Raw genomic sequence first — 47,577 nt, 5'->3', positions numbered from 1 at the left:
TCGTCCTGCTCACAGCGGTAGCGGTGGGATTCGAACCCACGGTGAAGTTGCCCCCACACACGCTTTCGAGGCGTGCTCCTTTGGCCGCTCGGACACGCTACCGAGGGGAACTCTACCGGACGGGTGGCGCGGGAACGAAATCCGTATCCGGGGGCGGCCGCGGGGTGCGGGTCAGCGCTGGGTGTCGAAGAAGGCGCGGAGCTGCTCGCCGCATTCGTCGGCGAGGACGCCCGGGATCACCTCGGGGCGGTGGTTGAGCCGCCGGTCGCGCATCACGTCGAAGAGCGAGCCGGCCGCGCCGGCCTTCTCGTCGAGGGCGCCGTAGACCACGCGGTCGATCCGGGAGAGCACGATCGCGCCCGCGCACATGGTGCAGGGCTCCAGGGTGACGACGAGGGTGCAGCCGCTCAGCCGCCATTCGCCGACCCTGCGCGCGGCCGCGCGGACCGCGACCACCTCGGCGTGGCCGGTCGGGTCGCCGACGGCCTCCCGCTCGTTGTGGCCCCGGCCGATGATCTCGCCGTCCGGGCCGAGGACGAGCGCCCCGACCGGGACGTCCCCGGTGGCCGGCGCCAGGGCGGCCTCGGCGATGGCGAGGCGCATCGGCGCCGCCCAGCGGTCGCGGACCGGATCGGGGCGGACGGGAGCGGGCAGCGGTGGGATCGGGTGGGCGGACTGCATGGCATCCAGTGTCGGGTACGGCGGGAGCCCGTCCGTCCGGGCGGTGGCCACGGGGCGTTACCGGACGGCCTCCAGGACCTCGCCGCAGCCGAGCGCCTCGGCGATCTCCTCCAGGGCGTCGCCGGGCACCGCGCCCTCGCCGCTGAGGGAGAGCAGGGCGTCCGCGGCGAGTCCGAACTCGGTCAGCAGGTGGGCGTCGCCGAGCGGGCCGACCGGGACCCCGTTGTGGCCCTCGCCCTCCTCGTCGTCCTGCTCCTCGGCCTCGGCCTCCTCCTCCAGCTCGGCGACCAGGTTGTCGAGGTCGCCGAACTCGCTCTCCCCGGCCTGGTCCACCAGTTCGTCGGTGAGTACCGAGCCGTAGGAGCTGCGGGCGGCGGCGGCGCCGTCCGACACGAAGATGCGCGGGTCCTCCTCGCCGTCCACCCGGAGGATGGCGAACCAGGCGTCCTCCTGTTCGATGAAGACCAGGACGCTGTCGTCGTCCTGGGCCGCCCCGCGGGCCAGATCGGTCAGGTCGGCGAGGGTTTCGACGGAGTCGAGCTCCGTCTCGCTCACATCCCAACCGTCCTCGGAGCGAGCAAGCACTGCAGCGAAGTACGCCACCAGGGACACTCCCAAGATCTCGTCTCGGCTGTCGGCGCGCACGGGCGACGCGGAACTGGCCGCCCCCACGCCAGAGGCGGCCCGCTGTTCGGACCGTCCCATCGGAATCGTGACAGAAAGCCAGGCTCTGCGGGGGGTGTTCTGCAGCGCGTCTTTGCAGGTCGTGTCGGAAGGGTTGGCCGCCGGACGGTGTACGGCGACCGGGCGGCAGCGGGACTGTGGAGAACCCGTGGAGAGCCCGTCAGATCCGGAAGGTTCGCATCCGCATCGCCTCGCGCATCCGGCGTTCCTTGGTGCGGCGGGGCTGGACCCGCTCGCGCAGTTCGCGGGCCTCGGTGAGTTCGCGCAGGAAGACAGCGCGGCGCCTGCGGCGCTCCGTCTCGGTCTCCGGACGGTCCGGGGGCGGGCCCGAGAGGCCGCCCGACGAGGTCGAGGCCTCGTCCGCCGAGCCGTTCCCGTGGTTCGGGTTGCTCGTCATAGGACCTGACTTTCCCAGATCGGCCGGGTTGATACCACAGGAGGCCGTTCCGTCCGGACATTCGCGGTGCGTCACCGCGCGTCACGGCAGAGTGAGCACCGGCCCGGACGGCGCGCGGCGCGGCCTGGCACGGCGTGTCGTACGGGCGTCCGGGCGCGGGCTAACCTCGACGCATGCGGATCCACGTCGTCGACCACCCCCTGGTCGCCCACAAGCTCTCCACCCTGCGCGACGAGCGCACCGACTCGCCGACCTTCCGTCGCCTGACCGACGAGCTGGTGACCCTCCTCGCGTACGAGGCCACCCGGGACGTCCGCACCGAGGAGGTGGAGATCACCACCCCGGTGGCCGTCACCACCGGTACCCGGCTGTCCTACCCGCGCCCGCTGGTGGTGCCGATCCTGCGGGCCGGCCTCGGCATGCTGGACGGCATGACCCGGCTGCTGCCGACCGCCGAGGTCGGCTTCCTGGGCATGGTGCGCAACGAGGAGACCCTGGAGGCCTCCACCTACGCCACCCGGATGCCGGACGACCTGTCCGGCCGCCAGGTGTACGTGCTCGACCCGATGCTGGCCACCGGCGGCACGCTGGTCGCGGCGATCCGGATGCTGATCGAGCGCGGCGCCACCGATGTCACCGCCGTGGTGCTGCTGGCCGCCCCGGAGGGCGTCGCGGTGATGGAGCGCGAGCTGTCCGGCCTGCCGGTCACCGTGGTCACCGCGGCCGTCGACGAGCGGCTGAACGAGAACGGCTACATCGTCCCGGGCCTCGGCGACGCCGGCGACCGGCTGTACGGCACGGCGGGCTGAACCCGTCCGGACACGGATGCGAAGGAGCCCCCCGGTGCTGAGCCGGGGGGCTCCTTCGCGTTCCGGTCCGGGCTCGCGGCCCGGACGGGTCAGCAGCTGCCGGTGCTGCTCGGGGCGGGGACCGGCCGGGTGGCCAGGGCCAGTGCGGCGGCGGCCTGGGTGTCGTCGAGCAGCGTGTTGTAGCTGTCGCCGATGACGAAGTCCACGGTGCCGTCGGTCCGGGCGTCGGCGGTGCTGGTGGCACCGGCGATCACCGAGCCGACCAGGGTGGACGCCCCGGCGCCGGCCGGGCCGGCGATCACCTGGGCGGTGCCGGGCACCTTCTTGTCCAGCTCCGCCGGGGCGTTGCCGACCTTGCCGATGGTGAAGCCGCGCTTCTTGAGCTCCTCGGCGGTACGGGCGGCCAGGCCCGCCTTGGCGGTCGCGTTGTAGACGTTCACGGTGACGGCCGCGGGCTGTGGGACCGCCGCGGGGTCGATCGGGGCGGCGGCCGAGCCGGGTACGGTCGGCGCCTCCGGGGTCGGGGCGGCCAGCGGTTTGCCGGAGGGTCCGGCGCAGGCCTGGGAGGAGGCGTTCTTGCCCTTGCCGCTGAAGATGTCCCAGAGCTGGACGCCGCCGAGGCCGATCAGCGCCAGCGCGAGCAGCGCGCCGAGCAGCGCGAAGACCTTGCGGCTCTTCTTCGGTGGGCGGCCCAGCCGCGGATAGGCGTTGCCGGTGATCCGGTACTGCTTCCCCTTCAGACCTTGGGGAGTCAACATGCTCACGGTTTGTCTCCCCCTCGTGCCAGGGCGGGGATCGGGTGAAGGTGGGGCGCGGCGTCGCGGGAAGGCGTTCGCGGCCGTAGTCAGCAGATTAGTGCCGTACGGCCGTGAAGGTACTAAACGATCATCATCCGGAGTACTCCGGGACCCGAATGGCGGCACCCCGGTACGAACGGACCGCCCCCCGGTACTGACCGGGGGGCGGTCCGACACGTGCGGCCGGGTGAACCGGCCCGGTGGTCATTCCATTTCGAGGACACGGGCGTGCAGCACCTGGCGCTGCTGGAGCGCGGCGCGGACCGCGCGGTGCAGTCCGTCCTCCAGGTACAGGTCGCCGTGCCACTTCACGACATGCGCGAAGAGGTCCCCGTAGAAGGTGGAGTCCTCCGCCAGGAGGGTCTCCAGATCCAGTTGTCCCTTGGTGGTCACCAGCTGGTCGAGTCGCACCGGGCGCGGGGCGACGTCCGCCCACTGGCGGGTGCTGGTACGGCCGTGATCCGGGTACGGCCGACCATTGCCGATGCGCTTGAAGATCACACGGAAAGCCTACCGTTTGGGCGGCGGATGGCCCAGCAGCCGTGGCGTCGCCACGCGCACCGGTGCGAGCTGCGGGCGGGGGAATGCGGCTGTTTCATGGGAAATGTCGTGTAGATCCCTCGGGATCGATGCCCGTTCCTCCGGCCCGCGGGGCCGCCGCACCGCCCGGGAGGGTGCCCGATGTCCGCTCTCGTTCCGTCCGTCGTCCGGGAGATCGCCGACGGGTACGCCTTTTCCGGGCCCGCGCTGGACCTCGGCGCGGTGCTGCTGGACGGCACCGCGTACGCCGATGCCCCGGTGCGGGTGCCGCTCGCGGTGCTCAACCGGCACGGGCTGGTGGCGGGGGCCACCGGCACCGGCAAGACCAAGACCCTCCAGCTGATCGCCGAGCAGCTGTCCGCCCAGGGCGTGCCGGTGTTCCTCGCCGACATCAAGGGCGACGTCTCCGGGGTGGCCGCCCCCGGCGAGCCGGGGGAGCGGACCGCCGCCCGGGCCGCCGAGGTGGGCCAGGACTGGCGGCCGCACGGCTGCCCGGCCGAGTTCTACGCGCTCGGCGGCCTGGGCAGCGGCATCCCCCTCCGGGCGACCGTGACCAGCTTCGGCCCGCTGCTGCTGGCCAAGGTGCTGGACCTGAACGAGACCCAGGAGTCCTCGCTCGGTCTGGTCTTCCACTACGCCGACCGCAACGGCCTGGAGCTGTACGACCTCAAGGACCTCACGGCGGTCATCACCTTCCTCACCTCGCCCGAGGGCAAGGAGGAGCTGAAGGGCATCGGCGGCATCTCCGCCGCCACCGCCGGGGTGATCCTGCGCTCGCTCACCCTGCTGGAGAACGAGGGGGCGGGGGCGTTCTTCGGCGAGCCGGAGTTCGACACCGCCAAGCTGCTCCGGACTGCGGACGGGGGCGAGGGCGTGGTCTCGGTGCTGGAGCTGCCGGCGGTGCAGGACCGGCCGCAGCTGTTCTCGACCTTCCTGATGTGGCTGCTCGCCGACCTCTACCAGGAGCTGCCGGAGGTCGGGGACCTCGACCGGCCGAAGCTGGTGTTCTTCTTCGACGAGGCGCACCTGCTGTTCAAGGGCGCCTCCAAGTCCTTCCTGGAGGCGATCACCCAGACCGTCCGGCTGATCCGTTCGAAGGGGGTCGGGATCTTCTTCGTCACCCAGACGCCGAAGGACGTGCCGGCGGACGTGCTGGCGCAGCTGGGCAACCGGGTGCAGCACGCGCTGCGGGCGTTCACCCCGGACGACGCCAAGGCGCTGAAGGCGACCGTCTCGACCTTCCCGAAGTCGCCCGCCTACGACCTGGGGGAGGTGCTGACCTCGCTCGGGACCGGCGAGGCGGTGGTCACGGTGCTGTCCGAGAAGGGCGCGCCGACGCCGGTGGCGGCGACCAGGCTGCGGGCACCGCAGTCGCTGATGGGGCCGATCGGGCCGGCGGTGCTGCAGGCCGCGGTGGACGGGTCGGCGCTGGCCGGGAAGTACCGGGACGCGATCGACCGGGAGTCGGCGTACGAGAAGCTGGCGGCGCGGGCGGCCCGGCCGGAGGCGGAGCCGGTGCCGGCGCCCGCGGGTGGTGCGGAACCGGCGCGGGAGCGGTCGTCGGAGCGGGCGCAGGGGGGTGGCGGGCTGCTGGGGTCGCTGATGAGCAACCCGGCGCTCAAGTCCTTCGCCCGGTCCGCCGGGACACAGCTCGGGCGGGAGATCTCCCGGAGCCTGTTCGGGACCTCCCGGCGGCGCCGGTGAAGGGCCGGTCGGGGCCGCCGGTGACGGGCCGGCCGGGGCCTCAGGCCAGCGCGGCGCCGATCCGGTCCAGCGAGGACAGCCGCATCAGGCCGTAGTGGTAGAACTCGACCTCCGGCACGCCCAGGCCGCGCAGCACGGCGATCTTGGCGGCGAGGTCGGCCGCGCCGTCGCAGTCCGAGGCCATCGGGCGCAGGATCACCGCCATGTCCTGGGGGCGCACCCCGTGCAGGGCGAAGGCGGCGACCTTCTCGCGGACCGCCTCGGGCGTGCGGGCGTAGCCGAGGGTCTCGATCTGGTGGGCGGCCTTCGCCAGCCCCGGCAGGTCGATCCCGGACAGCCAGCCGGTGCCCGGGCCGCCGCCGTCCATGAAGCTCAGCCGCATGCCGTGGCGGGTCGCCTCCTCGGCCAGTTCGGCGGCCAGCGAGGTGACCGTCGCGGCCGAGGCGTCCACGTACGCGGCGACCGCGCCGTCCGCCAGCTCGTCCAGCGCGGCCGGCTCGGCGGCCGCCGCCTCGTCGGCCAGCCGGCGGCGGACCTCGGCGCGGACCGTCGCGGCCACCTCCTCGGCGGGGACGCCCGCCCGGACGGCGGCGGCCCGGCAGTGCGCGCAGAAGCAGAGCCCGAGCAGCGCCTCGGCGGCCGGGCCCAGCTCCTCGAAGTAGCGCTCGTGGTGGTAGCCGTGGCGCAGGCCGTGGAAGTGCAGCGACTCCGCCCGGATCGCGTCCACGCCGTACCGGGCCAGCTCGGTGACCAGGGTGCGGGCGTACTCGCGGACCTCCGGGTGGGCCGGGCACAGCTCGGTGAGGTGGCGGTCGCCGAAGGCGTTGGCGGGGGCGCAGTCCGGGTGCTCGAAGCCGAGCCGGTCGTTGTGGCAGAAGACCGTCCACGCGTGCAGCTTCAGGCCGCGCCGGCGGGCCTCCGCGGCGGCCTCGGTGAAGGGGTCGCGGTCGCCGATCGCGGTGGACGGCGCGGGCCGCAGCCGGCGGCCGGACCAGCGGGCCGGGTCGGGGCGGAAGTACGCCGCGCCCGGCTCCAGGTAGCGGATCACCCGGCGGGGGTTGTGCGGGAAGACGTCGCGGGCCTCGTGGTAGACCGAAGCGAGGGTGACACCGCCGACCCCGGCCCGGTCGGTGAGGTTGCCGAAGAAGGTGTCGGCGCCCTCGTCGAGGAGGTCGGTGGCGAAGGCGAGGACGGACGACTCCACGGTGCGGCTCCGGAGCAGGGGGCGGGTGCCCGCCCACGCTAACCGGCGGGGTGCGCAATGGTCTATACCTGGCTGCGGTGGCGCGCCGGGCCCCAAGGCCGGTCGCGGGGGCTCAGATGCCCAGGTCGTCGAGTTCCTTGAGCAGGGCGGAGGCCGGGCTGCCGGGTGCCGTGCCCGGGCCGGCCGCGGCGGGGGAGTCCGGTGCCCGCCGGGGCCCGCGGTCGCGCAGCAGCCAGGCGCCGAGGAGCCCGCCGGCCAGTCCGCCCAGGTGGCCCAGCCAGCTGACCCCCTGGGCGCTCGGCAGCACGCCCAGCAGGATGTAGGAGTAGAGCGCGGCGACGACCACGCCGATCACCGTGTCCAGCGGGTTGCGGTCGAAGATCCCGCGCAGCACCACATAGCCGAAGTACCCGTAGACCACACCGCTGGCGCCCGCCGTGACGGCGTCGGGGCGCTCGAACCACCAGACCGTCAGACCGCTGGACACCACGATCAGCGCGGTCGCGAGCAGGAAGCGCCTCATGCCCCGGTACGCGGCCAGGAAGCCGAACGCGAACAGCGGCCAGGAGTTGGCCTCGATGTGGTCCCAGCCGAAGTGCAGGAACGGCATGGTGAGCAGGTCGGGCAGTTCGTCGAGCCGCCCCGAGCTCATGCCGTACTCGTAGGAGAGCCGGTAGTCGTCCAGCCAGTTCGCCACCTGGACCGCCCAGATGACGGCCAGCACGCCGAGCATTGTGAACAGCGCGGCACGGGAGTCACGGAGCAGTCGGGCGAATCGCGGAGCCATGTCCCGACTGTAGGGCCGGGCCGGGCGGTTGGTCACCCCACTAAGGTGAATCCTGTCCGTCGGCCCGCGTCCGGGCCCGGGCCTCCCCTTTTCCCCGCCGTGCCGAGAGGTGACCCTCCATGAGTGTGCGTCCGCCGCTGCCGTACGAATTCCTGCCGCAGGTGCCGTCCTTCGAGCTGACCAGCGAGGACATCGCCGAAGGCGGCACGCTGGCCCAGGAGTTCATCCACGCCGGGGGCAACCTGTCGCCGCAGCTGGCCTGGTCGGGCCTGCCGGAGGGCACCCGCTCGATCGCCGTCACCTGCTACGACCCGGACGCGCCGACCGGCTCCGGCTGGTGGCACTGGCTGGCCCTCGGGCTGCCCGCCGACACCGCCGGCCTGGCGCGCGGCGCCGGGGCCTCCGACGGCGACCTGCCGGGCGAGCACTCCTTCCACGGCCGCAACGACTTCCCGGGCAAGCAGTACGACGGCGCGGCCCCGCCGCCCGGGCCCGCGCACCGCTACGCATTCGCCGTGCACGCCCTGGACGTGGACGCCCTGGACGTCACGGCCGACACCCCGGCGGCCCAGATCGGCTTCCACATCACCTTCCACACTCTGGCGCGGGCCGTGCTCACCGCCGAGTTCGGGGTCTGAGGACCGCTCCCGACGGCAGCGCCGCCGCCCGTGGCCGGCGGGCGGCGGCGCTGTCCGTTTCCGGGCGGGGCCGGCTCGTTCGCTGACCCTGATCCGGCCCTGCTCCTGCCCCTTTCCGCTCCCGCCTCAGGCCGGGTCGGCGGCGCGGCCGGCGCGGTCGGCGAGGGTGCGCAGGAGGGTGCGGAGCTCGGGCGGCGAGTGCACCTCGAAGTCGCAGCCGGCCATCAGCAGGCGCATCGCCAGCCATTCCAGGGAGTCGGTGCGGGAGCGCAGCCGGCAGGTGTGCTCGTCGACCGGTTCCACCTCGGTGTCGCCGTAGCCGCCCACGCGGTGCCGGGCGTCCTCGGCGGAGAGCTGCAGGGTGGCGTCCATGGTGTAGGCGGAGGACTCCCGGCGGAGCTTGCTCGCGACGTACGCGGCGGCGTCCTCGGCGGGGAGCTGTCGCGGGGTGAAGCGGGCGCCGGTGGCGAAGGGGTCGCTGACCCGGTCCACCCGGAACAGCCGCCAGTCGTCCCGGTCGAGGTCGAAACCGACCAGGTACCAGCGGCGGCCGGCCGAGACCAGGCGTTCCGGCTCGACCTGGCGGCGGGTCTCGGCGCCGTTGCCGGCCCGGTAGCCGAAGCGCAGGCGCTCGTGGTTGGCGACGGCGTTGGCCATCACGGTGAGGTCCTCCGGGTCGACGGTCGGGCCGTCGCCGCCGAGCAGCGGGAGAGTGGCCCGGTCGAGGGTGGAGACCCGGTGGCGCAGCCGGGAGGGCAGCACCTGGAGCAGCTTGCCGAGGGCGCGCACCGAGGCCTCCTCGATGCCGACCACGGCGTGTCCGGCGGCGGCGCGCAGGCCGACCGCGATCGCCACCGCCTCCTCGTCGTCCAGCAGCAGCGGCGGCATCGCGGTGCCCGCGACCAGCCGGTAGCCGCCGACCGGGCCCATCGCGGCCTCGACCGGGTAGCCGAGCTCGCGGAGCCGGTCGATGTCGCGGCGGATGGTGCGGGGACTGACCCGGAGCCGTTCGGCGAGCTCGCTGCCGGGCCACTCGCGCGGGGTCTGGAGCAGGGAGAGCAGGCTGAGGAGTCGTGCCGGGGTATCGGTCATGAGGTCCAGGGTGCCGGAAGTCGAGGCCAGGATCTGACCTACATGCTTCCTAATGTGGTCCACGTGCTGATGACGGACGGCGACGAGGAGCGTGCGGTGCAGAAGGATTCGGGTTCGGGTGCGGGGGCCGGACCGGTGACGGTGTCGGACCGGCGGAGGTGGATCGCGCTGGCGATCGTGATGACCGCCTCCTTCATGGACCTGGTGGACGTCACGATCGTGAACATCGCGATCCCGAGCATCCAGGAGTCCACGGGCGCGTCGTTCTCCGCCGTGCAGTGGGTGACCGGCGGCTACGCGCTGGCCTTCGCGATCGGACTGATCACCGGTGGCCGGCTGGGCGACATCCACGGCCGGAAGCGGCTCTTCCTGATCGGCATGGCCGGCTTCACCCTCGCCTCCGCGCTCTGCGGTCTCGCGGGCGGCCCCGAGGTCCTGGTCGCGATGCGGATCCTCCAGGGCGGGACGGCGGCGCTGATGGTGCCCCAGGTGCTGTCCATCATCCACGCGACCTTCCCGGCGGAGGAGCGCGGCAAGGTGTTCGGCCTGTTCGGCGCGGTGGTCGGGCTGGGCGCGGTCAGTGGACCGCTGATCGGCGCGCTGCTGACGGAGTGGGACGTGCTCGGGCTCGGCTGGCGGCCGATCTTCCTGATCAACCTGCCGGTGGGGATCGCCGGTCTGGTGCTCGGCCGGATCTACATCGGCGAGTCGAAGGCCGAACGGGCGCTCCGGCTGGACCTGCCGGGCGTGCTGCTGGCCAGCGCCGGACTGCTGATGCTGATCTACCCGCTGACCCACGGCCGCGAGGCCGGCTGGCCGCTCTGGGGCCACCTGGTGATGGCCGGGAGCCTCCCGGTGTTCGCGCTGTTCGTCGCGTACGAGCGGGTCAAGACCCGGCGGGACGGCTCGCCGCTGGTGGAGCTGTCGCTGTTCCGGGTGAAGTCCTTCGCGGCGGGCATCGGCGTCCAGCTGACCTTCGGTGTGGTGTCCGGGATCTTCTTCCTGGTCTGGACCCTCTACATGCAGCTCGGCCTGGGCTGGAGCCCGTTGAAGGCCGGCGCGACCGGTATCCCGTTCTCGCTCGCGGTGTCGACGGCGGCCGGGGTCTCGGTGCAGCAGCTGGTGCCCCGGTTCGGGCGGAAGGTGCTCCAGGCGGGGGCCCTGGTGATGGCCGTCGGCGTGCTCGTCTACATCGCGGAGGCGCACCGGTACGGCACCGGCATCGCGCCCTGGCAGATGGCGCTGCCGCTGGTGGTGATGGGTGCCGGGATGGGCCTGATCGTCGCGCCGATCACCAACTCGGTGCTGGCGGAGGTCCCGCAGGAGCACGCCGGCTCGGCCTCCGGGCTGATCAACACGGTGAACCAGGTGGGCATGGCGCTCGGCCTGGGGCTGGTGTCGGTGGCCTTCTTCGACGCGGTGCCGGCCGGGGCGGCCGGGGGCCCGGCGTTCGTGGGCGCGTTCCAGCACGCGATGTGGTGGGTGCTCGGGGTGCTCGCGGTGGTGTTCCTGCTGATGTTCGCGCTGCCCGCGAAGCAGCGGGCGGAGGCCGCTCCGGCCGCCGCCGAGGAGACCGAGCGGGAACTCGCCCTGGTGTAGTCACCCGGTTGCCGGGCCCCGGTCGCGCGACGCGCGCGACCGGGGCCTCCGTGCGCACACTGGGAGGGCCATGGACCGCACCCCGGTGGACTCCTCGGCGCTGCGCTCGGTCGGCTACGACGCGGCGCAGCGCGTGCTGGAGCTGGAGTTCGTCCGCGGCGGCCGGTACGCCTACCTGGCCGTGCCGCGGCGGGTGCACCGCGAGCTGATGGCGGCGGAGAGCCACGGGCGCTACTTCCTCCGGGAGATCCGCGACCGCTACGAAGTCCGGCGGCTGGGGTGAGGCTTGTGAGGTGAGGCCGGTGCCGTCCGTCAGGCGGCTGTCGCGCGCCGGTAGCTGCTGCCGTCCTTGGCACGGGTGAGGCGGTGCCCCTCGACCAGGTAGCGGCGCAGGGCCGGGAAGTCGTCGTGGACCGAGCGCAGTGCCTCGTTGACCTCGACCTCGGTGTAGGAGCGGTCCGGCTCGAACAGCGTGCGGGCCAGGTGGTCCAGCAACTGCTCGCGGCGGACCGTCCGGCGGGGCACGGCGATCAGCCGGCCGTCGGGGGCGAACAGCGAGGACACGGTGGAGGCGGCGGGGGCGGCGGCATCGGTCATGCGCCGAGCGTCGCCTGCGGAGCGGCCGCCGGGCAACGGGTTTTCGCGGCCGGGAGCCCGCGGCTCAGGCGCGGACCTTGGTCCTCGCCCGGGCGTCCTTCGCGGCCTTCTCCTCCTTCGCGACGCGCTTCAGCTCCTGCTTGGTGGCGCGCACCTGCTCCAGCGACTCGGGCCCGGTGATGTCCGCGACCGAGCGGAACGCCCCGTCCTCGCCGTACGCCCCGGCCGCCTCGCGCCAGCCCTCCGGCCGTACGCCGTACTGCTTGCCGAGCAGCGCGAGGAAGATCTGCGACTTCTGTTTCCCGAACCCGGGAAGGGCGTTGAGCCGGCTGAGCAGTTCCCGCCCGGTCGCCACGTCCTTCCAGAGCGCGGCGGCGTCCCCGTCGTACTGCGCCACCAGGAACTGGCAGAGCTGCTGCACCCGTTTGGCCATCGCCGCCGGGTAGCGGTGCACCGCGGGCTTCTCGCAGAGCAGGGCGACGAACTCCTCCGGGTTGTAGGTGGCGATCTCGTGGGCGTCCAGGTCCTCGTGCCCCAGCCGCCCGGCGATCGTGAGCGGTCCGGTGAACGCCCATTCCATGGGCACCTGCTGGTCCAGCAGCATCCCGACGAGCGCGGCGAGCGGGCTCCGCCCGAGCAGTTCGTCGGCCTCGGGCTGCTGCGCGAGCCGCACGGTGACGTTCATGGGCTGACCTCCTCGGAGCATGGACTCGGGTCGCGCCCAGTCTGCTGGACGGGCGACGAGGGGGCGGTGTCAACACGCCATGACCAGCTGATTCCTTGGAACCGCCGGTTGGTTCGTCGGCGGACTTCTGTGCGCCGACGGCGCCGTCATTCCAGACCGAGGGTCAGATGGGGATAGCCGAGGCGGATCCGCTCACCGAGTCCGGCACCGGGGCCGAGGCCGCCGATGAACGCCTCCAGCCGGGCGGTCGCCTCGGCGACGGTGGCCGCCTCCCCCTTGAACTCGAACTCGACGAACTCGCCCAGCCCGGCGACCCGGTCGAAGGCCACCGCGATCCCGTCGACGTGCCACTCCTCGCGGGTCTTGTCCACGACCGTCAGCTCAGTGAAGTCGAGCGAGGCGAGCAGCCGCCGCACCGCCTCGGCGTCGGCCACCGTGCTCTCGTACTCGTCGCAGTGCGTCTTGACCGGCGAGGCGATCGGATGGAACCGCTTGAAGTTGACCGACGCCGCGCCGTCCTCGACCCGCACCCGCAGCCACTCGGAGACCACCTCCTGGTCGAGGAAGTCCCGGTGCGGCGCGTTGTAGTACGTGTCGACCTGCCGGGACGGACTCCCCGGCCGCGCGCCGAGCGCGGCCAGCCGCTCCTTCAACCCGGCGGCCGGGCCGACGAGTCGGAACTTCTGCTCGACCTCGGTGTACTTCACGGCGGTGCGCCCCTGTCGGTAGTCGGGTGTCGGATGTCGGATGTCGAGCGCCGAACTCGCCGCTGCGGGCGGCGTGGTGGGGTCCTCGGCCGGCGCGGTCCGAGCGTAGTGGTTCGGCGGGCGCCGGAAGGGTGGGGTGGAGCCGATCAGTCGCACGAATGATCCAGTGGCGTGAGGCGAGTTGATCAGGTGTTCGACTGGATCGGATCGAACTGGTCGATCTCATATGACTGTTCCGGTTCTCCGGTCGGGAGTGCGGTGGCCGGGTCATGCTGTGTCGGCCTTGTCGACGCGTCCAGAAAGGCTCGCCCGGTGTCCCAGCCGTTCGAACTGCCCTCCTTCTACGTGCCGCACCCGGCGCGGCTCAATCCGCATCTCGACGAGGCCAGGGCCCATTCCTCGGTGTGGGCCCGGGAGATGGGCATGCTGGAGGGGTCGGGGATCTGGACCGGGGCGGACCTGGACGCCCACGACTACGGGCTGCTCTGCGCCTACACCCACCCCGACGCTTCGGCCGAGGTGCTGTCGCTGGTCACCGACTGGTACGTGTGGGTGTTCTTCTTCGACGACCACTTCCTGGACGTCTTCAAGCGGACCAACGACCGGGTGGGCGGCAAGGCGTACCTGGACCGGCTGCCGCTGTTCATGCCGGCCGACCCGGCCGCGGCGATGCCGGAGCCCACCAACCCGGTCGAGGCCGGGCTGGCGGACCTCTGGCGGCGGACCGTGCCGGCGATGGGCGAGGACTGGCGGGTGCGGTTCGCCGAGAGCACCCGGAACCTGCTCAACGAGTCGCTCTGGGAGCTCGCGAACATCAACGCGGGCCGGGTCGCCAACCCGGTCGAGTACATCGAGATGCGCCGCAAGGTGGGCGGCGCGCCGTGGTCCGCCGGGCTGATCGAGTACGCGGCCGGGGCCGAGGTGCCGGCCGAGGTGTCGGGGGCGCGGCCGCTGCGGGTGCTGATGGACGCCTTCTCGGACGGCGTCCACCTGCGCAACGACCTGTTCTCCTACCAGCGCGAGGTCGAGGACGAGGGCGAGCTCAGCAACGGCGTGCTGGTGCTGGAGAAGTTCCTGGAGTGCACGACGCAGGAGGCGGCGGAGGCCGTCAACAGCCTGCTCACCTCGCGGCTCCAGCAGTTCGAGAACACCGTGGCCACCGAGCTGCCGCAGCTGTTCGCCGACACCGGGCTCGACCCGGTGGGCCGCGCCCGGGTGCTGGCCTACGTCAAGGGGCTGCAGGACTGGCAGTCCGGCGGGCACGAGTGGCACATGCGGTCCAGCCGGTACATGAACGGCGGTGGTGCGGCGGCGGACGCGACCACCTGGTGGGACCCGTTCGCGATCGGCGGGGTCGGGACGTCGGCGCTGGACGTCCTGAAGTCCGGCGGGGCGCTGGGTGATCTGGCCGAGGAGCTGGGCTCGTTGAGCCGGTCCGGTCCGGTGACGCGGGACTGGTCACCGACGGTCGGGGAGTCGCCGGTGGCGGCCCTGCTCGGCGCGCTGCGGGGGGCCGGGGCCTCCCTGGAGTCGCCCGGGACCGGGCTGATCGGCGGCTCGCGCGGCGACGTCGAGCCGGGGGTGCGGCGGGCGCGGACGCACGCGCACGTGCCGTTCCAGGCCGTCGGGCCGTCCCGACTGCCCGAGTTCCGGCTGCCGTTCACGGTCGAGCTGAACTCCTGCCTGGAGGCCTCGCGGCTGCACACGATCGAGTGGGCGGGCCGGATGGGCCTGCTGGCGCCCCGGCCGGGAGACCCGACCGCGGGCATCTGGACGGCGGCGGACGCGGCCGACTACGACCTCGCGCTCTGCGCGGCCGGCATCCATCCCGACGCCAGCGCCGACCAACTCGACCTCACCACCGACTGGTTGCTGTGGGGGACGTACGCCGACGACTGGTTCCCGCGGGCGTTCGGCCGGACCGGCGACCTGGCCGGGGCCAAGGCCGTGCGCGAGCGCTACCTGCTGCTCATGCCGGTCGACGGTGAGCCCGGCGCGGAGCCGCTGAACGCGCTGGAGCGCGCGCTGGCCGACCTCTGGGCGCGGACCGCCGGCCCGATGGCGGCCGAGGCGCGGGGGAAGTTCCGCGCCGCCGTCGACACGATGGTGGAGAGCTGGATCTGGGAGCTCAACAACCAGGTCCAGAACCGGATCCCGGACCCGGTCGACTACCTGGAGATGCGCCGCGCCACCTTCGGCTCCGACCTCACGATGGCCCTGTCCCGGCTGGCGCACGGGAAGGTCGTGCCGGACGACGTCTACGCCAGCGGCCCGATGCGATCGCTGGAGAACGCGTCCTCCGACTACGCGGCGCTGATGAACGACCTCTACTCGTACCAGAAGGAGGTGGAGTTCGAGGGCGAGGTGCACAACGCCGTCCTGGTGGTGCAGAACTTCTTCGACTGCGACTACCCGGCGGCGGTGCGGATCGTCGACGACCTCATGCACTCGCGGCTCGACCAGTTCCGGCACGTGGCGGCCGAGGAGTTCCCGGTGCTGTTCGAGGACTTCGGGCTGGACGGGCCGGCCCGGGCGACGCTCGCCGGGTACGTGAAGGAGCTGGAGAACTGGCTCGCCGGGATCCTGATCTGGCACCGGGACTGCCGCCGGTACCGGGAGGAGGACCTGCTGCGGCACTTCGGGCAGGAGGCGGTCGGGGCGGTGACGGCGGATGCGGTGGAGCCGGCCGGTGGCGCGGTGGGCGCGCTGCCGCTGCGGCCGACCGGGCTCGGGACCTCGGCGGCCTCGGTGGCGGGCGCCTTCGGCCGGGTCGCGGTCGGGTCCTGAGGGGCCCGGGATCGATCGGAGCCTGAGCGGACGGCGCTCGGATGTCTGCGGCGGCCCGTCGGGGGCTCGGTCCTCCCGGCGGGCCGCGGGCCTTTGGCGCGCGCACCGGCAGGGTACTGGCTAGGGTGGCGAATCGGGACGAAACGCCACACGAGAGGCTTTGCCATGCCCGTGCTACCCGAGGGAACGCCCTGCTGGGCCGACGCGATGTTCACCGACCTGGAGGGCGCGAAGGCCTTCTACGGCGACGTACTCGGCTGGACCTTCGGTGAGTCCTCCTCCGAGTACGGCAACTACACCCAGGCCTACTCCGACGGCAAGGCGGTCGCGGCCATCGTCCCGCCGATGCCCGGCCAGGACGGGACCGCGGTGTCCGCCTGGTGCCTCTACCTCGCCTCGCCCGACGCCGCCACCACCGCCGAGAAGATCCGCGCCGCCGGGGGCGAGGTCCTGATGGGCCCGATGGCGGTCGGCGAGTTCGGGTCGATGGTGATCGCCAAGGACCCGGCGGGGGTGGTCTTCGGCGTCTGGCAGGCCGGTACCCACGAGGGCTTCGAGAAGCAGGGCGCGTCGGGCGCGTACACCTGGGCCGAGGTGATCACCCGTGACGAGACCGCCGCCGACCGCTTCTTCCCCGCCGTCTTCCCCTACGCGGTGAAGCGGATGGACTCGGAGCAGGTGGACTACAAGATCTTCCACGTCCGGGAGCAGCCGGTGCTGGGCCGGATGCTGGCGGGACCGACCGACCTGCCGGCCGAGGCGCCGAACTACCTCAGCGTGTACTTCGCCGTGGACGACTGCGACGCCACCGTCGCGAAGGTCACCGGCCGGGGCGGGAAGCTGTACTTCGGCCCGATGGACAGCCCGTTCGGCCGGTTCGCGGCGGTCGGCGACCCGCAGGGCGCGGCGTTCGGCGTGATCGACCTCGGCCGGACGGCCGGCGACATGCCGGTCATGGTCGCGGAGTGAGCGCGCCGCAGCCGGCGGGAGCGTCCGCGCTCGGCGGCGAGCGGGCGGACCTGCTGCAGACCCTCGACAAGCACCGGGGGTTCCTGCGCTTCACGGTCCGCGACCTCACCGACGAGCAGGCCGCCCGGCGCACCACGGCCAGTGAGCTGTGCCTGGGCGGGCTGATCAAGCACGTGGCCGGGACGGAGGCGGGCTGGATGCGGTTCGTGGTCGGCGGCGCGGACGCGATGGCGTCCGAACCCGTCGACTGGGAGGGGCAGTTCAGGATGGCCGAGGGGGAGACCCTGGCCGGGCTGCTCGCCGGGTACGAGCAGGTGGCCGCCGCGACGGACGCGCTGGTGGCGAGCCTGCCGGACCTGGACCTGGCGCATCCGCTGCCCGCCGCGCCGTGGTTCGAGCCCGGCGCCGTCTGGTCGGTGCGGCGGGTGCTGCTGCACATCATCGCCGAGACGGCGCAGCACGCCGGGCACGCCGACATCATCCGGGAGTCGCTGGACGGGGCGAAAACGATGGGCTGAGGGGCCGATGGGCCGAGGACGGTGGAGCGCCGTCGGGTCAGGCGGGCAGGGGCTCCACGCCGAGCAGCTCGCGCAGGGCCCGCTCGCCGTCCGGGGTGACCCGCAGCGCGCGGCCGGAGCCGATCCGCTCCACCCAGCTCCGGTCCAGCGCCGTCCGGCAGAGCAGCGCGCCGAAGGCTCCGCCCAGATGGTTGCGCCGCTCCGTCCAGTCCAGGCAGGTGCGGACCACCGGGCGGGCACCGGCGCGTCCGGCCCGGGGCGGCAGCTCCGCGCCCAGGTCGGTCAGCCAGGCCCGGCCGGCGGCGGTCAGAGTCGGGCCGTCCTCCTCCGTCACCAGGCCGCGGGCCAGGACGGCGTCGCCGACCGTCACGCCCAGCCGGCCGGCGAGGTGGTCGTAGCAGGTCCGGGCGCGGGCCTCGGCGCTCAGCCGGGTGCTCTCGCGCAGGGAGCGCGGGGCGGGCGACCCGGTGGCCGACGGTCCGCCCGGCGTTCCGGCCGACGGTCCGCCCGGCGTTCCGGCCGGGGAAGTGAAGGAGGACAGGTCCTCGATCAGTGTGGCGACCTCCGGCCCGGCCAGCCGGACGTAGCGGTGCCGGCCCTGCCGTTCCTCGGCCAGCAGACCGCCGTCGATCAGCCGGGAGAGGTGCTCGCTGGCGGTGGACGGTGCCACGCCCGCGTGGCGGGCGAGTTCGCCGGCGGTCCAGGCGCGGCCGTCGAGCAGGGCCGTGCAGAACGCGGCTCGGGTGGGGTCGGCGAGCAGGGCGGCCAGTCGGGCGAGGGACATGGGTCCATGGTGCCCCGGGGACGGTTCGGCGGGCGCCGAAACGTCCCGGTCCTAGGGTCGGTACCCCCGGGGCACCGCTTCCGACGCCCGGGCTGCCGGGGATCCGTCCCGATCCCCGTTCGTACGAGAGGACCGTCCGATGAGCACCGCCCCGCTGGACACCCCGTTCGCCGCCCTCCACCGCCGCCCGGGTGAGCCGCTGCTGCTTCCCAATGCCTGGGACCATGCCTCCGCCGCCGTCCTCGCGGAGCAGGGCTTCGCCGCGATCGGCACCACCAGCCTCGGCGTCGCGGCGGCGGCCGGGCTGCCCGACGGTGCCGCCGCCACCCGGGACGAGACGCTCCGGCTGGCCCGGCGCCTCGGCCGGTCCGGGCGCTTTCTGCTCTCCGTCGACGTGGAGAACGGGTTCAGCGACGACCCCTCCGAAGTCGCCGCTCTGGCAGTCGAGTTGGCGGAGTCCGGGGTGGCCGGCATCAACCTGGAGGACGGCCGTCCGGACGGCATGCTCACCCCCGTGGCCGTGCATACCGCCAAGATCGCCGCGATCAAGGCCGCCGCGCCGGCGCTCTTCGTCAACGCCCGTACCGACACCCACTGGCTCGCCGTGCCGGATCCCGCCGAGGAGACCGACCGCAGGCTCGCCGCCTACGAAGGGGCCGGCGCGGACGGCCTGTTCGTCCCCGGGCTGACCGACCCGGCCGCCGTCGCGCGGATCTGCGGCACCGTCACCGCCCCGCTGAACATCCTCTACTCCCCGACCGGCCCGACCCTGGCCGAACTCGCGGCCCTCGGGGTCGCCCGGGTCAGTCTCGGATCGCTGCTCTACCGGACCGCCCTCGCGGCGGCCGTCTCGACCGCCCTCGCCGTCCGCGACGGTGCCCCGGCGGCCGCAGCCGGCACTCCCGGGTACGCCGCCGTCCAGGGCCTGTACGCCGACGGGCGGTAGGGGCGGGGCCCGGCCTGCGACGGCGCTCCGAGGGTGGGACGGGGGCGTCAGTCGTTCGTGAGGTACCGGCGGCCGGGTATCTGCTCGAAGATCAGGTTGGTCCGGGTCTGCGCCACCGCCGGGTGGGTGGTGAGGTGGTCCACGACGAAGTCGCGCAGTTCCTCCGGCCCGGCCACGCCCACGTGCAGCAGGTAGTCGTCGGATCCGGCCATGTGGAACACCGCCAGGACGCCGGGCAGGTCGGGCGCGGTGCCGCGGAAGCTCTCGTTCTGCTCGCGGGTGTGCGCCCGCAGCCGGACCGAGATCATCGCCTGCAGCGGCAGCCCGATCGCCGCCGGGTCGATCTCGGTCCGGAAGGCGCGGATGATGCCGCGTTCGCGCAGGGTGCGCACCCGTGCCAGACAGGTCGAGGGGGCGATGCCCACGGCCTCGGCGAGCGCGTTGTTCGGCGTGCGGGCGTTCTCGGCGAGGACGCGCAGAATCGCGCGGTCGATGTCGTCGACGGACGCCCGGTGGGCCTGCGGAAAATTCGGCACGTTGCCCAGAGTCGCCGACCCGGCCGCACATTGGCAAGGCAAACATGATCGATTTCGAATCTTGTTCGGAAGACTATCGCCGGGGTGCGGAGAAGTTCCATTCTGGCGGGTGAGCGGCTCCGGCCGACCCCCGCCCAGCGAACCCGGAGTGCCGCGTCCATGAGCCCCACGACCGCCCCCGCCCTCGGACTACCGCTCCCGGCCCAGGCTCTCGCCCCCGCCACCCCCGTCGACATCGCCGACATCGACGCGGAGCCGGAGCGCGGGGACTTCGCGATACCCGCCGAGGGGCTCACCGACGGCGAGCGGCTGCGCGCGCTCGACCGGATGGACGGCTACCTCACCCGCAAGCGCCGGCACCTGGTCGGCTACCAGGCCACCCAGGAGCTCGCGGGCAGCGCGCTCGACCTCGCCCGCTTCATGCTCAGCAACATCAACAACCTCGGCGACCCGTTCCAGAGCGGCGGCTACAAGCCCAACACCAAGGTCGTCGAGCGCGCGGTGCTCGACTACTACGCGCGGCTCTGGCACGCCGGGCCGTCGTACGACCCGGCCGACCCGGAGTCCTACTGGGGCTACATGCTGTCCATGGGCTCGACCGAGGGCAACATGTACGCGCTCTGGAACGCCCGCGACTACCTGACCCGGCCCGGTGCGCCCCGGCCGGTGGCCTTCTACTCCGAGGACACCCACTACTCCTTCGCCAAGGCCGTCCGGGTGCTCGGCGTCGACACCTTCGCCGCCGTGGGCGCGGCGGACTACCCCGGTGAGTGCCCGCTCGGCGGGGACTGGCCCGCCGAGGTGCCCTCGGTGCCCGGCCCGTCGGGCCACTCCTGGGACGGGTCCGGGGCCGTCGACGCCGAAGCGCTCGCCGTCCTGGTGGAGTTCTTCGCGGCGAAGGGGCACCCGATCTTCGTCAACTTCAACCTCGGCAGCACCTTCAAGGGCGCCCACGACGACGTCCGGGGCGCGTGCGAGCGGCTGCTGCCGGTCTTCGAGCGGCACGGGCTGCTGCCCGGCGCCGGGGACGACGCCCGCCGGGGCTTCTGGATCCACGTGGACGGCGCGCTCGGCGCCGGGTACGCGCCGTTCCTGCGGATGGCCGCGGCGGACCCGGCGTTCGGCTGGACGCCGGAGGCCGACCTGCCGGAGTTCGACTTCGGCCTCACCCTGCCGACCCGGGCGGCCGGGGAGTCCGGGGAGTCCGGGGAGTCCGGGGAGGTCGACATGGTCGCGTCGATCGCGATGAGCGGGCACAAGTGGGCCGGAGTCCCGTGGCCCTGCGGCGTCTTCATGACGAAGACCAAGTACCAGCTCGAACCGCCGACCCAGCCCGAGTACATCGGCGCCCCCGACAGCACCTTCGCCGGCTCCCGCAACGGGTTCTCGCCGCTGGTGCTGTGGGACCACCTGTCCCGGCTCTCCTACCGCGACCAGGTCGACCGGATCCGCCGCTCCCAGGAGCTGGCCGAGTACCTGGAACGCCGGCTCCGCGAACTGGAGCAGGAGACCGGCGCCGAGCTCTGGCCCGCCCGCACCCCGGGCGCGATCACCGTGCGCTTCCGCAAGCCCAGCCCCGCGCTGGTGGCCAAGTGGTCGCTCTCCTCCGAGAACGTCTCGACCACCCCCGGCGACCCGGCCGGCCTGCGGGGCTATGTGCACGTCTTCCTGATGCCCTCGGTCGACCGCTCCAAGCTGGACGCCCTGCTCGCCGACCTCGCCCGGGACCCGGTGATCCTCGGTACCGAGTGACGTCCGGGTCGCCCTAGACGTGCCCCCCGGCCTGGTCGCCGCCCCCCGTGCGGGCGGTGATCAGGCCGGATTCGTAGGCGGCGATGACCGCCTGGGCGCGGTCGCGGACGTCCAGCTTGCCGAAGATGCTGGTGATGTGGTTCTTCACCGTGGAGTGGCTGATGTCCATGGACCGGGCGATTCCGGTGTTGTCGAGGCCGGTGGCCATCAGCCGCCAGACCTCCACCTCGCGCGGTGTGAGCTCGCCCGTCACGGCGGCGGCGATGGGCGGCGGCGAGGTGTCGAGGGGCGCCCGGACGTAGGTGGAGATCAGCCGGGAGAGCAGGCGCGGCGCGACCACCGCCTCGCCGGCGTGGACGGTGCGGATCGCCGCTCCGAGGTCCTCCGGCGAGACGTCCTTGGGGAGGAATCCGTGGGCGCCGAGACGTCCTTGGGGAGGAATCCGTGGGCGCCGGCCCGCAGCGCGGCCACCACGTACTCGTCCATGTCGAAGGTGCTGAGCGCCAGGACCTTGCAGTCGGGCAGGGTGCGGGACAGCTCCTCGGTGGCGCCGACGCCGTCCAGGACGGGCATCCGGATGTCCATCACCACGACGTCGGGGCGCAGCCGGTGGGCGAGGGCGACGGCCTGTTCGCCGTCCTCGGCCTCGCCCACCACCTCCACGGACGGGTCCGGCGAGAGGATCAGCGACAGACCGCGCCGGACCAGCGGCTGGTCGTCCACGAGGAGGACCCGGATCGGGGGCGTCGTGGTGGTCATCGGGTCACCTTCCCGTGCTGGACGGCCGCCTCTGCGGTCTCGTCGGGGGCGAGCGGCAGTTCGGCCAGGACGGCGAAGCCGCCCTCCGGCCGGGGACCGGTCCTCAGCGTGCCGCCGTGCAGGGCGACCCGTTCGCGCATGCCGATCAGGCCGTACCCGCCCCGCTCCCCGGCGGCCGGACCGGTGTCCGGCGACGCGAAGCCCGCGCCGTCGTCCCGCACCTCGACGGTGATCCCGTCCGGGCGGTAGCCGAGCCGGACGGTCGCGCGGGCCGGTCCGGCGTACTTGCGGGCGTTGGTGAGGCCCTCCTGGACGATCCGGAACACCGTCAGGCCGACGGTCGGCGGCAGTGGCTGCGGGGCGCCGTGGATGCTGAGTTCGGTGGGCAGTCCGGCCCGGCGGGACTCCTCGACCAGCCGGTCGAGGTCCTCCGTCCCGGGCTGCGGCGAGGGCGGGGCGGCGTCCGGTTCGTCGCCGGCCCGCAGGACGTTCAGCAGCTGGCGCATCTCGCGCAGGGCCAGCCGGCCGGAGGACTCCAGGGTGACCAGGGCGTCCCGGACCACCTCCGGGTTCGCGAGGTTGGCCCGGGCGCCGCCCGCCATCAGCTGCATGGTGGTGATGTGGTGGGCCACGATGTCGTGCAGCTCCCGGGCGATGCGGCGGCGTTCCTCGGCCACCGCGCGATCGGCCAGCAGCTGGCGGTTGGCCGCGACCTCGCGCTGCCAGCGGGAGATCGCGAGGCCGCCGCCGGCCACGAGCGCGGTGGAGGCGGTGGCGGCGATGGCCTCCCCCCAGGAGGGGGCGCCGATGCCGCTCTGGCTCAGCATCGTCGCCGCCGCCGTCGCCACGCCCGCGGCGGCGGTGACGCGACCGCTGCAGTGCCGGGCGACCGAGTACACGGCCACCGTGAGGACGGCGCCGAAGTGGGTGCCCATCGGCGCGAGCACGTTGGCCAGGGTCTCCAGCACCAGGACGGCGGTGAGCGCCCGCACCGGGCGGTGGCGCCGGGCGAGCAGCGGCAGACCCGACAGCAGGAGGACGAGGAAGCCCGGCACGCTGATGCTGCGGGTGCCCTCCACCTGGCTGAAGAGCAGGTAGGCCACCAGGTCGAGCAGGCCGGCGCCGACGGCCACCAGCGCGTCGGTGTGGCTCCACGGGGTGCCGTCCGCCCGGCCGCCGATGTGCCCGGTGCGGTTCCGGAGCCAAGTCCGGTTCCCGGGGCCGGGCAGGTCGACGGGAGCGGGCAGGTCCAAGGGGCCCGGCAGGTCCGCGGGGGCCGCCGTGCCCGCTCCGGGGCGCTGACGCCCGTCCATCTCGGTCCTCCCGGGCTGATCAGCCATGACGCCCCCATTCTGGCACCGGCCCGCCGGGCCGGGCGTGGTCCCCGCGGCCGAGAGCCGGAGGCCGGGCCCAGGACCACGGTCCCGGGTCCGGGCGGGCCGGGGGAGCAGGACCCCCGGCGCGGATCGTCCGTCGCCCCGACGCCGGACCCCCCTTCCGCCTGATGGTCTGGGAACAGGCCGGGAACCCCCGGTTCCGAAGCCGACGTTCGCGTCCGTCCACCGGAGGGCTGCGTGATCCGCGCACTGACCCGTTTCTCGACCAGGAACGCGTGGAAGGTCATCACCCTCTGGGTGGTGCTGGGCATCGGGCTGGCCCTGCTGAGCCCGATGCTGATCTCCCGCGTCACCCAGTCGCAGAGCGGCGACTTCCTGCCCGCGAGCTACGACTCGGCGGCGGCCCTGCGGATCGCCGAGGAGAACTTCGGGATCGATCCGGACGCCACCACGGTGACGGTGCTGGTCGCCCGGACCGACGGCAAGGCCCTCACCCCCGCCGACGAGAAGCGGATCGGGGCCGAGGCGGCGAAGCTGGCCCAGCGCCGGGTGGAGATGCCCCGGGAGAAGGACCAGCCGGCCTTCCTGGTGCCCGACCGCTCCCAGACCCCCAAGCTCGCCCCGGCGATGGTCGCCCCCGACCGGAGCTTCGAGCTGCTGGCCGCCGAACTGACCGGCAACGCCGCGGACGACGGCGTCCAGAAGGTCTACCGGGCCTTCCGGGACGCGACCCGCGCGCAGTTCGCCGAGGCCGGGATGCGCACCGGGTTCACCGGTGGCCTGGCGGAGGCCGCCGACTCGGCCGACGACAACCGGACCGCCACCACGATCGGCGGCGCCCTGGTGATGGGCCTGATCGTGCTGCTCAACGTGCTGGTGTTCCGCAGTGTGCTGGCCGCCGTGCTGCCGCTGCTCGCCGTCGCCATGATCAGCGGTGCGGCCGGCGGGGCCGTGGCCGGCGCCGCGTCGCTGACCGGGCTCAAGCTGGACGCCTCCACCCCGGGCCTGATCTCCGTGGTGCTGCTGGGCATCGGGATCGACTACCTGCTGTTCCTGCTCTTCCGGTTCCGCGAGCACCTGCGGGCCCGGCCCGAGCAGCCCGCCCGGGAGGCCGCCGCCGAGGTGGCCGGCCGGGTCGGTACGGCGATCACCTCCGCCGCGCTGACCATCGTGGCCGCCTTCGCGACCCTGGGTGTCGCCAGCTTCGGCCAGTTCCGCTCGCTCGGCCCGGCCATCGCGGTCGCCGTCCTGGTGATGCTGCTGGGCAGCCTCACCCTGATGCCGGCCCTGCTCGCCGCCTGCGGCCGCAAGATGTTCTGGCCGTCCAAGAGCCTGCGCCGGCAGCCGCGCGAGGGTGCCGCCGCCCGCTTCGGCGAGCTCGTCGCCCGCCGGCCGGCCGCGATGCTGTTCGCCTCCGTCGCGCTGCTCGGCGCGCTGGCCGCCGGGACGGTCGGGATCCGGATGGACTACGGCCAGGGCGGCGGCTCCAAGACCGCGGCGGCGGCCACCGCCACCGAGATCTCCCGGGCGCTGCCGGCCGGCGTGTCCGACCCGACCGGCGTCTACCTCACCGCCGCCGGCGGCGGCACCGTGGACCCGGGCCGGCTGGACGGCCTCTCCCGCGCCCTCGGCAAGGTCGAGGGGGTCGGCCAGGTCGGCGGCACCGTGCTGAGCCCGGACGGCCGCGCCGCCCGGATCGACCTCTACCTGACCGCCGATCCGCAGAGCGCGAAGGCCCGCGAGCTGGTCTCCGGCCCGGTCCGCGCCGCCGTCGCCGCGAACACCCCGGCCGGTACCAGCGCCCATGTGGGCGGCACCGCGGCGATCTTCGCGGACATCTCGGTCGCCGTCGACCACGACCTGGCCGTGGTCTTCCCGGTCGCGGCCGCCCTGATCGCCCTGATCCTGCTGCTGCTCCTGCGCAGTCTGCTGGCCCCGCTGGTCCTGATGCTCGCGGTCGGGCTCGGCTTCGCCGCGACCCTCGGTGCCTCGACCCTGCTGTTCCAGCACCTGCTGGACAAGCCCGGCGTCAGCTTCACCCTGCCGCTGGTGCTGTTCCTGTTCGTGGTGGCGCTGGGCACGGACTACAACATCCTGATCACCGACCGGATCCGGGAGGAGATGCAGCGGCCCGGTCCGGTCCGCGGCGCCGTGGCCCGGGCCGTCCGCCACACCACGCCCGCCATCGCCACGGCGGGACTGGTCCTGGCCGGCTCCTTCGCCACCCTCGCCACCACTCCGGGCAGTGAGCAGGTCGCCTTCGCGATGACGCTCGGCATCCTGCTCTCGGCGCTCGTGCTCTCCCTGGTCCTGGTGCCGGCGCTGGCCGTGCTGCTCGGCCGGGGCCTCTGGTGGCCGCTGCGGCCCACCCCGCGCCACGCGTCCGCCGGGGCGGAGGCGGTGGCTCCGGACCGGGAGCCCGCTCCTGAGCGGCTGAACGCCTGAACGCCTGAACGCCTGAACGCTCGGAGCCCTCGTACCCCCCTCGGCGCCCGGCCTGCCCCCGCAGGCCGGGCGCCGAGGGCTTCACGTCGTGTCCCCGTGCTCCACCCCCGGCAGCAACCGCCGGTAGGCGACGCCGAGTTCGGCGATCCCGCGGGCCAGCCCCTCGCACCCGACCGTGGCGTAGCTGAGGACCAGCGCCGGCGGCCGACCGGTGTCGGTGAGGGTGTGGAAGCGCCCGCCGCGGATCAGCACCGAGCGGCCGCGGGCCGAGCGGATCAGGGCGTCCTCGTCCACGGCGGGCGGCAGTTCGAGGTACGCCTGGAGGCCGCCGTCCCCGCCGAGCACCCGGGTGCCGGGCAGCTGCCGGGCGACCTCCCGCCGGACGACCTCCCGGCGGCCGGCGAACTCCGCGCGCAGGCGGCGCTGGTGGCGGTCGAGGCCGCCGCTGTCGATGAAGCGGGCGAAGGCGAGCTGTTCCAGGCCCGAGCAGCCGATGTCCCAGCCCGCGCGGACATGCTCCAGTGAGGCCATCAGCTCGGACGGCGCGGCGAGCCAGCCCAGCCGCAGCGCGGGGGCGAGGACCTTGCTGGCGCTGCCCGCGTAGACGACCCGGTCCGGCGCCAGGCTCTGCAGGGCCGACGGCTGGCCGGAGCGGCTCCGGTAGGCGTTGTCGTAGTCGTCCTCGATGACATAGCCGTCGACCGCCCGGGCCCAGGCGATCAGCTGTTCCCGGCGGGCCCGGCTCAGGCACGCGCCGGTGGGGAACTGGTGGCCGGGGGTGGTCAGGACGGCGCGGGCGCCGGACTGTTCGAGCAGGTCGACGCGGATGCCCTCGGCGTCGACCGGGATGCCGACCGGCCGGATCCGGGCGCTCGCGATGAACTCCCGTTCGCCGGGGTGTCCCGGGTCCTCCACGGCCAGGGTCCGGTGCCCCCGGTCGCGGAGGACCCGGCAGAGCAGGGCGAGGCCCTGGGCGAAGCCCGAGGTGATCATGAGGTCCTCGGAGCGGGTGCGCACCCCGCGGACCCGGCCGAGGTAGCCCGCCAGGATGTGACGGGTCAACGGGACCCCGGCGGGCGGGGAGTAACTGAGTTCGCGGTGGCCGGCGGCGCCCAGCGCGACGGTGACGCAGCGGATCCACTCCTGGCGCGGGAAGGCGAGCAGGTTGGAGGTGCCGGTCCGCAGGTCCCAGGCGGCCTCGCCGCCGTCGCCGTCCACCGGGGCGGAGGCGGAGGTGGCGGCCGCGGCGGTGAGCGCGGAGGACACCGGGGCCAGGCCGCCGCCGTTCTCGGCGACCGAGGTGCCCGAGCCGCGCCGGGTCACCAGGTAGCCCTCGGCGGTGAGTTGTTCGTACGCCTCCACCACCACACTGCGCGAGACGCCCAGGTCGGTGGCGAGCTGGCGGCTGGAGGGTAATCGCGTTCCGGCGCGGAGGGTCCCGTCCTCGACCAGGCGACGTACCGCGTCACGCACTTGCAGGGCGAGTGGGACGCGTGAGCCGCGATCGACGTCGAGGGCCAGATGCCAGGCCAAGTGGCCTCCTGTGCAGAGGGTGAAGTGGTATGGACCGAGCATTGTCACATTTGATGGACTCGTCCTGCACAGGCAACCGCCGCGTGGGAACACGCGAGGGGCCCGGGCCCGTCGCGGGGGCGGCAGGGCCGTCGACCGGGCGCCGTCGGGTGGCCGAGTGGACGGAAGTGGCACCAACAGATGTCCGGGAATTGGCCGCAGTCGGACGCGGCCCGGCTCCCTATCGTCGGTCAGGTCATCAACCCAGCTCGGACGCGAAGGACTCACCTCATGGACCGGACCAGCGCCCTGAAGGTCATCGTCGACGAAAGCCTTCTGGCGCGGGTGCCCGGCTACGTCCTCGGACTGATCGCCGTCCCGGTGGTCGACGTCGCGGCGGCCGCGGCGGAGGTCGACGACCTCCTCACCGCCGCCGAGGACGCCGTCCACGGGCTCTCCCTGGGCAAGGCGGAGGTCTCCGCCCTGCCCCCGATCGCCGCCTGGCGGGACGCGTACCGCAGCGTCGACGTCAACCCCAACCGCTTCCCCTGCGCGGCGGAATCGGTGCTGCGGCGGGTGGCCAAGGGCGACCGGCTGCCGCGGATCAACGCCCTGGTGAACCTCTGCAACGCCGTCTCGCTCGACAGCCGGCTGCCGGTCGCCTCCTGCGACGTCGGCGACATCACCGGGGAGCTGGCCGTCCGGCTGGCCCACGGCGGCGAGACCTACCTGCCGCTGGGCGCGCCGGAGGCACCGGAGCACCCGGAGCCGGGCGAGGTCGTCTACGCGGACGCCCAGGACCGCGCGCACTCGCGGCGGTGGAACTGGCGGCAGAGCGAGGTGATCAGGACCGACGTCGGCCGACGCCGGCTGCTGCTCACCGTCGAGGCGGTGCACGAGGGCGGCCGCGCGGACGTGGAGCGGGCGCTCGACCGCCTCGCCGCCGCGCTCGACGCGCTCGGGGCGGTGCGTCAGCGGCCCGTCGTGCTGGACGCGGCCGAGTCCGGGGCCGAGCTGTTCGTGCCGGGCCAGGACGTTCCGGGCCAGGACGTTCCGGGCCAGGACGTTCCGGGCCAGGACGTGCCGGGCCAGGACGTGCCGGGCCAGGACGTGCCGGAGCAGTCGGCAGCGGAGTCGGCGGCCGAGTCGTCCGTCGTCGCGGGTTGATCGTCGTGGGAGCCGGCCCCGGTGCCGGACCGACCGCTACCTCCAGGAGAACCCGATGAAGCCCGCGATTCTGATCGTCTACCGCCCCGCCGCCGGCCGCTACCTCGCGCAGTTCCGCAGCGTGGTCGAGGTCGCCACCGAACTCGGCCACCACCCCGTCGTCCTGGTGCCCACCGGTGAGATCCCGCCCGAGGTCGAGGGCCTGACGGTGCGGGAGGCCGATCTGGACTCCACGCCCGCCTTCCGGGCCGCCGTGGACGGCATCGCCGCCGAGCACCGGCTGGTCCGGATCTTCCCGCTGTTCGAGGGCGACGTCCTGCCCGCCGCCCGGGCCCGCCGGGACCACGGCATCCCCGGACTGACGCCCGATCAGGCGCTCAACTTCCGCGACAAGAACGTGATGCACCGCCGCGCCGAGGAGCTGGGCGTCAGGGTCGCCCGCTCCTGCCGCCCCGACACCCTGGGCGCGGTCGAGGAGTTCGCCGCGCAGACCGGCTACCCGCTGGTGATCAAGCCGTACGCGGGCTGGGCCTGCGGCAGCACCTACCGGGTCGACGGTCCCGAGCGGCTGGCCGAGGTGTGGGAGGAGATGGGCGACGACCGGCACGAGTACCGGGTCGAGGAGTTCGTCCGCGGCACCGAGTTCCACGTGGACGCGCTGCTCCAGGACGGCGAGGTCGTCTTCGAGCAGCTGTCCCGCTACACCTACTCGGTGCTGGAGTACCGGGACGAGCCGGGCGGCACCATCTCCCGCAAGCACGACCTCAGCAAGCACGAGCAGCGGATCCTGGAGCTCAACGCCACGGTGCTGCGCGGCTTCGGGATGCGCACCGGCGTCGCGCACGTCGAGTTCTTCCTGGACGACGACGGCGAGGCGGTGTTCGGCGAGGCGGGCGCCCGGGCCGGCGGCGGCTCGATCGTCCCGGCGATCCAGGCCGGGCGCGGCATCAACCTGGCCGGCGAGTGGGCCCGGCTCGAACTCGACCCGGACCACCGCACCGAGGCCCGGCTCGGCCCGGAGATCGGCACCGAGTACCTGTCCTCGGGCAAGTACGGCCGGATCACCGGGATCAGCTCGCCCGGGGACCTCAACGCGCTCGACGGCGTCCTGGACGCGGACGTCTGGAAGAACGTCGGCGACGTGCTGGCCCCGCCGGTCGCCTCCAACGACGTGCTCGGCTGGTACGTCTGCGAGGGCAGCGACTACGACGACGTGCTGGCGCGGTTCCGCACCGTCCGCCAGGCCTTCCTGGTCGAGACCGAGTCGGCGGTCTGACCGGGATGGCCACGAGCACCGGAGAAGGGGCCGCCGCCGCCCCGAAAGCCTGGACGGCCAGGTTCAAGGAATTACCGCTCCCGCTGCGGGTGCTGTTCGTGACGTCCTTCGTCAACCGCGCGGGCATGTTCGTCTTCCCGCTGCTCGCCGTCTACCTGGTGCGCAGCAAGGGGCTCGGCACGGCCGAGGCGGGCCTGCTGATCTCGGTCGGCTCGACCGGCCTGCTGGTGGGCTCGCTGCTCAGCGGGCCGGTGTGCGACCTGCGCGGCCGCCGGGACGCCCTGGTCGCCGCCCTGGTGCTCAACGCGGTCGGCTACCTCGGCCTCGGCACCCTGGACGGCGCGCCGTGGACGTACGCCCTGCTGCTGTTCGTCGCCCTGGTGGGGATGGGCATGTTCGGCCCGGCGGCCAACACCCTGATCGCCGACCTGGCGACCCCCGAGCAGCGGCCGTTCTCGTACACGGTCAGCTACATCGGCAACAACCTGGGCATGGGCATCGGCCCGCTGCTGGGCGGGGTCGCGGCCGCGTACTCGTACCACGTGATGTTCGCGGGCAACATCGTCGTCGGGCTGCTGTGCGCGGTCGTGATCCGGATCTGGGTGCCCCGGGACACCAAGTCCGGCACCGCCGCGCCCAAGGCGGCCGGTGGTGGCAGGCTCCGGCTCGGCGGTGTCCACGGCCATGTGCTGTGGATGGTGCTCGCCTCGTTCTTCTACGTGGCGCCGCTGATCGGGCTGGAGTACGCGCTGCCGCTGGCCGTGACCACCGAGCTGAACGCCTCGGCCGGGCTGGTCGGCGTGGTGTACACGGTGAACAGCGTCGTGGTGGTGGGCCTCGGGCTCCAGTTGGAGAAGCGGATCGCCAGCTACCCGATCCGCACTCTGCTGCTGGTGGCCGGGGTGCTCTGGGCGCTGGGCCTGGCCGTGCTCGACTTCGGCTTCTCGCTCGCGGCGGTGCTGGCGTCCACCGTGGTGTGGACGCTCGGCGAGATCATCGCCTCCGTGGTGGTGCCCACCTACATCGCCGACCACGTCGACGAGCACCGGGTCGGCCGCTTCATGGCGCTCAACGGCTTCGTGCTGGGACTGGCCCGGCTGGTGGTGCCGTTCGGCCTCGGGCTGATCTGGCAGAACCACGGCGCGCGCCCGGTGCTGCACACCATGCTGATCACGCCGCTGGTCGGCATCGCGGTGTTCGCGGTGCTCCGCATCCGGTCCTCGGCCGCGAGCGCGCCGGCCGCCTCGGCTCCCGCTTCAGCTCCGACTTCAGCTCCCAGTTCAGCTTCAGCTTCAGCTTCCGCTTCCGTCGAAGCCGGACCCGGACCGGCCGATGCCGTCCGCTCCGGTGCCTGAACCGTGTGACCGTCCGATCGACCGCCGTATCCATGCATTCCGGGAGGGCCCGATGATCACCAAGTTCTTGCTGCCCGAGGACCGAATCCCCACCACCTGGTACAACGTGCTGGCGGATCTGCCGAAGCCGGTGCCGCCGATGCTGCACCCCGGGACGAGGGAGCCGCTCACCCCGGCCGACCTGGCGCCGCTGTTCCCCGAGTCGCTGATCGCCCAGGAGTTCAGCACCGAGGCCGAGATCGACATCCCCGGTGCGGTGATCGACGTCTACCGCCAGTGGCGGCCCAGCCCGCTGGTCCGGGCCCACCGGCTGGAGCGCTCGCTCGACACCCCGGCGCGGATCTACTTCAAGTACGAAGGCGTCAGCCCGGCCGGCAGCCACAAGCCCAACACGGCCGTGCCGCAGGCGTACTACAACAAGCAGGCCGGTGTGGAGAAGCTCACCACCGAGACCGGCGCCGGCCAGTGGGGCAGCTCGCTCGCGATGGCCTCCGCCTACTTCGGCCTCGAGTGCGAGGTCTTCATGGTCAAGGTGAGCCACCAGCAGAAGCCCTACCGCCGGGCCCTGATGGAGACCTTCGGGGCGACGGTGCACGCCAGCCCCAGTGTGCTCACCGACGCCGGTCGGGCCGCCCTCGCCGCCGACCCCGACGCCAGCGGCAGCCTGGGCCTGGCCATCTCCGAGGCCGTGGAGGCCGCGGTCAAGAGCGGCGGCCGGGCCAAGTACGCGCTCGGCTCGGTGCTCAACCACGTGCTGACGCACCAGACGGTGATCGGCCAGGAGGCGCTGCTCCAGATGGAGTTGGCGGAGGACTACCCGGACATCGTGATCGGCGCGGCGGGCGGCGGCTCCAACTTCGGCGGCCTGGTCCTGCCGTTCCTGCGCGAGCAGCTGCGTGGCGGCCGCTCGGTGCGGGCGCTCGCCGTCGAGCCGGCCTCGTGCCCGACCCTCACCCAGGGCCGCTACGAGTACGACTTCGGCGACACCGCGGGCCTGACCCCGCTCACCATGATGCACACCCTCGGCCACGACTTCGTGCCGCCGAGCATCCACGCGGGCGGGCTGCGCTACCACGGCATGGCGCCCATCATCAGCGCCCTGAAGGACCTCGACCTGCTCGAGGCCCGGGCCGTCCCGCAGACCGCCTGTTTCGAGGCCGGCGTCCTGTTCGCCCGCAACGAGGGCATCGTCCCGGCCCCGGAGTCCACCCACGCGGTGCGGGCGGCCATCGACGAGGCGCTGGCCTGCAAGGAGAGCGGCGAGGCCCGCACCATCCTGTTCACGCTGTCCGGCCACGGGCACTTCGACATGCAGGCCTACACGGACTACTTCGCCGGCAAGCTCAAGGACTGACCGGAGCGCCGCAGGCCCGACCGGAGCGCCGCACCGCTGACAACGGCGCTCCTCGAAGGCCGACCGAGGCGTTCAAGGGCTCAAGGGCTTCAAAGGCTCAAGGGGCTCAGGGGCTTCTGGGGCTGACGAGAAAGCTCAAGGACTGACGAGTACTGAGCGGTGACAGGCGGGCGAACAGCCGGACGGGCCCTCGCACACGGGGCCCGTCCGGCCGCCCGCCCGCGTAGGGGCAGACTACGAGGGGGGAACCACGTGCAAGGAACAACTCCGACTCCGATCGTGCTCGGGATCTGCGGCTCCGAGCGACCGGGCGGCAACACCGACCTCGCGTTGGAGTACGCCGGCCGCCTGGTCCGGGAACGGGGCGCCGAGTTCCGGACCGTTCACCTGCGCGAGCACCGGATCTCGCCGTGCAGCCCGTGCGGCGACTGCAACCAGCGGACCACACCCTGCGAACTCCGCGACGACATGCCCGCGATCGTCGAGCAGATGAAGCAGGCGGACGCCATCGTCTACGCGACCCCGGTGCACGGCTTCGGCCCCGCCCATCTGATGCAGATCTTCATCGAACGGGCCGGCGTCGGCTTCCTGCGCTTCGACCGCCCTCTGGCCAACAAGGTGGGCGGCATCATCGTCGTCTCGCGCCGGTACAGCGACGCCGCGGTGCACAGCCAGTTGGTCGACAACCTGCTGCTCAACCGCATGATCCTGGTCGGCAGCGGCTTTCCGGCGCTGCTGCGCAACACCTCGCCGCAGCCGCAGCTCCAGGACGCCGAGGGCCTGGAGGCGCTGGAGCGGATGCTCCACCGCATGATCGACATGTCCCAGCTGCTCCGCCGCCACCAGACGGCCGACGGCCGGCCCGTCCTGCCGCTCGACGACCGCAACGAGCGCGTGTCACGCGCCCCGCGCGTCGTCCTGCCGGGGCAGCGGACCTCCTCGGAGAAGCAGGCCAGCTGAACCGCGGCCGATCCACCGATACCCCATTTCCGACGTGTTGTTGAGGAGTGCCATGTCCACCGAGACCGAGACCGGCGACCAGCACGGCAGCCAGACCGGGGACCCCGTCCTGGTCGGCGTCGACTTCGACCTGATCCCCTGGGAGAAGTGGCAGAAGCCGGGCGCCGAGGGCCGGGTGAAGCTCGCCTACACCCAGGGCCTGCGGGTCCGTCTGATGGAGCTGCCCGCCGGCTTCGACGAGCACGAGTGGTGCCTTCGCGGCCACCAGGGCTATGTGCTGCAGGGCGAGTTCACCATCCACTTCGAGGACCGTTCGGTGCCGTGCCGCCCCGGCATGGGCTTCGTGATCCCGGACGGCGAGAAGCACCGTTCGCAGGGCGCCGAGGGCGAGCCGACCGTCGTGTACGTCGTCGACAAGGTGGTGCCGACCGCATGAGCGCCGACCGTACGGCGACCGACCCGTCGTCGCCCGCGATCGATCCCCGGATCGAGGAACTGCGGCTCTCCGTCGACGCGCTGGACCGGCGGATCGTCGCGCTGCTGGCGGAGCGCACCGCCGTGGTGCGGGAGCTGACCGGGTTCAAGCGGGACGAGGAGACGGTCCGCTCCCCGGGCCGGGTCGAGCAGGTCGTCGCCAAGGTCCGGGGCCTCGCGGACGAGCACGGCATGCCGCCGGGGATCGCCGAGGCCACCTACCGCACGCTGATCGACGAGCTGACCCGGATGCAGATGGTGCTCCTGGACGAGCGCCGGGCCGCCGCGGCCGCCGCGGCCGGGGCCGCCGCCGGGGAAGGGCCATGAGCCGTCGGCACCCGGCCGACCTGCGGGCGGCGCTGGCCGCGCTGGACCTGATGCCAGGAGAACTGGTCCGGGTCCGGGAGGAGGTCCCGGCCCGGTTCGGGGTCTCCTCCCGCTACGCCCGGTGGGCCGGCGCCCCGGCGGCGCCGCCCACCGGCCCCGGCCCGGCCGTCCTGTTCGAGCAGGTGACGCCGTCCGGCGGCGCGGCCGAGAACGGCGGGAGCGGGGACGGCGGGAGCGGGCGCGGCGGGGCCGAGGACGGCGAGGAACCCGAGGCCAGTGCCGTGCTGATGGGCCTGTACGGGACCAGGCGCCGGGCGGCCGCCCTGCTCGGCGCCACCCCCGCCGAGCTGGCCCACCGGCTGCTGGACGCGGTGGCCGCCCCGCTGCCGCCGGTGCCCGCCGCCGACCCCGACCGGTGGGCCCGCAGCGACCGGAAGCCGGACCTGACCACCCTGCCCGTCCCGGTGCTCACCGACGAGGACGCCGGCCCGTACCTCACCCTCGGCGCCGTCCTGGCCACCGATCCGGCCACCGGCGTGCGCAACCTGTCGATCCACCGGATGTGCGTCCAGGGCCCCGACCTGCTCACCATCTGGATGGTGCCGGGGCGGGACCTCGAACAGGCCCACCGCAACTCGCTCGCCGCCGGACGGCCGCTGCCGGTGGCGATCCACCTCGGCCTCGGTCCCGCCGTGCTGCTCGCCTCCTGCTGCCCCACCTCGCTCGTCCCGACCGGGACGGACGAACTGGCGGTGGCCGGGGCGCTCGCGGGCGCGCCGGTGGAACTGCTGCCCTGCCGCACGGTGGACGCCGAGTACATCGCCCACGCCGAGTACGTGCTGGAGGGCGAACTGCTGCCGGACACCATGCCGGAGAACCCCAGGGGCACCGCCGCCACCCCGGAGTTCCTCGGCTACCAGGGCACCGCGCACCCGGCCCTGCCGACCGTCCGGATCACCGGGATCACCGCCCGCCGCGGCCCGATCCTCCAGGCGGTCTCCGGCCCCGGCCACGAACAGTCCGTCCTGCTCGGCTTCGGGATGGAGGCGGCCGTGCTGGCCGTGCTGCGCCGCCGCGGCGCCCCCGTCCGGGCGGTGCACTGCCACACCGCCGGCGGGGGACAGCTGATGGTCGTGCTCCAGTGGGAGGCCAAGCGCTCGGCCGAGGACGACGCGCTGGTGCGGGAGGCCTCCCAGGCCGTCCTGGAGGAGTTCCGGATGGCCAAGCTGGTGCTGTCCGTGGACGAGGACGTGGACCTGGAGTCGGACCAGGACCTGTGGTGGGCGATGGTCACCCGGTGGCAGGCGGACCGGGACCTGCTGGTCCTGCCGGACCGGGAGGGCTTCCCGCTCGACCCGACCCAGTCGGTCGCCTACTCGCCGGCGCTGTCGGCGGACGGCCGCACCGCGAAGGCGGTGTTCGACTGCACCGTGCCGTACGCGCAGCGGCGCCGCTTCCGCCGGGCCCGGTTCACCGACGCCCCCGGCTCCGGCTAGAAGCCGTGGCCTCCCGGACCGCCGTGGCTTCACGGACCGCCGCGGCCAGCAGCGCCGTGCCCTCGGCGATCCGGGCGCCCGGCAGGGCGGCGTAGCCCATCAGGAAGGTCGGTTCGGCCGGCGGCTCCCGTACGAAGTACCCCGAGGCGGGGTACACCCGCACACCGAGCGCCGCGGCCCGGCGGACGATCTCGTCCTCGCCGACGCCGCGCGCGCCGGTGAGGGCGACCAGGACGTGCAGGCCGGCGGCCGCCCCGGAGATCCGCACCTCGGCGCCGAAGTGCGTGTAGAGGCCGTCCAGCAGCGAGCGGCGGCGCTCCCGGTACAGCCGGGTCATCCGGCTGACGTGCCGGGCGTAGGCGCCGGTGGCGACGAAGTGCGCCAGCGCCTCCTGGGTGACCGTCGGGGTCAGCCGGTCGGTGATCCACTTGATGCCGAGGAACGGCCGCACCAGCCGCTGCGGCACGATCGCGTAGCCGATCCGCAGCGCCGGGAAGAGCGTCTTGCTGAAGCTGCCGACGTAGACCACCGTGCCCTGGTGCCGGGCGGCGGCCAGGGCCGGCAGCCGCTCGGCGGCGAAGGTGAACTCGTTGTGGTAGTCGTCCTCCAGCACGGTCGCCCCGCGCCGTTCCGCCCAGGCCAGCAGGGCCCGCCGCCGGGCCTCGGACATGATGAACCCGGTCGGGAACTGGTGCGAGGGCGTCACATAGACCAGCCGCACCCGCTCCGGGTCCTGGCCGTGCGCCCGGACGTGGGCGTCGATGTCCGCGACCCGCAGCCCCTCCTCGTCCACCGGCACCGGCACCACGGTGCCGGAGGCGGAGCCGAAGACCTGGCGCAGCACGGTGTGGCTCGGGTCCTCGATCACCACCACGTCGCCCGGACCGACCAGCAGCCGGGCCAGGATGTCCAGCGCCTGGGTGGCCCCGCTGGTCACCAGGATGCTGTCGGGCGAGGCGTCCAGCGCCCGGCTCTGCCGGACCAGCGTGGCGATCTGCGCCCGCAGCGCGGCGGAGCCCTCGGCCGGCCCGTACCCGAGCGCGGCGACGTCCGCCCGCGCGTACGCCTCGTGCACGGACTGCCGCCAGCGCGACACCGGGAAGTTGGCCAGCGCCGGGGTCCCGTGCCGGAAGTCCAGTGCCGCACCGGCCTGTTGCATCGGCGGCGGCTCCCACGGCTGCCACAGCGTGTCCCCGCCGTCGGTGGCGAGCGGTGGCTGCGGCGCGAGCGCCGTCCGCGCCGGACCCGGCGCGGCGCCCTCCCCGGCGGCCCGCTCCGCCACCCTGGTCCCCGATCCCCGGCGGGCCGTCAACAGTCCGTTGGCGGTCAGCAGTTCGTACGCCCGCAGGATCACCGTGCGCGACACCCCGAGCTGCGCCGCCAGCTCCCGGGAGGCCGGCACCGCCTCCCCGGCCCGCAACCGCCCCGACCTGACCAGCCCGGCGATCCCGTCGCACACCTGCTGCTGCAAGGGCGTCGCGCTGCCCCGGTCCAGCACGATCAGCAGCTCCGACGATCCCACGCCTCTCCCTCCGGCCCCGTTTTCCCGAAGTGTCGCATGCACGACACCCCGTGGGGCCGTCCGGCCGCCGGCCCGCCCGCCCCGCGTGCCGTCCCGGACCTCCGGCCGGCGGAGGGGACGGGAACCGAACTCCCGCGGGGTACCGGCCGGCCCGGGGGCGGGCGAGCGGGGGCGCTCGACCGGGAGCGGGCGAGCGGGAACGGGCGAGCGGGGGCGGGATGTCCCGGCGTCGGGCGTAATGGAAAGGGAACCCGCCCCCGCGCGCGCACTGCACCGGGGCGGCGGGGTCGATCAGGCCGGCGCCGAGTGCCGCGACCGAGGAGGACGGCGGTGAGCGAGGATGAGCGGTGAGCGGCAGTCCGGCCCGCCGGGCCGGGACCGGTGGTCGGAGGGGCAGGGCGAACGCCTGCTGGGGGAGCTGCTCGATCAGTCCCACGAGCTGCCGCCCCAGCTGATCGTCCCGCTGACCGCCGCCGTGGTGCGCGGGTTCGGTGGCCGTGACCCGGTGCTCCTGCTGCAGGACTACGGCCAGGTGGTGCTGGCGCCGCTGCCCGGGCGGGGGTCGGTCGCGGGGGAGCCGGTGCCGATCGACGGCTCCGCCGCGGGTGCGGCCTTCCTGAGCGGTGTCCCGGTCGAGGAGCCGACGGCCGACGGGGTGCGGGTGTATCTGCCGCTGCTGGACGGCGGCGACGAGGTGGGGGTCCTGGCCCTCACGCTGGACGCCGTCGCCGAGGGCGACCGGCTGCTGCTGCGCCGCCTCGCCGCCCTGGTCGCCGATCTGCTGGTCACCAAGAGCGGTTACACCGACCGGATCTTCCAGGCCCGGCGCGTCGAACCGATGAGCGTGGCCGCCGAGATCCAGTGGTCACTGCTGCCGCCGCTGTCGATGGCCGTGCCCCGGGTCGCCGTGGCCGGCATCCTCGAACCCGCCTACCAGGTGGCCGGTGACAGCTTCGACTACGCGCTCAACGACGACGTTCTGCACGTGGCGACGATCGACGCGATGGGTCACGGGCTGGACGCCGCGACCATGGCGACCGTGGCCATCGGCGCGTACCGGCACGCCCGACGTGCGGACATCGGACTGGCCGAGATCTACGCGTTCATGGACCGGGCCGTCGCCGAGCAGTTCGGGCCGGACCACTTCGTCACCGCGCAGATGATGCGCCTGGACACCGGGACCGGCCACCTGCAGTGGGTCAACGCCGGGCATCCCCAGCCGCTGCTGATCCGCGAGCACGTCGTCGTCGAGCGGCTGGAGAGCGCCACCACCCTGCCGGTCGGCTTCGGCGGGGAGGAGCCGGTGATCAGTGAGCGGGTACTGCGGCACGGCGACCGGGTGCTGTGCTTCACCGACGGCCTGGTCGAGGAGCGCGAGGCCGGCGGGGAGCAGTTCGGCGAGGAGCAGCTCATCGACTGGGTCGACCGGGTCGAGCGCTCGCAGACCGGGGTGCGGGCCGTGGTGCGCGCGCTCTCCCACGTCCTGAAGGAGAGGCGGGGCGGTCGGACGAGCGACGATGCCACCCTGTTCCTGATCGAGTGGCGCTGAGGCCCCCCGCCCCGGCCACGGCTACCGTCGCCCGCCAGGTCGGCGCGGCGGGGGCGGAGTACCGTGGGGGTAGCTCGCTTCCCCGGGCGTAGCGCCCGCTCGGGCGAACAGGAAAGGCGGGGCGGAGAGATGTCCGTCTACGTGAAGCTCTCGGCCGAGGCCCGGGCGCCGGCGGAGCCCTCGAAGGGGCCGCTGGACCTGCAGTACGAGGACGGCGCGGACGGCGTCACCTTCGAGTACGACCTGCATCCGAGTGGTGCGCTGCGCGTCCTGCGGGTCTACGAGGACACCCCGTACCGGATCGAGGTCTGCTTCGGCCCCGGGGCGTGGCTCCAGGTCGTGGGCAGCTACCTGCGGAGCGGCGCCGAGTACTGACGGCACCGTCACCGGCTGCTCAGTTGCCCGACTGCCCGACTGCCCGACTGCCCGGCGATCCCGGCACTGGAGGCGGAGGTACCGGATGCCCCACTACCGATGGGTCCTGGAGACGCAGGACGACGGCGGCCACTGGTCCCGGCAGGACGACACCGCGCTGCCGGATCCACTGGAGTACGACGGGCCTCCCCAACGGGCGGCCAACCACCTGCGGGACGTGTTCGTACGCACGCTCTCCCGGCCCGCGCCCGGCCCCCTGGCGATCAGGATCCGCCTCTGGGACGGCGCCGACATCGCCGGCCGGCCCGAGGCCGAGGCCGAGTGGTCACGCGAGTGACACCCGGCCCGCGGCCGGAGCGGACGGCGTCCCGTCGGCTACGCGGGCACCGGTCGGCTACGCGGGCACCGGCCAGGAGGCGGCCCGGCCGCGGGCGACGTCCGCCCGCCTGGCCGCCGCACCGTCGCCGTCGGAGGGAGCGACGGCCGACGGCAGGAAGGCGGAACGGGATCCCGGCCCCCGGGCTCCGCCGCCCGTCCCCACGGCGAGCAGACCGCTCGCGCTCGTGGTGTTCGCGGGACCGGCGGCCTCGGCCATCAGCCGGGCGGCATCGACGGCGTCCGTCTCCGGCGGGACGACCAGCAGGTTCAATCGGCGCGGGGCGTACGAGAACACCGCGATCGTGTGCTCGTCCTGCTCGGTGGTGAACCAGCCCGCGTGGACGGTGTGTCCGGCGACCGGGATCCGCCGGGGGATGACGGGCCACTGCGCGGGGTTCAGGGTGATCCGGGTGATCCGGCCCCACCGCTCGTCGATGTCGGCGGCCAGGGCGGGGAGTTCGAGGAGAAGGTCACGCGAGCGGGGCCACCAGGCTCCGTCCAGACGGCCGGGCCGCACGCCGCCGGGCGTGAGGGAGAGCCGTGCGGGGGGAACCGGGGCGGTGGGCGTCGTCGCACGATCCAGCATCGTGGTCATGATCAAGGGCCTGTCCCCGGGCCCGGCCGAGGAGGCCGGGTCCGGCATCGCCGTGCGCCGGAGACGACGCCAGTGTCCGGTGCCGGCATGCGAAGTGCCTTCGGTAATACCGAGGTTACTCCTGGTTCGGCCCGGACCCGGCATGGTCGCGGTGGTCGGTTTCCGGCACCCGGCGTCGGAGCCGAGCGCCGTTCGGTCGACTGCCGTTCAGCCGACCGCCGCTCAGCCGAGCAGGAGTTCCGCGGCCGGGGTGTGGTTCCCGGTCGTCGAAGCGCCGGCCATCGCGAAGGAGGCCGTCACCGGGCTGGTGCCGGGCGGCACCACCAGCAGGAGGAAGTGGTCCTGGAAGCCGCGGGTGACGCTGATCGTCGCATCGCTGCCGGTGAACCAGTTGATCCTGATCGTCAGGCCGTTCGCGGCGACGGAGCGGGGCACGCCGTCCCAGGCCGAGATGTCGAGGCCGACCCGGACGATGCGTCCGAAGTGGGCGCCGAGCGCGGTGATCAGGTCCGGCAGTTCGGCGGCGATGTGGTTCGAACGGGGCCACCAGGCGCCGTCGAAGACTCCGTCCCGGGACATCGTCGGTTCCAGCAGCAGGCGGGGCAGCAGCGGCTCACCGGGCACCGCCCACGGCCCGACGGAGGCGGGGAGGGGGATCGGCATCATCGGAGGCCGCCCGTCCGGTCCACGAGGGACCCGTCATGACCCAGGGCGACGTCGACGCTGATGCCGGTGTGCGGAATGTCCTCGGTTGTCCTCCACGGTACTCCGCGGCGGTCCGCTCCGGCCGCTTCCTCCGGCCGGTCCGCTCCGCTCCGGCCGGTCCGCTCCGGCCGCCCCGGTCAGCCCGCCGCCGGAGTAGGGTCGTAGACATCCAGGGCATCACGCATTCCGGTACATGTGCCGGCTTCGTTCTGGGTGAAGGACGATCCGGCGGCCCCTCGACGGGCCACCGGAGACGGGAACGGTGATCACCGTGACCACCCAAGCCCCGCAGTCGGAACGGCCCGGCCACGGCCTCACGGTCGCCGACGCCATGGACCTCTGCGACTACCAGATAGCCGACGACAGCACCGTCGACCAGGCCAACGACATCCTCCACAGCGCCGATATCGAGTACCTGCTCGTCCGCGGCCACGACGGCCGGTGCGAGGGGCTGGTCACCCGCATCGGGCTCCACCCCTTCCTGGCCCGCTCCTGGTACACCGAGCGCACCGCGATCAGCGCGACCACCCACCAGCGCGGCCCGTTCGCCTGGCCGACGATGGGCCTGGCGCTGGCCGCGATCGCGATGCGGATCAAGCACCTGGCGGTCTGGCCCGTCGTCGACGAGGACGGCTACATCCTCGGCGTCCTCACCGCGGACCGCGCCACCGGCCTCCTCGCCACCGGCCCCCTCGCCCCCGTTCCCCTCGCCACCGCGCCGACCCTGTGAGTGGGCTGCTTCTAGGACGGAATCCGTCCTAGACGGCTCCTACTGTCTCTCCCGAAGGCAGTGACCGGAACGGTGATGGGGAGGGATCCGCCATGATTCTTGTGATCGGCGCGACCGCGCACTTCGGGCGGCAGACGGTGGAGGCGCTGGCGGGCGCCGGGCGGAAGGTCCGGGCCCTGTCGCGGACCCCCGAGAAGGCCGGACTGCCCGAGGGCGTGGACGTGGTGCGCGGGGACCTGGCCCGGCCGGAGACGCTCGAGGCCGCGCTGGACGGCGTCACCGAGCTGTTCCTGGTGCTGCCCTACGGCATGGACGTCCGGCCGCTGCTCGACCGGGTGCGGCAGGCGGGGATGCGGCAGATCGTGTTCCTGTCCTCGGGCGCCGTCGTCGACGGCGCGGACCCGCAGCCCGATGTGATCGCCGCCTACCACGCGCGGGTGGAGCAGGAGATCACGGCGACGGGCATCGACCGGACCTTCCTGCGGTTGTTCTTCCCGGCGATCAACTCGCTTGCCTGGGCGATGCAGTTGCAGGGCGGCGACGTCCTCCGCGGCCCGCACGCCGCGGCCGCCGCCTCGGTGGTGCACGAGCGCGACGTCGCCGACGCGGCCGCCGCCGTGCTCGGCAGCCCCGAGCACTTCGGCCGGGTGTACGAGCTGACCGGCCCGCAGTCGCTCACCCAGACCGAACAGGTCGAGACGCTCGGCCGGGCCCTCGGCCGCGCGCTGCGCTTCGAGGAGGTGCCCGCGCCGGCCGTGCGACAGCAGCTCAGCCAGTTCATGGACGCCGACTTCGTGGCCGCCCTGCTGGACCTGATGGCCGACACGGCCGGCAAGCCGGCCCCGGTGAACGACACCGTCGAGTCCCTGACCGGCCACCCGGCCCGCCCCTACACCCAGTGGGTCACGGACAACCTGGCGTCCTTCCGCTGACCAACCCGCCCCGACGAAACGCCGAAGGCCCCGACCGGAACCCGGCCGGGGCCTTCGTGCTGCCATGGCCGGCGGAGGCGGGGGATACGGGATTCGAACTCGTGAGGGGTTGCCCCAACACGCTTCCCAACTGTCCGGCTCAGACCTTGCTGACGACGATGGTGTCCGGGAGCAGCTTCTCCAGGTCGTCGACGTCGGAGGTGAAGACCGTGACCTGTCCTTTCTGGCGCAGTGCGACAACTGCGAGCATCGCGTCGATGGCGTACTTGTGACCGTGCAGGTTCGTTGCGGCCAGCAGTCGGCGGGCATCTCGGGCCTCGTCCTTGCCAAGCTCGGCCACGCTGACGCGAGAGAGGACCCAGTCCCAGCGCTGCTCGGTGGTCCTGCCGTCGTATGCCTCGACGAGAGTCATGGGAGAGGTGACCACATCGGCCTCGCCACGTGCCGCGAGTTCGAGGCGGGCGATCATCGTCCGGTCACCGCGAACGGCGAGGGAGAGGGCCTCGCAGTCGAGTACGAAGACACGCAGCGGCTTGGTCTCCTTGCCGTGCTTCCTCGTCATGCGGCCTCTCCGGTGCGCTTGCTCCGGGCAGCGCGGCGGCGGTCGTGCTCGGCATCGAGGTCGTCCAACTCGGCGTAGGCCGTTGAGCGCTCGGACTCGGTGACGGGCCCATGCTCCTCTTCGAGCCAGTGGACGAGCTCTCGGAGCTTGTCCCGGTCGCGCTTGGAACGCAGCGCTTCGGTGACGTAGGCGGAAATGCCCCGTTCGTCGGCTTCCGCGCGGATCTCTTCAAGGAGATCCTCCGGGATCGTCACGGTCACTTTCTTTGATGCCATACAAACGACCATACTCGCCATATATGCCACCCACAAGCAGGGTGGGACTTCTGCGCCTCCCTGTGGTTGGCGGATCCCGTGCTCTGCCGGGCCATGGAATCGAACCGGCTCCGGATCGGCTTGCAGGTTCTCCGAACGAACTGCCGTAGGAGCAGGGGATGCGGCGGGCCTGCCGGCCGGCGGCATCAGCGGTGATCGTGACCTGGATACGAGACTCGAACTCGTGAAGGGTTGCCCCCACACGCTTGCCGGATCTCCCGAACCCGTCCGCCGGGGACCGTACCGGTTCTGACCTGCCTCTGCGGACGGCCCCGGACGACCGCTGAACCTCGATGTACCAGGGTGAACGGGACCAGAACTGAGACCGGGGGCGCCGTGGCCGGATCGCGGGCCGGTGGGCGTTCTCACAGCCGCCCGTGCTCTGGGCTCAGGGCCGGTCGATCAGTTGGGCGGCCCCGTCGAGGATGCGTTCCAGGCCGAAGTCGAGCGGGTCGCGATCCTGGGGGGCGAAGGCGCCCGCGGCGATGGCGGCGGTGAGTGCGGGGTACCGGTGTCCGTGGCGCTCCAGGACGTTGGCGGTGAGCCGGTTCCACTCCTCGCCGCCTTCCTGGTCCGCGTCGACGAGTTGCTGGGCAGTGTTGCGGATGTGGCCGATGACCAGCAGGAAGGTGTCGTGCTGCTGTGCGGCCGTGAGTCCGGTCGGCGCGAGGGCAGCCAGTGCGGCGTCCAGCCAGGCGAGCTGGTTGGGGCCCATGAGCTGGCGGCGCATGGTGGTGGCGGTGAGGATCCAGGGGTGGCGTCGGTAGAGCGCCCAGCACTGGCGGGCCCACTCGGTGAGCCCGCCACGCCAGTCGTCCGCCTCGGCGACGGCCTCGGAGGGGAGGCCGAGGGCGGAGTCCACCATCAAATCGGTCAGTTCGGCCTTGCCGGGCACGTACCGGTACAGCGCCATGGTGGTGACGCCGAGGTCGGCGGCGACGCGCTGCATCGAGACCGCGCCCAGGCCCTCCGCGTCGGCGAGCCGGACGGCGCAGGCCACGATGCGCTCGGTGGTCAGTGACGGCTTCGGGCCGCGCCGCGGCTGGTCCTGTTCGCCCCACAGCAGCGCGAGACTCGCCTTCGGGTCGCGCTTCTTCTCCTTGCTCGTCCTGCTCACGGCCATCCGGGCCCCCTCGGTGCGTTCGACGCGTTGACGATCACTTAGAAACTGTGTATAACATAAACGAAATTGCGTAACAGATACACGGTTAAGGGGAGTCACCTGTGATCAGCGCCGTTCTCATCGCCTCTGCCGTCACCCTTGCCGCGCCCGTCGGCACTGCCCTCGGCCACCGCCGACTCAAGCAGGCCGCCGGCGCTCGGCTGATGCGGATCGACACGCCCGACGGCATCGACGAGCAGGGCTTCGTCCGCATCGGCGGCATCGAGCAGTGGATCTCGGTCCGAGGCGAGAACCGTGCCAATCCGGTGATGCTGGAGATCCACGGTGGCCCGGGCTCCTCCAACGCGATCTACGGGCCGCGCACCCGCGCCTGGGAGAAGTACTTCACCATCGTCCGCTGGGACATGCGCGGCACCGGCAAGACCCTCGGCCGCTCCGGCGCCGCCGGCCAGGGGGAGCTGAGCTTCGCCCGGATGTACGAGGACGCCGTCGAGGTCACCGAGCACGTGCGCGCCAGGATGGGCGTCGGTCAGGTCGTTCTGGTCGCCAACTCCTTCGGCAGCACCTTCGGCCTGCGGCTGGCCCGGCAGTACCCGGACCGCTACTCCGCCTACGTCGGCACCGACCAGAACATCCACGACGGCGGCCGCGACGACTCCGCCCGTCGCGCCCTACTGGCCCGGCTCCGGGCGGCCGGCAAGCGCAAGGAACTGACCACCATCGAGGAGATGGGCGCCGACCGGCGCTCATGGACCGCCGAGCAGCACGCCGCCTACGCCAAGACCGTCGCCACCACCGACCCGCTGACCTTCCGGACCATGAAGTCGGTGGTCCTGAAGTCGCTGTGGTTCTCGCCGCTGCACTCGCTGGGCGAGCTGGGCACGCTCGGCAAGGGCATGAAGCTCTCCGAGCGGATCCTGCCCCAGACGGCGGCATTCGACGACTGGGCCGACGGCACCGCTTTCGACCTGCCGTTCTTCGTCTTCCAGGGCGACCGGGACGTTCTGACCCCGACCGACCGCGTCCGGCAGTACGTCGAGGACGTGCACGCCCCGGTCAAGGAGTTCGCGCTCATCGAGGAGGCCGGCCACTTCGCGTCCTTCCTCCACCCGGACCGGTTCCTGCACCTGATGCTGACCAAGGTCCGGCCCGTGGTCACGGGCCGGACGCACGCCGGCGCCCGGTAGCCGGGCAAAGGGGAGCAGCTGCCGGATCGGCATCCCCGCCGCCCCTGCCCCAGGAGACGAACCGCGCGGGGATACGACGAAGGCCCGGACCGTCGGAACGGTCCGGGCCTTCTGCCGGCGGAGGATACGAGATTCGAACTCGTGAGGGGTTGCCCCCAACACGCTTTCCAAGCGTGCGCCCTAGGCCTCTAGGCGAATCCTCCGTGGGAGAGCTTAGTACATGTTCAGGGGTGGTCGCGACCACGTATCTCGCAGGTAGGGGGTGGGGGTGGCCTGCGGATGGTGGGACGGGGTGGTGGTGGAGGGGTGGGCCCGGGATCCGGTAGTGTTGGGGCCAGCCCCTCGTGTGGCGCTATCTCTCTGAACTCCCCCAGGGCCGGAAGGCAGCAAGGGTAGGAGGGCTCTGGTGGGTGCACGAGGGGTCTTTGCGTTCCCGGGGGCCGGTGGGGCGTGGGGGGTCGAGGGGCGACGCGTTTGTCGGTCCGTCCCGATATCGTCGGGGGTGTGTCCCTAGCCCTGTACCGCCGCTACCGCCCGGAGACCTTCGCGGAGGTCATCGGGCAGGATCACGTGACCGCTCCGCTCCAGCAGGCCCTGCGCAACAACAGGGTCAATCACGCGTACTTGTTCAGCGGCCCGCGCGGCTGCGGCAAGACGACGAGTGCCCGCATCCTGGCCCGCTGTCTGAACTGTGAGCAGGGGCCGACGCCCACGCCGTGCGGTGAGTGCCAGTCCTGCACGGACCTTGCCACGGGCGGGCCCGGGTCGATCGACGTGATCGAGATCGACGCGGCCTCGCACGGTGGTGTGGACGACGCGCGCGACCTTCGGGAGCGGGCGTTCTTTGCGCCGGTGCACAGCCGGTACAAGATCTTCATCCTGGACGAGGCGCACATGGTGACCTCGGCCGGCTTCAACGCGCTGCTGAAGGTGGTGGAGGAACCGCCGGAGCACCTGAAGTTCATCTTCGCCACCACCGAGCCGGAGAAGGTGATCGGGACGATCCGGTCCCGGACCCACCACTACCCGTTCCGGCTGGTGCCGCCCGGCACGCTGCGCGACTACCTGGCGGAGGTGTGCGGCCGGGAGGGGATCCAGGTCGAGGACTCCGTGTTCCCGCTGGTGGTGCGGTCGGGCGCGGGCTCGGTGCGTGACTCGATGTCCGTGATGGACCAGCTGCTGGCCGGCGCCGCCGAGGGTGGTGTGACGTACGGGATGGCCACTTCGCTGCTCGGGTACACGGACTCGGCGCTGCTGGACGAGGTGGTGGACGCGTTCGCCGCGCACGACGGGGCGACGGTGTTCCAGGTGGTCGACCGGGTGGTCGAGGGCGGTCACGACCCGCGCCGGTTCGTCGCGGACCTGCTGGAGCGGCTGCGCGACCTGGTGATCCTCGCCACAGTGCCGGACGCGGGGGAGAAGGGGCTGATCGACGCCCCGGCCGACCGGATCGCGGTGATGCAGGCCCAGGCGGACGCGTTCGGGGCGGCGGAGCTGAGCCGGGCGGCGGACCTCGTCAACACCGGGCTGACGGAGATGCGCGGCAATGCGGCGCCCCGGCTCCAGCTGGAGCTGATCTGTGCCCGGGTGATGCTGCCGGGCGCGTACAGCGACGAGCTGTCGTTGCAGGCGCGGCTGGACAAGCTGGAGCGGCGTGCCGCGAGCGGTGGGTTCGCCGTGGCCGGCGGTCCGGTGCTGACGGCGCCGATGGCGCCGATGGCGGCGGCGCCGACGGTGCCGATGGCTCAGACGGTGCAGGCGCCGACGGTGGTGTCGGCGGTGTCCGAGGTGCCGCAGGTAGCGCCGCCGGCGCCGGTGCAGCCGATGCCCGCACCCGCTCCTGCCCCCGCCCCCGCCCCCGCTCCCGCGCAGCCGGCCGGGCCGGCGCCCGGGGCGTGGCCGATCAAGCGGAGCTTCCCGCCCGCCGGGG

47 protein-coding genes, 2 tRNA genes, 1 other RNA gene and 1 pseudogene are annotated in these 47,577 nt (G+C 73.1%); 27 read left to right on the top strand and 24 right to left on the bottom strand.

What is annotated here, in order from left to right:
• Window positions 1-15: 15 nt before the first annotated feature.
• The 4 genes from VR45_RS06725 to VR45_RS06710 form a co-directional block, all read right to left on the bottom strand.
• Window positions 16-102, bottom strand: a tRNA-Ser gene (locus VR45_RS06725).
• Between the two features lie 69 nt (window positions 103-171).
• Window positions 172-681 carry a tRNA adenosine(34) deaminase TadA gene (gene tadA, locus VR45_RS06720; RefSeq protein ID WP_052708885.1) on the bottom strand — a complete coding sequence of 170 codons (510 nt, stop codon included), beginning with the start codon at window positions 679-681 and terminating at the stop codon, window positions 172-174.
• Window positions 682-738: 57 nt separating this feature from the next.
• Window positions 739-1,284 (bottom strand): tRNA adenosine deaminase-associated protein, encoded by a 546-nt coding sequence (locus tag VR45_RS06715; RefSeq protein ID WP_045938750.1) that lies wholly within the window; start codon window positions 1,282-1,284, stop codon window positions 739-741.
• Window positions 1,285-1,525: 241 nt separating this feature from the next.
• The gene (locus tag VR45_RS06710) at window positions 1,526-1,762 is read right to left on the bottom strand and encodes a hypothetical protein (protein ID WP_045938738.1); all 237 of its coding nucleotides are present in this window, start codon (window positions 1,760-1,762) and stop codon (window positions 1,526-1,528) included.
• 173 nt (window positions 1,763-1,935) lie between these two features.
• On the opposite strand from VR45_RS06710, the gene upp reads away from it, so the two are divergent.
• Complete coding sequence (gene upp, locus VR45_RS06705) at window positions 1,936-2,571, top strand: uracil phosphoribosyltransferase (RefSeq protein WP_030392574.1); 636 nt, start codon at window positions 1,936-1,938, stop codon at window positions 2,569-2,571.
• Between the two features lie 89 nt (window positions 2,572-2,660).
• On the opposite strand, the gene VR45_RS06700 is transcribed toward upp, so the two are convergent.
• Complete coding sequence (locus tag VR45_RS06700; RefSeq protein ID WP_052708884.1) at window positions 2,661-3,329, bottom strand: LytR C-terminal domain-containing protein; 669 nt, start codon at window positions 3,327-3,329, stop codon at window positions 2,661-2,663.
• Window positions 3,330-3,572: 243 nt separating this feature from the next.
• The gene (locus VR45_RS06695; RefSeq protein WP_030061387.1) at window positions 3,573-3,869 is read right to left on the bottom strand and encodes a type II toxin-antitoxin system VapB family antitoxin; all 297 of its coding nucleotides are present in this window, start codon (window positions 3,867-3,869) and stop codon (window positions 3,573-3,575) included.
• A 180-nt stretch (window positions 3,870-4,049) separates the two neighbouring features.
• On the opposite strand from VR45_RS06695, the gene VR45_RS06690 reads away from it, so the two are divergent.
• On the top strand, window positions 4,050-5,612 hold the full coding sequence (locus tag VR45_RS06690; RefSeq protein ID WP_045938736.1) for a helicase HerA-like domain-containing protein: 1,563 nt from the start codon (window positions 4,050-4,052) through the stop codon (window positions 5,610-5,612).
• 40 nt (window positions 5,613-5,652) lie between these two features.
• Here the strand turns inward: VR45_RS06690 and VR45_RS06685 are convergent, their stop codons facing one another.
• Together VR45_RS06685 and VR45_RS06680 are read right to left on the bottom strand one after the other, a co-directional pair.
• Entirely contained in the window at window positions 5,653-6,816 is a 1,164-nt protein-coding gene (locus VR45_RS06685) for a hypothetical protein (RefSeq protein WP_045938735.1), read from the bottom strand.
• Between the two features lie 112 nt (window positions 6,817-6,928).
• Entirely contained in the window at window positions 6,929-7,603 is a 675-nt protein-coding gene (locus tag VR45_RS06680) for a rhomboid family intramembrane serine protease (protein WP_045938749.1), read from the bottom strand.
• 119 nt (window positions 7,604-7,722) lie between these two features.
• Between VR45_RS06680 and VR45_RS06675 the strand changes: the two genes are divergently transcribed.
• Window positions 7,723-8,241 (top strand): YbhB/YbcL family Raf kinase inhibitor-like protein, encoded by a 519-nt coding sequence (locus tag VR45_RS06675; RefSeq protein ID WP_045938734.1) that lies wholly within the window; start codon window positions 7,723-7,725, stop codon window positions 8,239-8,241.
• A 126-nt stretch (window positions 8,242-8,367) separates the two neighbouring features.
• Here VR45_RS06675 and VR45_RS06670 read toward each other — a convergent pair whose 3' ends face one another.
• Window positions 8,368-9,333, bottom strand: a complete 966-nt coding sequence (locus VR45_RS06670; RefSeq protein WP_045938733.1) for a YafY family protein — start codon at window positions 9,331-9,333, stop codon at window positions 8,368-8,370.
• A gap of 180 nt (window positions 9,334-9,513) precedes the next feature.
• Between VR45_RS06670 and VR45_RS06665 the strand changes: the two genes are divergently transcribed.
• Window positions 9,514-10,932, top strand: coding sequence for an MFS transporter (locus tag VR45_RS06665; protein ID WP_234325859.1), 1,419 nt, complete (start codon window positions 9,514-9,516; stop codon window positions 10,930-10,932).
• A gap of 70 nt (window positions 10,933-11,002) precedes the next feature.
• Window positions 11,003-11,215, top strand: a complete 213-nt coding sequence (locus VR45_RS06660) for a KTSC domain-containing protein (protein WP_045938732.1) — start codon at window positions 11,003-11,005, stop codon at window positions 11,213-11,215.
• A gap of 29 nt (window positions 11,216-11,244) precedes the next feature.
• Here VR45_RS06660 and VR45_RS06655 read toward each other — a convergent pair whose 3' ends face one another.
• The 3 genes from VR45_RS06655 to cyaB all read right to left on the bottom strand — a co-directional run bounded on the left by VR45_RS06655 (window position 11,245) and on the right by cyaB (window position 12,921).
• Entirely contained in the window at window positions 11,245-11,529 is a 285-nt protein-coding gene (locus VR45_RS06655; RefSeq protein WP_045938731.1) for a DUF2087 domain-containing protein, read from the bottom strand.
• Window positions 11,530-11,593: 64 nt separating this feature from the next.
• Window positions 11,594-12,214 carry an HhH-GPD-type base excision DNA repair protein gene (locus tag VR45_RS06650; RefSeq protein WP_045938730.1) on the bottom strand — a complete coding sequence of 207 codons (621 nt, stop codon included), beginning with the start codon at window positions 12,212-12,214 and terminating at the stop codon, window positions 11,594-11,596.
• A 146-nt stretch (window positions 12,215-12,360) separates the two neighbouring features.
• A complete protein-coding gene (gene cyaB / locus VR45_RS42105) occupies window positions 12,361-12,921 on the bottom strand; it encodes a class IV adenylate cyclase (protein ID WP_159394132.1) in 561 nt (186 codons plus the stop codon).
• 312 nt (window positions 12,922-13,233) lie between these two features.
• Here cyaB and VR45_RS06640 point away from each other — a divergent pair, with 312 nt between their 5' ends.
• From VR45_RS06640 to VR45_RS06630, 3 genes are all read left to right on the top strand, one after another.
• A complete protein-coding gene (locus VR45_RS06640) occupies window positions 13,234-15,708 on the top strand; it encodes a terpene synthase family protein (RefSeq protein WP_045938729.1) in 2,475 nt (824 codons plus the stop codon).
• A 165-nt stretch (window positions 15,709-15,873) separates the two neighbouring features.
• A complete protein-coding gene (locus VR45_RS06635) occupies window positions 15,874-16,677 on the top strand; it encodes a VOC family protein (RefSeq protein ID WP_045938728.1) in 804 nt (267 codons plus the stop codon).
• Complete coding sequence (locus VR45_RS06630; protein WP_045938727.1) at window positions 16,674-17,195, top strand: DinB family protein; 522 nt, start codon at window positions 16,674-16,676, stop codon at window positions 17,193-17,195. Before VR45_RS06635 ends, VR45_RS06630 begins: the two co-directional genes overlap by 4 nt.
• 37 nt (window positions 17,196-17,232) lie before the next feature.
• Here VR45_RS06630 and VR45_RS06625 read toward each other — a convergent pair whose 3' ends face one another.
• Window positions 17,233-17,979, bottom strand: coding sequence for a winged helix-turn-helix domain-containing protein (locus VR45_RS06625; protein WP_045938726.1), 747 nt, complete (start codon window positions 17,977-17,979; stop codon window positions 17,233-17,235).
• 139 nt (window positions 17,980-18,118) lie between these two features.
• Between VR45_RS06625 and VR45_RS06620 the strand changes: the two genes are divergently transcribed.
• Window positions 18,119-18,925, top strand: coding sequence for an isocitrate lyase/phosphoenolpyruvate mutase family protein (locus VR45_RS06620; protein ID WP_045938725.1), 807 nt, complete (start codon window positions 18,119-18,121; stop codon window positions 18,923-18,925).
• A 47-nt stretch (window positions 18,926-18,972) separates the two neighbouring features.
• Here VR45_RS06620 and VR45_RS06615 read toward each other — a convergent pair whose 3' ends face one another.
• Window positions 18,973-19,461, bottom strand: coding sequence for an Lrp/AsnC family transcriptional regulator (locus tag VR45_RS06615; protein ID WP_234325857.1), 489 nt, complete (start codon window positions 19,459-19,461; stop codon window positions 18,973-18,975).
• A 159-nt stretch (window positions 19,462-19,620) separates the two neighbouring features.
• On the opposite strand from VR45_RS06615, the gene VR45_RS06610 reads away from it, so the two are divergent.
• A complete protein-coding gene (locus VR45_RS06610) occupies window positions 19,621-21,213 on the top strand; it encodes a pyridoxal-dependent decarboxylase (RefSeq protein WP_052708882.1) in 1,593 nt (530 codons plus the stop codon).
• 13 nt (window positions 21,214-21,226) lie between these two features.
• On the opposite strand, the pseudogene VR45_RS06605 reads toward VR45_RS06610, so the two are convergent.
• Together VR45_RS06605 and VR45_RS06600 are read right to left on the bottom strand one after the other, a co-directional pair.
• Window positions 21,227-21,972 (bottom strand): annotated as a pseudogene (locus tag VR45_RS06605) (response regulator transcription factor).
• Window positions 21,969-23,312 (bottom strand): sensor histidine kinase, encoded by a 1,344-nt coding sequence (locus tag VR45_RS06600; RefSeq protein WP_234325856.1) that lies wholly within the window; start codon window positions 23,310-23,312, stop codon window positions 21,969-21,971. The pseudogene VR45_RS06605 and the gene VR45_RS06600 overlap by 4 nt, the downstream one beginning before the upstream one ends.
• Window positions 23,313-23,546: 234 nt before the next feature.
• Here VR45_RS06600 and VR45_RS06595 point away from each other — a divergent pair, with 234 nt between their 5' ends.
• A complete protein-coding gene (locus VR45_RS06595) occupies window positions 23,547-25,754 on the top strand; it encodes an MMPL family transporter (protein WP_045938724.1) in 2,208 nt (735 codons plus the stop codon).
• An 81-nt stretch (window positions 25,755-25,835) separates the two neighbouring features.
• On the opposite strand, the gene VR45_RS06590 is transcribed toward VR45_RS06595, so the two are convergent.
• Complete coding sequence (locus tag VR45_RS06590; protein WP_045938723.1) at window positions 25,836-27,287, bottom strand: PLP-dependent aminotransferase family protein; 1,452 nt, start codon at window positions 27,285-27,287, stop codon at window positions 25,836-25,838.
• A gap of 270 nt (window positions 27,288-27,557) precedes the next feature.
• Between VR45_RS06590 and VR45_RS06585 the strand changes: the two genes are divergently transcribed.
• From VR45_RS06585 to VR45_RS06550, 8 genes are all read left to right on the top strand, one after another.
• A complete protein-coding gene (locus tag VR45_RS06585; protein WP_063772420.1) occupies window positions 27,558-28,433 on the top strand; it encodes a phenylalanine--tRNA ligase beta subunit-related protein in 876 nt (291 codons plus the stop codon).
• Between the two features lie 55 nt (window positions 28,434-28,488).
• Complete coding sequence (locus tag VR45_RS06580; protein ID WP_045938722.1) at window positions 28,489-29,709, top strand: ATP-grasp domain-containing protein; 1,221 nt, start codon at window positions 28,489-28,491, stop codon at window positions 29,707-29,709.
• Between the two features lie 5 nt (window positions 29,710-29,714).
• Window positions 29,715-31,064, top strand: a complete 1,350-nt coding sequence (locus tag VR45_RS06575) for an MFS transporter (protein ID WP_078896278.1) — start codon at window positions 29,715-29,717, stop codon at window positions 31,062-31,064.
• Between the two features lie 52 nt (window positions 31,065-31,116).
• Window positions 31,117-32,418 carry a TrpB-like pyridoxal phosphate-dependent enzyme gene (locus VR45_RS06570; protein ID WP_030392689.1) on the top strand — a complete coding sequence of 434 codons (1,302 nt, stop codon included), beginning with the start codon at window positions 31,117-31,119 and terminating at the stop codon, window positions 32,416-32,418.
• A 279-nt stretch (window positions 32,419-32,697) separates the two neighbouring features.
• On the top strand, window positions 32,698-33,378 hold the full coding sequence (locus VR45_RS06565) for a flavodoxin family protein (protein WP_233290067.1): 681 nt from the start codon (window positions 32,698-32,700) through the stop codon (window positions 33,376-33,378).
• Window positions 33,379-33,430: 52 nt separating this feature from the next.
• The gene (locus tag VR45_RS06560; protein ID WP_045938720.1) at window positions 33,431-33,814 is read left to right on the top strand and encodes a cupin domain-containing protein; all 384 of its coding nucleotides are present in this window, start codon (window positions 33,431-33,433) and stop codon (window positions 33,812-33,814) included.
• On the top strand, window positions 33,811-34,179 hold the full coding sequence (locus VR45_RS06555) for a chorismate mutase (RefSeq protein WP_045938719.1): 369 nt from the start codon (window positions 33,811-33,813) through the stop codon (window positions 34,177-34,179). Before VR45_RS06560 ends, VR45_RS06555 begins: the two co-directional genes overlap by 4 nt.
• On the top strand, window positions 34,176-35,675 hold the full coding sequence (locus tag VR45_RS06550) for a UbiD family decarboxylase (RefSeq protein ID WP_045938718.1): 1,500 nt from the start codon (window positions 34,176-34,178) through the stop codon (window positions 35,673-35,675). Before VR45_RS06555 ends, VR45_RS06550 begins: the two co-directional genes overlap by 4 nt.
• On the opposite strand, the gene VR45_RS06545 is transcribed toward VR45_RS06550, so the two are convergent.
• Entirely contained in the window at window positions 35,650-37,197 is a 1,548-nt protein-coding gene (locus VR45_RS06545; protein WP_045938717.1) for a PLP-dependent aminotransferase family protein, read from the bottom strand. The genes VR45_RS06550 and VR45_RS06545 overlap by 26 nt on opposite strands.
• A gap of 340 nt (window positions 37,198-37,537) precedes the next feature.
• Here VR45_RS06545 and VR45_RS06540 point away from each other — a divergent pair, with 340 nt between their 5' ends.
• The 3 genes from VR45_RS06540 (at window position 37,538) to VR45_RS06530 (ending at window position 39,458) form a co-directional block, all read left to right on the top strand.
• A complete protein-coding gene (locus VR45_RS06540) occupies window positions 37,538-38,746 on the top strand; it encodes a PP2C family protein-serine/threonine phosphatase (protein ID WP_045938716.1) in 1,209 nt (402 codons plus the stop codon).
• A 129-nt stretch (window positions 38,747-38,875) separates the two neighbouring features.
• The gene (locus VR45_RS06535; protein WP_045938715.1) at window positions 38,876-39,121 is read left to right on the top strand and encodes a hypothetical protein; all 246 of its coding nucleotides are present in this window, start codon (window positions 38,876-38,878) and stop codon (window positions 39,119-39,121) included.
• An 85-nt stretch (window positions 39,122-39,206) separates the two neighbouring features.
• On the top strand, window positions 39,207-39,458 hold the full coding sequence (locus VR45_RS06530) for a hypothetical protein (protein ID WP_045938714.1): 252 nt from the start codon (window positions 39,207-39,209) through the stop codon (window positions 39,456-39,458).
• A 57-nt stretch (window positions 39,459-39,515) separates the two neighbouring features.
• Here the strand turns inward: VR45_RS06530 and VR45_RS06525 are convergent, their stop codons facing one another.
• Together VR45_RS06525 and VR45_RS06520 are read right to left on the bottom strand one after the other, a co-directional pair.
• On the bottom strand, window positions 39,516-40,094 hold the full coding sequence (locus VR45_RS06525; protein WP_078896281.1) for a DUF5994 family protein: 579 nt from the start codon (window positions 40,092-40,094) through the stop codon (window positions 39,516-39,518).
• 222 nt (window positions 40,095-40,316) lie between these two features.
• Window positions 40,317-40,760, bottom strand: a complete 444-nt coding sequence (locus tag VR45_RS06520; protein WP_045938713.1) for a DUF5994 family protein — start codon at window positions 40,758-40,760, stop codon at window positions 40,317-40,319.
• A 310-nt stretch (window positions 40,761-41,070) separates the two neighbouring features.
• Between VR45_RS06520 and VR45_RS06515 the strand changes: the two genes are divergently transcribed.
• Together VR45_RS06515 and VR45_RS06510 are read left to right on the top strand one after the other, a co-directional pair.
• The gene (locus VR45_RS06515) at window positions 41,071-41,529 is read left to right on the top strand and encodes a CBS domain-containing protein (protein ID WP_159394130.1); all 459 of its coding nucleotides are present in this window, start codon (window positions 41,071-41,073) and stop codon (window positions 41,527-41,529) included.
• Window positions 41,530-41,621: 92 nt separating this feature from the next.
• Window positions 41,622-42,461, top strand: a complete 840-nt coding sequence (locus VR45_RS06510) for an NmrA family NAD(P)-binding protein (RefSeq protein ID WP_045938712.1) — start codon at window positions 41,622-41,624, stop codon at window positions 42,459-42,461.
• A gap of 139 nt (window positions 42,462-42,600) precedes the next feature.
• On the opposite strand, the gene VR45_RS06505 is transcribed toward VR45_RS06510, so the two are convergent.
• From VR45_RS06505 to VR45_RS06495, 3 genes are all read right to left on the bottom strand, one after another.
• Complete coding sequence (locus VR45_RS06505) at window positions 42,601-43,023, bottom strand: PIN domain-containing protein (protein WP_045938711.1); 423 nt, start codon at window positions 43,021-43,023, stop codon at window positions 42,601-42,603.
• Window positions 43,020-43,298 carry a hypothetical protein gene (locus tag VR45_RS06500; RefSeq protein ID WP_045938739.1) on the bottom strand — a complete coding sequence of 93 codons (279 nt, stop codon included), beginning with the start codon at window positions 43,296-43,298 and terminating at the stop codon, window positions 43,020-43,022. The genes VR45_RS06505 and VR45_RS06500 overlap by 4 nt, the downstream gene beginning before the upstream one ends.
• A gap of 427 nt (window positions 43,299-43,725) precedes the next feature.
• Window positions 43,726-44,460: a TetR/AcrR family transcriptional regulator gene (locus tag VR45_RS06495; RefSeq protein WP_045938710.1), complete on the bottom strand. Its 735-nt coding sequence runs from the start codon at window positions 44,458-44,460 to the stop codon at window positions 43,726-43,728.
• A 101-nt stretch (window positions 44,461-44,561) separates the two neighbouring features.
• Here VR45_RS06495 and VR45_RS06490 point away from each other — a divergent pair, with 101 nt between their 5' ends.
• Window positions 44,562-45,647: an alpha/beta hydrolase gene (locus tag VR45_RS06490; RefSeq protein WP_045938709.1), complete on the top strand. Its 1,086-nt coding sequence runs from the start codon at window positions 44,562-44,564 to the stop codon at window positions 45,645-45,647.
• 118 nt (window positions 45,648-45,765) lie between these two features.
• Here the strand turns inward: VR45_RS06490 and VR45_RS06485 are convergent.
• Window positions 45,766-45,850: transfer RNA gene (locus VR45_RS06485), tRNA-Ser, on the bottom strand.
• Between the two features lie 133 nt (window positions 45,851-45,983).
• Between VR45_RS06485 and ffs the strand changes: the two genes are divergently transcribed.
• Both ffs and VR45_RS06480 read left to right on the top strand, forming a co-directional pair.
• An RNA gene (ffs, locus tag VR45_RS43280) (signal recognition particle sRNA small type) lies at window positions 45,984-46,074 on the top strand.
• A gap of 77 nt (window positions 46,075-46,151) precedes the next feature.
• A partial coding sequence (locus VR45_RS06480; RefSeq protein WP_045938708.1) for a DNA polymerase III subunit gamma and tau occupies window positions 46,152-47,577 on the top strand: 1,426 nt, incomplete at its 3' end.

The sequence above is a fragment of the Streptomyces sp. NRRL S-495 genome (assembly GCF_000966955.1).
Taxonomy (GTDB): domain Bacteria; phylum Actinomycetota; class Actinomycetes; order Streptomycetales; family Streptomycetaceae; genus Kitasatospora; species Kitasatospora purpeofusca.
The sequence above is the reverse complement of the archived record's forward strand: the minus strand, read 5'-3'. Positions and strand labels throughout refer to the sequence as shown.

Excerpts from the sequence above, each read along its gene's own strand:
- VR45_RS06670 (WP_045938733.1), bottom strand. The coding sequence starts at position 9,333 with ATGACCGATACCCCGGCACGACTCCTCAGCCTGCTCTCCCTGCTCCAG.
- VR45_RS06495 (WP_045938710.1), bottom strand. The coding sequence starts at position 44,460 with ATGGCCGTGAGCAGGACGAGCAAGGAGAAGAAGCGCGACCCGAAGGCG.
- VR45_RS06575 (WP_078896278.1), top strand. The coding sequence starts at position 29,715 with ATGGCCACGAGCACCGGAGAAGGGGCCGCCGCCGCCCCGAAAGCCTGG.
- VR45_RS06585 (WP_063772420.1), top strand. The coding sequence starts at position 27,558 with ATGGACCGGACCAGCGCCCTGAAGGTCATCGTCGACGAAAGCCTTCTG.
- VR45_RS06700 (WP_052708884.1), bottom strand. The coding sequence starts at position 3,329 with ATGTTGACTCCCCAAGGTCTGAAGGGGAAGCAGTACCGGATCACCGGC.
- VR45_RS06520 (WP_045938713.1), bottom strand. The coding sequence starts at position 40,760 with ATGATGCCGATCCCCCTCCCCGCCTCCGTCGGGCCGTGGGCGGTGCCC.
- VR45_RS06535 (WP_045938715.1), top strand. The coding sequence starts at position 38,876 with ATGTCCGTCTACGTGAAGCTCTCGGCCGAGGCCCGGGCGCCGGCGGAG.
- VR45_RS06620 (WP_045938725.1), top strand. The coding sequence starts at position 18,119 with ATGAGCACCGCCCCGCTGGACACCCCGTTCGCCGCCCTCCACCGCCGC.
- VR45_RS06675 (WP_045938734.1), top strand. The coding sequence starts at position 7,723 with ATGAGTGTGCGTCCGCCGCTGCCGTACGAATTCCTGCCGCAGGTGCCG.
- VR45_RS06690 (WP_045938736.1), top strand. The coding sequence starts at position 4,050 with ATGTCCGCTCTCGTTCCGTCCGTCGTCCGGGAGATCGCCGACGGGTAC.
- upp (WP_030392574.1), top strand. The coding sequence starts at position 1,936 with ATGCGGATCCACGTCGTCGACCACCCCCTGGTCGCCCACAAGCTCTCC.
- VR45_RS06530 (WP_045938714.1), top strand. The coding sequence starts at position 39,207 with ATGCCCCACTACCGATGGGTCCTGGAGACGCAGGACGACGGCGGCCAC.
- VR45_RS06660 (WP_045938732.1), top strand. The coding sequence starts at position 11,003 with ATGGACCGCACCCCGGTGGACTCCTCGGCGCTGCGCTCGGTCGGCTAC.
- VR45_RS06655 (WP_045938731.1), bottom strand. The coding sequence starts at position 11,529 with ATGACCGATGCCGCCGCCCCCGCCGCCTCCACCGTGTCCTCGCTGTTC.
- VR45_RS06650 (WP_045938730.1), bottom strand. The coding sequence starts at position 12,214 with ATGAACGTCACCGTGCGGCTCGCGCAGCAGCCCGAGGCCGACGAACTG.
- VR45_RS06600 (WP_234325856.1), bottom strand. The coding sequence starts at position 23,312 with ATGGCTGATCAGCCCGGGAGGACCGAGATGGACGGGCGTCAGCGCCCC.
- VR45_RS06560 (WP_045938720.1), top strand. The coding sequence starts at position 33,431 with ATGTCCACCGAGACCGAGACCGGCGACCAGCACGGCAGCCAGACCGGG.
- VR45_RS06680 (WP_045938749.1), bottom strand. The coding sequence starts at position 7,603 with ATGGCTCCGCGATTCGCCCGACTGCTCCGTGACTCCCGTGCCGCGCTG.
- VR45_RS06635 (WP_045938728.1), top strand. The coding sequence starts at position 15,874 with ATGCCCGTGCTACCCGAGGGAACGCCCTGCTGGGCCGACGCGATGTTC.
- VR45_RS06525 (WP_078896281.1), bottom strand. The coding sequence starts at position 40,094 with ATGACCACGATGCTGGATCGTGCGACGACGCCCACCGCCCCGGTTCCC.
- VR45_RS06665 (WP_234325859.1), top strand. The coding sequence starts at position 9,514 with ATGACCGCCTCCTTCATGGACCTGGTGGACGTCACGATCGTGAACATC.
- VR45_RS06625 (WP_045938726.1), bottom strand. The coding sequence starts at position 17,979 with ATGTCCCTCGCCCGACTGGCCGCCCTGCTCGCCGACCCCACCCGAGCC.
- VR45_RS06505 (WP_045938711.1), bottom strand. The coding sequence starts at position 43,023 with ATGACGAGGAAGCACGGCAAGGAGACCAAGCCGCTGCGTGTCTTCGTA.
- tadA (WP_052708885.1), bottom strand. The coding sequence starts at position 681 with ATGCAGTCCGCCCACCCGATCCCACCGCTGCCCGCTCCCGTCCGCCCC.
- VR45_RS06610 (WP_052708882.1), top strand. The coding sequence starts at position 19,621 with ATGAGCCCCACGACCGCCCCCGCCCTCGGACTACCGCTCCCGGCCCAG.
- VR45_RS06570 (WP_030392689.1), top strand. The coding sequence starts at position 31,117 with ATGATCACCAAGTTCTTGCTGCCCGAGGACCGAATCCCCACCACCTGG.
- VR45_RS06540 (WP_045938716.1), top strand. The coding sequence starts at position 37,538 with ATGAGCGGTGAGCGGCAGTCCGGCCCGCCGGGCCGGGACCGGTGGTCG.
- VR45_RS06510 (WP_045938712.1), top strand. The coding sequence starts at position 41,622 with ATGATTCTTGTGATCGGCGCGACCGCGCACTTCGGGCGGCAGACGGTG.
- VR45_RS06710 (WP_045938738.1), bottom strand. The coding sequence starts at position 1,762 with ATGACGAGCAACCCGAACCACGGGAACGGCTCGGCGGACGAGGCCTCG.
- VR45_RS06500 (WP_045938739.1), bottom strand. The coding sequence starts at position 43,298 with ATGGCATCAAAGAAAGTGACCGTGACGATCCCGGAGGATCTCCTTGAA.
- VR45_RS06555 (WP_045938719.1), top strand. The coding sequence starts at position 33,811 with ATGAGCGCCGACCGTACGGCGACCGACCCGTCGTCGCCCGCGATCGAT.
- VR45_RS06550 (WP_045938718.1), top strand. The coding sequence starts at position 34,176 with ATGAGCCGTCGGCACCCGGCCGACCTGCGGGCGGCGCTGGCCGCGCTG.
- VR45_RS06580 (WP_045938722.1), top strand. The coding sequence starts at position 28,489 with ATGAAGCCCGCGATTCTGATCGTCTACCGCCCCGCCGCCGGCCGCTAC.